General features: G+C 36.0%; 53 protein-coding genes and 1 pseudogene (2 of these 54 cut by a window edge). 24 read left to right on the top strand and 30 right to left on the bottom strand.

Annotated features, from left to right (window positions below):
- The 7 genes from JCM15579_RS21280 to JCM15579_RS03760 all read right to left on the bottom strand — a co-directional run.
- Positions 1 to 88 carry the start of a DUF3472 domain-containing protein gene (locus tag JCM15579_RS21280; RefSeq protein ID WP_373280233.1) on the bottom strand. 707 nt of this gene lie to the left of the window's left edge, so only the first 88 of its 795 coding nucleotides appear in the window; it begins with the start codon at positions 86 to 88; the stop codon falls past the left edge of the window.
- Entirely contained in the window at positions 34 to 612 is a 579-nt protein-coding gene (locus JCM15579_RS21275) for a DUF5077 domain-containing protein (protein ID WP_373280232.1), read from the bottom strand. Before JCM15579_RS21275 ends, JCM15579_RS21280 begins: the two co-directional genes overlap by 55 nt.
- Positions 613 to 1,142: 530 nt before the next feature.
- Entirely contained in the window at positions 1,143 to 2,702 is a 1,560-nt protein-coding gene (locus JCM15579_RS03780; RefSeq protein ID WP_054715959.1) for a discoidin domain-containing protein, read from the bottom strand.
- Between the two features lie 163 nt (positions 2,703 to 2,865).
- Positions 2,866 to 4,671 carry a DUF3472 domain-containing protein gene (locus tag JCM15579_RS03775; protein ID WP_083464517.1) on the bottom strand — a complete coding sequence of 602 codons (1,806 nt, stop codon included), beginning with the start codon at positions 4,669 to 4,671 and terminating at the stop codon, positions 2,866 to 2,868.
- 199 nt (positions 4,672 to 4,870) lie between these two features.
- Positions 4,871 to 6,532: a RagB/SusD family nutrient uptake outer membrane protein gene (locus JCM15579_RS03770; RefSeq protein WP_054716415.1), complete on the bottom strand. Its 1,662-nt coding sequence runs from the start codon at positions 6,530 to 6,532 to the stop codon at positions 4,871 to 4,873.
- A gap of 34 nt (positions 6,533 to 6,566) precedes the next feature.
- Positions 6,567 to 9,500: a SusC/RagA family TonB-linked outer membrane protein gene (locus JCM15579_RS03765; RefSeq protein WP_157471319.1), complete on the bottom strand. Its 2,934-nt coding sequence runs from the start codon at positions 9,498 to 9,500 to the stop codon at positions 6,567 to 6,569.
- 166 nt (positions 9,501 to 9,666) lie between these two features.
- Positions 9,667 to 10,584: a discoidin domain-containing protein gene (locus JCM15579_RS03760; RefSeq protein WP_054715952.1), complete on the bottom strand. Its 918-nt coding sequence runs from the start codon at positions 10,582 to 10,584 to the stop codon at positions 9,667 to 9,669.
- Positions 10,585 to 11,297: 713 nt separating this feature from the next.
- Between JCM15579_RS03760 and JCM15579_RS03755 the strand changes: the two genes are divergently transcribed.
- The 5 genes and pseudogenes from JCM15579_RS03755 to JCM15579_RS20145 all read left to right on the top strand — a co-directional run bounded on the left by JCM15579_RS03755 (position 11,298) and on the right by JCM15579_RS20145 (position 18,110).
- Complete coding sequence (locus JCM15579_RS03755; protein WP_054715949.1) at positions 11,298 to 15,377, top strand: hybrid sensor histidine kinase/response regulator transcription factor; 4,080 nt, start codon at positions 11,298 to 11,300, stop codon at positions 15,375 to 15,377.
- Between the two features lie 2 nt (positions 15,378 to 15,379).
- Positions 15,380 to 16,774: a NapC/NirT family cytochrome c gene (locus JCM15579_RS03750; protein WP_054715944.1), complete on the top strand. Its 1,395-nt coding sequence runs from the start codon at positions 15,380 to 15,382 to the stop codon at positions 16,772 to 16,774.
- Positions 16,767 to 16,937, top strand: a complete 171-nt coding sequence (locus JCM15579_RS20150; protein ID WP_157471317.1) for a twin-arginine translocation signal domain-containing protein — start codon at positions 16,767 to 16,769, stop codon at positions 16,935 to 16,937. The genes JCM15579_RS03750 and JCM15579_RS20150 overlap by 8 nt, the downstream gene beginning before the upstream one ends.
- An 11-nt stretch (positions 16,938 to 16,948) precedes the next feature.
- Positions 16,949 to 18,007: pseudogene (locus JCM15579_RS03745) on the top strand (Gfo/Idh/MocA family protein); the annotation flags it as partial.
- Entirely contained in the window at positions 17,961 to 18,110 is a 150-nt protein-coding gene (locus tag JCM15579_RS20145) for a hypothetical protein (RefSeq protein WP_157471315.1), read from the top strand. The pseudogene JCM15579_RS03745 and the gene JCM15579_RS20145, both read left to right, overlap by 47 nt.
- 339 nt (positions 18,111 to 18,449) lie before the next feature.
- Here JCM15579_RS20145 and JCM15579_RS03740 read toward each other — a convergent pair whose 3' ends face one another.
- From JCM15579_RS03740 to JCM15579_RS03705, 8 genes are all read right to left on the bottom strand, one after another.
- A complete protein-coding gene (locus JCM15579_RS03740) occupies positions 18,450 to 20,036 on the bottom strand; it encodes a beta-N-acetylhexosaminidase (protein ID WP_054715938.1) in 1,587 nt (528 codons plus the stop codon).
- A gap of 35 nt (positions 20,037 to 20,071) precedes the next feature.
- On the bottom strand, positions 20,072 to 21,034 hold the full coding sequence (locus JCM15579_RS03735) for an ROK family protein (protein WP_054715935.1): 963 nt from the start codon (positions 21,032 to 21,034) through the stop codon (positions 20,072 to 20,074).
- Positions 21,035 to 21,350: 316 nt separating this feature from the next.
- Entirely contained in the window at positions 21,351 to 23,678 is a 2,328-nt protein-coding gene (locus JCM15579_RS03730) for a 6-phosphogluconolactonase (RefSeq protein ID WP_054715931.1), read from the bottom strand.
- 91 nt (positions 23,679 to 23,769) lie between these two features.
- Positions 23,770 to 24,873, bottom strand: coding sequence for a phosphotransferase enzyme family protein (locus tag JCM15579_RS03725; RefSeq protein ID WP_054715928.1), 1,104 nt, complete (start codon positions 24,871 to 24,873; stop codon positions 23,770 to 23,772).
- A 46-nt stretch (positions 24,874 to 24,919) separates the two neighbouring features.
- Positions 24,920 to 26,143: a glucose/galactose MFS transporter gene (gene gluP, locus JCM15579_RS03720; RefSeq protein ID WP_218186049.1), complete on the bottom strand. Its 1,224-nt coding sequence runs from the start codon at positions 26,141 to 26,143 to the stop codon at positions 24,920 to 24,922.
- A 103-nt stretch (positions 26,144 to 26,246) separates the two neighbouring features.
- A complete protein-coding gene (locus JCM15579_RS03715) occupies positions 26,247 to 27,146 on the bottom strand; it encodes a nucleotidyltransferase family protein (protein ID WP_054715922.1) in 900 nt (299 codons plus the stop codon).
- A 222-nt stretch (positions 27,147 to 27,368) separates the two neighbouring features.
- Positions 27,369 to 28,595, bottom strand: coding sequence for an ROK family protein (locus tag JCM15579_RS03710; RefSeq protein WP_054715920.1), 1,227 nt, complete (start codon positions 28,593 to 28,595; stop codon positions 27,369 to 27,371).
- A gap of 432 nt (positions 28,596 to 29,027) precedes the next feature.
- Positions 29,028 to 30,008 carry a DUF4097 family beta strand repeat-containing protein gene (locus JCM15579_RS03705; RefSeq protein ID WP_054715917.1) on the bottom strand — a complete coding sequence of 327 codons (981 nt, stop codon included), beginning with the start codon at positions 30,006 to 30,008 and terminating at the stop codon, positions 29,028 to 29,030.
- A 164-nt stretch (positions 30,009 to 30,172) separates the two neighbouring features.
- Here JCM15579_RS03705 and JCM15579_RS03700 point away from each other — a divergent pair, with 164 nt between their 5' ends.
- Genes JCM15579_RS03700 through JCM15579_RS21260 form a run of 3 tightly spaced genes read left to right on the top strand, consistent with a single transcriptional unit; the run spans position 30,173 to position 31,905 of the window.
- On the top strand, positions 30,173 to 30,844 hold the full coding sequence (locus JCM15579_RS03700) for a ferredoxin--NADP reductase (RefSeq protein ID WP_054715914.1): 672 nt from the start codon (positions 30,173 to 30,175) through the stop codon (positions 30,842 to 30,844).
- An 18-nt stretch (positions 30,845 to 30,862) separates the two neighbouring features.
- Entirely contained in the window at positions 30,863 to 31,366 is a 504-nt protein-coding gene (locus JCM15579_RS21265; RefSeq protein ID WP_245625813.1) for a hypothetical protein, read from the top strand.
- Positions 31,330 to 31,905, top strand: coding sequence for a radical SAM protein (locus JCM15579_RS21260; protein ID WP_245625812.1), 576 nt, complete (start codon positions 31,330 to 31,332; stop codon positions 31,903 to 31,905). Before JCM15579_RS21265 ends, JCM15579_RS21260 begins: the two co-directional genes overlap by 37 nt.
- A gap of 66 nt (positions 31,906 to 31,971) precedes the next feature.
- Here JCM15579_RS21260 and JCM15579_RS03690 read toward each other — a convergent pair whose 3' ends face one another.
- On the bottom strand, positions 31,972 to 32,991 hold the full coding sequence (locus tag JCM15579_RS03690) for a LacI family DNA-binding transcriptional regulator (protein WP_054715911.1): 1,020 nt from the start codon (positions 32,989 to 32,991) through the stop codon (positions 31,972 to 31,974).
- A 224-nt stretch (positions 32,992 to 33,215) separates the two neighbouring features.
- Positions 33,216 to 34,607 carry an aldehyde dehydrogenase family protein gene (locus JCM15579_RS03685; protein ID WP_054715907.1) on the bottom strand — a complete coding sequence of 464 codons (1,392 nt, stop codon included), beginning with the start codon at positions 34,605 to 34,607 and terminating at the stop codon, positions 33,216 to 33,218.
- Positions 34,608 to 34,779: 172 nt separating this feature from the next.
- Between JCM15579_RS03685 and JCM15579_RS03680 the strand changes: the two genes are divergently transcribed.
- The 3 genes from JCM15579_RS03680 (at position 34,780) to JCM15579_RS03670 (ending at position 36,620) form a co-directional block, all read left to right on the top strand.
- Positions 34,780 to 35,475, top strand: a complete 696-nt coding sequence (locus JCM15579_RS03680; RefSeq protein WP_083464516.1) for an XRE family transcriptional regulator — start codon at positions 34,780 to 34,782, stop codon at positions 35,473 to 35,475.
- A gap of 198 nt (positions 35,476 to 35,673) precedes the next feature.
- Positions 35,674 to 36,246 (top strand): DMT family transporter, encoded by a 573-nt coding sequence (locus tag JCM15579_RS03675; protein ID WP_054715904.1) that lies wholly within the window; start codon positions 35,674 to 35,676, stop codon positions 36,244 to 36,246.
- On the top strand, positions 36,186 to 36,620 hold the full coding sequence (locus JCM15579_RS03670) for an EamA family transporter (RefSeq protein WP_083464515.1): 435 nt from the start codon (positions 36,186 to 36,188) through the stop codon (positions 36,618 to 36,620). The genes JCM15579_RS03675 and JCM15579_RS03670 overlap by 61 nt, the downstream gene beginning before the upstream one ends.
- A 33-nt stretch (positions 36,621 to 36,653) precedes the next feature.
- Here JCM15579_RS03670 and JCM15579_RS03665 read toward each other — a convergent pair whose 3' ends face one another.
- From JCM15579_RS03665 to dinB, 5 genes are all read right to left on the bottom strand, one after another.
- The gene (locus tag JCM15579_RS03665; protein ID WP_054716409.1) at positions 36,654 to 37,529 is read right to left on the bottom strand and encodes a cation diffusion facilitator family transporter; all 876 of its coding nucleotides are present in this window, start codon (positions 37,527 to 37,529) and stop codon (positions 36,654 to 36,656) included.
- Positions 37,530 to 37,717: 188 nt separating this feature from the next.
- Positions 37,718 to 38,404 carry a bifunctional metallophosphatase/5'-nucleotidase gene (locus tag JCM15579_RS03660; RefSeq protein WP_218186048.1) on the bottom strand — a complete coding sequence of 229 codons (687 nt, stop codon included), beginning with the start codon at positions 38,402 to 38,404 and terminating at the stop codon, positions 37,718 to 37,720.
- Positions 38,405 to 38,424: 20 nt separating this feature from the next.
- Positions 38,425 to 38,664 (bottom strand): hypothetical protein, encoded by a 240-nt coding sequence (locus JCM15579_RS20600; protein WP_218186047.1) that lies wholly within the window; start codon positions 38,662 to 38,664, stop codon positions 38,425 to 38,427.
- Entirely contained in the window at positions 38,639 to 39,421 is a 783-nt protein-coding gene (locus JCM15579_RS03655) for a 5'-nucleotidase C-terminal domain-containing protein (protein ID WP_054715897.1), read from the bottom strand. Before JCM15579_RS03655 ends, JCM15579_RS20600 begins: the two co-directional genes overlap by 26 nt.
- Before the next feature lie 168 nt (positions 39,422 to 39,589).
- Positions 39,590 to 40,654, bottom strand: a complete 1,065-nt coding sequence (gene dinB, locus JCM15579_RS03650) for a DNA polymerase IV (RefSeq protein ID WP_054715894.1) — start codon at positions 40,652 to 40,654, stop codon at positions 39,590 to 39,592.
- 107 nt (positions 40,655 to 40,761) lie between these two features.
- Here dinB and JCM15579_RS21755 point away from each other — a divergent pair, with 107 nt between their 5' ends.
- The 7 genes from JCM15579_RS21755 (at position 40,762) to JCM15579_RS03615 (ending at position 45,604) form a co-directional block, all read left to right on the top strand.
- Positions 40,762 to 40,986 (top strand): MATE family efflux transporter, encoded by a 225-nt coding sequence (locus JCM15579_RS21755; protein WP_054715890.1) that lies wholly within the window; start codon positions 40,762 to 40,764, stop codon positions 40,984 to 40,986.
- Positions 40,938 to 42,275, top strand: a complete 1,338-nt coding sequence (locus JCM15579_RS03640; RefSeq protein ID WP_083464514.1) for an MATE family efflux transporter — start codon at positions 40,938 to 40,940, stop codon at positions 42,273 to 42,275. Before JCM15579_RS21755 ends, JCM15579_RS03640 begins: the two co-directional genes overlap by 49 nt.
- A 74-nt stretch (positions 42,276 to 42,349) precedes the next feature.
- The gene (gene mnmC2 / locus JCM15579_RS03635) at positions 42,350 to 43,054 is read left to right on the top strand and encodes a tRNA (5-methylaminomethyl-2-thiouridine)(34)-methyltransferase MnmC2 (protein WP_218186046.1); all 705 of its coding nucleotides are present in this window, start codon (positions 42,350 to 42,352) and stop codon (positions 43,052 to 43,054) included.
- Positions 43,055 to 43,171: 117 nt separating this feature from the next.
- A complete protein-coding gene (bamJ, locus tag JCM15579_RS03630) occupies positions 43,172 to 43,774 on the top strand; it encodes a BamJ family beta-barrel-assembly machinery protein (protein WP_054715881.1) in 603 nt (200 codons plus the stop codon).
- Positions 43,775 to 43,798: 24 nt separating this feature from the next.
- Complete coding sequence (gene bamJ / locus JCM15579_RS21255; RefSeq protein ID WP_083464513.1) at positions 43,799 to 44,503, top strand: BamJ family beta-barrel-assembly machinery protein; 705 nt, start codon at positions 43,799 to 43,801, stop codon at positions 44,501 to 44,503.
- Between the two features lie 270 nt (positions 44,504 to 44,773).
- Complete coding sequence (locus tag JCM15579_RS03620) at positions 44,774 to 45,208, top strand: peptidylprolyl isomerase (protein WP_054715878.1); 435 nt, start codon at positions 44,774 to 44,776, stop codon at positions 45,206 to 45,208.
- Between the two features lie 24 nt (positions 45,209 to 45,232).
- Complete coding sequence (locus JCM15579_RS03615) at positions 45,233 to 45,604, top strand: DUF3127 domain-containing protein (RefSeq protein ID WP_054715875.1); 372 nt, start codon at positions 45,233 to 45,235, stop codon at positions 45,602 to 45,604.
- Positions 45,605 to 45,770: 166 nt separating this feature from the next.
- On the opposite strand, the gene JCM15579_RS03610 is transcribed toward JCM15579_RS03615, so the two are convergent.
- Positions 45,771 to 46,196 carry a hypothetical protein gene (locus JCM15579_RS03610; protein ID WP_054715872.1) on the bottom strand — a complete coding sequence of 142 codons (426 nt, stop codon included), beginning with the start codon at positions 46,194 to 46,196 and terminating at the stop codon, positions 45,771 to 45,773.
- 20 nt (positions 46,197 to 46,216) lie between these two features.
- Positions 46,217 to 46,792 carry an RNA polymerase sigma factor gene (locus JCM15579_RS03605; RefSeq protein WP_054715869.1) on the bottom strand — a complete coding sequence of 192 codons (576 nt, stop codon included), beginning with the start codon at positions 46,790 to 46,792 and terminating at the stop codon, positions 46,217 to 46,219.
- Positions 46,793 to 47,150: 358 nt separating this feature from the next.
- Here JCM15579_RS03605 and JCM15579_RS03600 point away from each other — a divergent pair, with 358 nt between their 5' ends.
- Positions 47,151 to 47,486, top strand: coding sequence for a DUF6249 domain-containing protein (locus JCM15579_RS03600; protein ID WP_054715866.1), 336 nt, complete (start codon positions 47,151 to 47,153; stop codon positions 47,484 to 47,486).
- Positions 47,487 to 47,562: 76 nt separating this feature from the next.
- Here JCM15579_RS03600 and JCM15579_RS03595 read toward each other — a convergent pair whose 3' ends face one another.
- A complete protein-coding gene (locus tag JCM15579_RS03595; RefSeq protein WP_054715863.1) occupies positions 47,563 to 48,846 on the bottom strand; it encodes a M64 family metallopeptidase in 1,284 nt (427 codons plus the stop codon).
- 178 nt (positions 48,847 to 49,024) lie between these two features.
- Between JCM15579_RS03595 and JCM15579_RS03590 the strand changes: the two genes are divergently transcribed.
- From JCM15579_RS03590 to JCM15579_RS03570, 5 genes are all read left to right on the top strand, one after another.
- On the top strand, positions 49,025 to 50,263 hold the full coding sequence (locus JCM15579_RS03590) for a mechanosensitive ion channel family protein (RefSeq protein WP_054715860.1): 1,239 nt from the start codon (positions 49,025 to 49,027) through the stop codon (positions 50,261 to 50,263).
- A 6-nt stretch (positions 50,264 to 50,269) separates the two neighbouring features.
- Positions 50,270 to 50,563: a PQ-loop repeat-containing protein gene (locus JCM15579_RS03585; RefSeq protein ID WP_054715857.1), complete on the top strand. Its 294-nt coding sequence runs from the start codon at positions 50,270 to 50,272 to the stop codon at positions 50,561 to 50,563.
- A gap of 20 nt (positions 50,564 to 50,583) precedes the next feature.
- Positions 50,584 to 51,138: a chalcone isomerase family protein gene (locus JCM15579_RS03580; protein ID WP_054715854.1), complete on the top strand. Its 555-nt coding sequence runs from the start codon at positions 50,584 to 50,586 to the stop codon at positions 51,136 to 51,138.
- Between the two features lie 371 nt (positions 51,139 to 51,509).
- Positions 51,510 to 52,595, top strand: coding sequence for a 3-oxoacyl-ACP synthase III family protein (locus tag JCM15579_RS03575; RefSeq protein WP_054715851.1), 1,086 nt, complete (start codon positions 51,510 to 51,512; stop codon positions 52,593 to 52,595).
- 352 nt (positions 52,596 to 52,947) lie between these two features.
- Entirely contained in the window at positions 52,948 to 54,318 is a 1,371-nt protein-coding gene (locus JCM15579_RS03570; RefSeq protein ID WP_054715848.1) for a 4Fe-4S dicluster domain-containing protein, read from the top strand.
- 85 nt (positions 54,319 to 54,403) lie between these two features.
- Here JCM15579_RS03570 and JCM15579_RS03565 read toward each other — a convergent pair whose 3' ends face one another.
- The 5 genes from JCM15579_RS03565 to JCM15579_RS03545 form a co-directional block, all read right to left on the bottom strand.
- Complete coding sequence (locus JCM15579_RS03565; RefSeq protein WP_054715846.1) at positions 54,404 to 55,264, bottom strand: tetratricopeptide repeat protein; 861 nt, start codon at positions 55,262 to 55,264, stop codon at positions 54,404 to 54,406.
- Positions 55,265 to 55,404: 140 nt separating this feature from the next.
- Positions 55,405 to 56,145, bottom strand: a complete 741-nt coding sequence (gene rlmB, locus JCM15579_RS03560) for a 23S rRNA (guanosine(2251)-2'-O)-methyltransferase RlmB (RefSeq protein ID WP_054715843.1) — start codon at positions 56,143 to 56,145, stop codon at positions 55,405 to 55,407.
- A gap of 4 nt (positions 56,146 to 56,149) precedes the next feature.
- Entirely contained in the window at positions 56,150 to 56,971 is an 822-nt protein-coding gene (locus JCM15579_RS03555; protein ID WP_054715840.1) for a DUF418 domain-containing protein, read from the bottom strand.
- A gap of 20 nt (positions 56,972 to 56,991) precedes the next feature.
- Positions 56,992 to 57,393: a DUF418 domain-containing protein gene (locus JCM15579_RS03550; protein WP_054715837.1), complete on the bottom strand. Its 402-nt coding sequence runs from the start codon at positions 57,391 to 57,393 to the stop codon at positions 56,992 to 56,994.
- Positions 57,394 to 57,629: 236 nt separating this feature from the next.
- A protein-coding gene (locus tag JCM15579_RS03545) for an ABC-F family ATP-binding cassette domain-containing protein (RefSeq protein WP_054715834.1) crosses the window boundary here: on the bottom strand, positions 57,630 to 57,671 show its end. Its footprint extends 1,899 nt past the window's final position; 42 of the gene's 1,941 nt are visible here — the last part of the coding sequence; the start codon falls outside the window, past its right edge; its stop codon occupies positions 57,630 to 57,632.

Here is a 57,671-nt window from a genome sequence, read left to right as displayed (position 1 = left end):
CAGTAAGTTCATTGTAAAACCATTCAACATTTTCTACATTTTCAGGAACCTTATAGCTAGATGAACTGAAGGTCCTCTTCTCCCCCAATAAAAATCATCCTTTACACAAATTACTGGTTTTGAAGTAACTTCTCCCCCAATTAAAATATCTGTAAAAGTACCAAAGGTGGTTCCCGATTTTTCAACTCCTTTTACATCTACATAATAATAACCCGATTTTGCTACAGTAAAGCTGCCAATAGCTAGTTTTGAAAAGTCCGAATTCGAAAGTTTGATTTCTTTATTCTCATTATTGAATGAAAACATAACTTTTGATTCGCCACTTGCGTTTTTTGCTCTAACTCCTAATTGTATTTCCCCTGCACGCTCTACCCAAAACCAAGTTCTTATTACTGATTCTTTGTTGTTCCAGTTACTCACACCATTCTCTGTAATCATTTCACTATTCAGGTTCGTGTGATTAATCACCCATGAGTTTCCGGCAATCGGCACACTAATGGTATAGTCAACCGGAGTCTTTTTATTTTCTTCTTGGCTACTTTTACCGCATGCGCTAATAGAAGCCACAATGCAGCTTCCCAAAATCAGTAGATTTAAAAATTGTTTCAACATCTTGTTTTTGTTTAAACTTTGTGTCCTCATTACTCATTCCCCTAATAATGAGGAACACAAAGTATATTGCCTTTGCTTGAATTCTTTACCTATAGTATTGCCCAAACTCAAGGCGTTTTGTTAAAGGATTTTAGTAAGAGGAGACGGCTTGGATCTGAAGACCCGTTTCTACCAAATGTATGTAAATGACTGTTCAATAATTTCAAAACTGCCGCCTCCTGCTTCTACTAATCACTAACTATAACTATTTCAATAAAATATTTAATACCGATTATTGGATAAGAATAACTCCCTTATAAATGTACTTTCAATGCAAATTCTTATACTTCTCCAAACTCTTCCTCTAATTCTATGGAACAAAAATGACAAATATCTCTATCTAGAAAGTAGACATATTACGCTAAGAGGTAGATTTTTTCTCAAATTGCTGATAATCGTATTAATATTGCTTTTACAAAGGGTCTTATCGTTAGTTGTTTTATTAAATTCAGTAAGTTTTTTGTAACAACTAAACACTTACAACATCATTATCAAAAACACATAATCTCAGCCAATGCTGCAAATTGCTGACCATCGAAAGCCGAGTTCATGATAATCTTGAAGTAACGGAATTTAGTTTCATTACTGAGGTTGACATGATGAAGAGTATTGATTTCCTTCAACTGAAAATTCCCCATACTTTCCCACTGAATATTATCATTACTTACTAATATTTCAATGTCTTGCACCTTTCGCATGCCATCCCTTTGTAAAAAAGAGAAACCGGATACATTTTGAATATCGCCCATATCGATAGTCAGATGATGTGGATAAGAAGTTGCATTCTGAGACCATCTAGAGTGCCAAAATGTTTCTGCATCACCATCCAAAACATAACTCGCTAATTCGTTATTTTCCTCAGAACTAAAGTCAATAACTTTCCAATTGGTTCGGTCAAAATTATTTTTGTCACCAAACTCTATAATTGGTACATCATTCTGAAAAGTGAACGAATAAGAATATTTAGATATCTCTCCATTAACATGACAAAATAGTAAACGCAACACATATGGTGTATTCCCCTTTTGGTGAAATTCACTTATAGGCATACTAATATCAAATGTATTATCTCCCTTTACTGGAGAAGCCCAGCTAACAGCATCATAATCGGCATTATCTGTCGCAGGATCACAATAAAAACAGACATAATTAACATCCTTGTTTGTATTGTAAGTTCCAGATATTTTTAACTTACCATTTTCATAAGATGCTAAGATATTACTAACTGAAAGAGAAGCAGTAGTATAAAATGAATTCTCAAAATCACTTATAACCTGACAATTATTCAGAATAGCACAACTAGCTTCAGTTAAAAATGTGGGAGTTTTACCATAAGTATAGTTCCCCGAACCCATTAGAGAAGTTCCCTTAGAGCCCAAACTAGCCTCTGACACCTTCTCCTTATTGTGGGGAAGATTTAGACAATGCCCAAGTTCGTGTAACAAACCTCCAATGTATTTAGTTGCATCATTTCCTTTTTTACTATCCTCTCCAAAATATTTAATATCCATTTCTGTATAATCTAGTGCAAGACAGTTACGCCCTAAGCCGTAATAAGGCACATCTGGATTATCATGATCAACAACAGGAAGAAGTATAAGCGTATGATCACTACTTTTTTCGTCTGGATTAGCATCAAAATATTCATCAACCTCTTCAAGTACTTTAGCTCCTCCACCCTCATAAGGATAATTTGCTGTAGGATACTTCCCTTGTATATAAATAATTTTAACTCTGTCATTTTCCTGATCAACCAACATATTGAAAGTCTTATCTCCAAAACCATATTCTTTCATATGGTTTCTATAAAATGCTTGACCATTCAACAGAATTTGACTTAATCGATAATGAGAGTTTTTTCTTTCTTCTACATCTGCAGGAAGAAAATACACAACGTTGAGATTATACTTAGCTGTAGAGCTGTAATTATAGGTTACCTCTTCGGGTAATAATTCTTCAATTTCCTGAGCTTTTTCTTTTGCACATCCTCCCACAAGAGAAAGCATAAAAAACACACAGCAAACCGTTATGGATAAATATAATATTTTCATTCTATTATTTATTTATACTGTAATTAAGCTTTACAAGAAAACTAAAACAGAACCCATCGGTATCTCAATTAAAAAGCTTACTCTATAAGCTCGTTAAGCATTCCTCTATAATCCAATGAATTTTCCTGATTTTATACAGCATCTAAAGCATTTAACTTTATCCTTACTCTAAGATATAGGTTCCAATTTCTGCCATAGCAGCATTATTGGTTCCATCATGCGAAGCTTTAGCTATGAATTTAAAAAATCGAAAGGTTCTTTCTGTACTTAGCTCAATGGTTTGCTGACTAGTATTCTTTTCCAATACAAAATCTCCTAAACTCACCCAATTGGTATTATCGTCACTAATTTGAATTTCCAAATCCTGAACTGTTCTGGAAAGATTTTGTCTTTGAGTGAAACTAAAACCATTTACAGTCTTAGATTGTCCCATATCAACAGTAATGTGATGCGGAGCTGCCGCAGAACAGCCTCCTGACCAACAAGAATGCCAGTAAGTGTCCACATTTCCATCAAGCACATCTGAAGCCCGACCTGTTTCTCCTTCACCTCCTTGATCTTCCTGAGTACTATAATCTATAACCGACCACCCAGTTCTATCCATTAGTGTTTGAGTTTTAATGACAGGAATTTCTAATTTAGAAAAGTCAATATTAGGTGCTACTCCTTTAGCCGTTCTTGTAAATGATGTATTAGGTGTTTCATTATCACTAAAAAAACCACAATTTCTTAGATAAAAATGATCACCTTCTTTTCCTCCATCATAATCTAACCTTACCCCTTGACTTCCAGTATTATCGGTTGTAAATGTAGCATTAGTCATTTCGCTCCAGCTTCCCTGGGTATCATAAACCCATTGGTTGGTATAATCCACTTGACGGGTCTCATCTCCCATTGTGGTATTGAAATTCTCTAAAAACGAATGCAATCTTGTAAGATGTTGGCCAGTAGGGAAAGGTCTTCTAAAACTGGCAATCAATTTCCAGTCGCCTATTTCAGGGGCAAAGAAATAAGCTGTATAATCAATCGAATTGGTAGCATTGGATTCACCTTTTAATAAAAACTTATAGGTTGTTCCAGGTTTCCAATCATAAACCAAATAACTCTGTGCTCCCGAACCTTCTCCACCAAACTCTCCTACGGTTACGCCTGTTCCATAGCCTAGAGGTTCAACGGTATACTCTGCAGGAATCTGATTTGGATCTTGTGTATCGTATGCACTCCATACAGAAAATAAAATACGTCTTTCGGTTTCTGAATTGACTTGCATACCAAAATAACCTGATGAAAAACCATTGGCCATAAAATATGAACCGATTGGATCTTTTCCTACAGGAACGGTCAACTCATTGTAGAACCATGTAATGTTTTTATTTGCTGGCTCTTCATAGTTAAGGTGAACAGAAGGTCCTCTTCTTCCCCAATAAAACCATTCTGAATCCACAAAACTTATATTAGACTTCCAAGAAGAATCCCCTAATAAGATATCAGAGATATCCCCAAATGAACTTCCTCCATTGCTCACACCTTCTAATTCAATAAATTGATACCCGGTTTGATTAATAGTAAAGGTGCCTACATTATAGTCATTAAAGGCATTTCCCTTATCAAAAGTAATCTCTTGCGTTTCCTCTCCAAGCGATATTTTTAGCGTGCTGGATACGCCAAAATTGGCACGAATCCCAACTTGGATCGTTCCAGTAGCTTTAACATAAAAATAAGTGCGAATTTTATCACTTGAATTCGTCCAGTTTTTTATACCTCCTGATACAATTGTATTCCCGGTAGCTGCAGGATTCTTAACAACCCAACTATTTCCTTCACATGGAACTGAAATTGACAAATCGTAAATTACGGGTTTGTCTTTTTTCACACTTTCTTCTTCGAGTACAGTTTCTTCCTTGCTGCAAGAACAGAAGAATAACGAAGCAGATAGAAGTGTTAATATGCCTAATTTGGTAATTTTCATGACGAAAAATTTTAATTAACAACTGATTGTTATTTTGCTTAGTTTTTGTCAGGTTTTCTAATAACTAATAAGTTCAAAACCTAAAAAAAATACCTCAGGGCAAGCCCCGAGGTATCAAAAGAAGTTTACCAGGTAAACAAATATAGTTCCCCCCCAGAGATCGGGGGAGGGGGAACCACATTCTTACTATTCCACTGGATTAAGGATTTTGCACCAAATTTGGTTGTGCCAAAATCTGAGCTTCCGGAATAAAATCAACTACACGAGGGCTTGTTGCAGGAACTGTTAGTAAAGGATTTGCTCCTCTATCGTGTGTTCCTGGGTACCTGCGATCTAATGTTAAACCATTTCTGAAAATATCATAACGACGATGAGCTTCATAAGCAAGTTCCAATCGACGTTCGTCAAGCACAATCTCCAACAAAGTTTTACCAGCAGGAACTGCATCGTAGGTATCAATATTTGCACGATCTCTGATAACATTAATATCTTCTAACGCACCCGATGTATTTCCAGTTTTAGCACGTGCTTCAGCACGATTCAAATACATCTCTGCCAAACGTGAAATAACTGGCGAGAACAATTGTGGTTGACCTTCCTGGTTTGAACATTTTATTACAAAATATTTAGGATATCCTTGTCTTACAGGCATTTTTCTAGTTAATCTCACATAAGTTTTTCCACTGATATTCTCACCTTCTGTTATGAAATACTTAGTGTTCCCATTTACTATTTCACTTGAAACAGTCTTTGTTCCATTGTAATCATATTCCCAAGTGCCACCATTATTTGTAACAGCATACATTTGAAACATTTTAGAACCTACCGGAGATGCTTTATCGTAAGAGTAAGTAATCTCATACTCGTCACCATCTTCATATTGAGGGTCAATGAATTTATGTCTTCTATCTGAAGGATTTTGATCAAGTAAATCTCTATATGACTCAGAAGCATACATTTCACCCCAACCTACACCATCAATTGTAGCATACATACCACCAAAAGCATACCAACCATAATCATCTTCATCTTTCAATGCTCTACACGCAAATATGATCTCAGAATTCTTTTCTGGTACCATAGTTGGGAAAGTTTCATAATCTGAACCCGTTAACAATGAAAAATTCTTTGAATCAATTACTTTAGTTGCATATTCTTCTGCTTTTACATTATCCTCCATATATAAATATACTCTAGACAATAAAGCATTGGCAGCTTGTTCTGATGCATAAATATTATATTCAGAATCAACTCTCTTAAATTCACTCATCAGTTCAGCTGCTTTTAACAAATCAGCCAAAATCTGATCATAAACCTCCTTAACTGTCGCACGAGGAGGTAAATTATCTGCATCAGGCTCAGCATCTAAAATAATTGGAACCCCCAAATTTTGGCTTGGATTTTGAGCATAAGGACGACCCCAGATATTTACTAAATTAAAATAAAAGAAAGCACGTAAATAATGCATTTCACCAATAACGTGATTCAAACGAGGCGTACCAGTTTCTGCTTTATCGATTACTTTATTCGCATTTACAATCCCTTTATAGCAACCAGACCATAAACTATTCAGATGGCCATTAGTTGGCGTATGTTGATAATTGTACATGTAAAATAAATGATCCGTTGTTGACCCACTCAATGCAATATTGTCACCTCCAAATTCGCCATGGAAATGGTAAGGACGCATAAATTCATTCTTTTTCAATAGTGCGTATGTACCTAAAGCTGCAGCTTCAATACCTAATTCATCCGCAAATACCTTATCATCTGACAAGTCCTGAAATGGTTCTCTTTCGATATCACAAGAGCTTATAGAAAGCGCTAATAGAATCGCAATAAAAGAATATATATTTTTCATTTTCATCTTTTTATACATTAATAATTTTCACTTACTAAAAGCCCACTTTTACACCTATCATAATTTTCTTTGACATAGGATATAAAGCACCATGGGTATTATCATAACCTGTAGCTCCAATTTCAGGATCCATACCTGACCAATCTGTTAGTGTAATCAAGTTATCACCACTTACGTAAACTGAAGCATTAGAAATCTTAAGTACGTCTAATACATTTTTAGGAAGGTTATATGCCAAGGTTACATTACGTAAACGGATATAACTTGCATCTTCTAAATAACGTGATGAATTTTTATTGGCATTAACCCCACCATTAAATGATTTTGGATGAGTCGCAACATCTCCTGGTTTTTCCCAACGATTCCAGCCATCATGCAAATTCATGCTATTAAAAGAGGCGTAAGAACCATCACTGTCAAACAATTCTCTGTTACTGTTGTATCTATGAATCCCCTCAACAAAACTAATGTTTGCCGATAAAGTGAAATCATCGAAAGTAAATTTATTAAGAATCCCTCCTGTATAAGTTGGAGTACCTTTAGTTCCGGTAAACTGCAAGGTTGCTTCACTATAATCTGAAGTTAAACTAACAGTTTTTGTGCCATCTTCATTTTCAGTAACTTTTTCCCAAAGAGGTTCACCATTTGCTGGATTTGCTCCATACCATATACGTTGATATTGTGCATCCATATCATGACCTTTTTCGATTCTGGTATTACCACTAGTATAAGCTTTATCTTCGTATATCTCCTCAACTCTATTTTTATTGTAGGCAAGGTTAAAAGTCATATCCCACTTAAATCTGGAAGTTTTTATAATTTCAGGAGAAACTGACAGCTCATATCCTTTATTGGTAACTCGTCCAACATTCATCCAAATGCCGTTATATCCAGTTAAAGCAGGAAGTGGTACATAAGTTAACAAGTTGTCACTATTTTTATAGTATAGATCTAAGTTGATGCTAACACGATCGAATAATCTTGTGTTAATCGCTGTATTGTAGCTGGTTACCTTTTCCCAACTAATATCAGGATTCCCTTTTTGATAAGGTGTAGCAGCACTACTTCCATTATACTGATCTACAAAAGCGTAGTAACCAAGATATTGAAATCCTCCTGGTGCATTACCTACCTGCCCCATACTAGCTGACCACTTTAATGTGTTTAACCATTCTACCCCTTTCAGGAATTCTTCGCTATGTGCATTCCAACCCAAACTAGCTGACCAGAAATTACCATATTGTTTGTTTGGACCGAAACTACTTGAACCTTGTCTGCTAAATGAAGCGGTAGCCAAGTAACGATCATCATAGGCATATTGTAGATTCACAAGCATACTCTGTTTTGCACTTTCCCATTTTGCTCCACCTACACTAGCCGCTTCAGCTGTAGTATTAAGTGCAGTAAGACCTGCAGCAATACCCTTACCTTTAGCGTTGGCGTTGTCTGAATGATAATCCGTATATTCCCAAGCTACAAACGCATTCAGTGCATGCAGACCAATAGTCTTAGTAAAACGAAGCATTTGGTTGGTAAAACGAGTACGGCTAAAACTATAACTTTCATATAAAGTTCCTTTATCCGCCTGTCCACCTATAGAACGAGGATCTGTATACCATTCTGAGTGGCCATTATTAATGGCAATGTTATTCATGGAAGAAAAAGTCAACCAATCATTAATTTTATAATCAAAGCCAATATTTGCACGAAGATTGTTGCTACGCGAATTTCCATAATTGTATTGCAAATCATATAGGTAGTTATTTTCATCTCTACCATACCAAACTTTATCATTTGCACTTAGATATTCTTTTCCACTATCCACTCTTGGATCTAAAACAGTGCCATCAGGCAAATAGGCTTCATCCCATGGCATGTACGTAAACATAGCATAAGTAGAATGCTGCTGATCTTCTGTTGTACTATAATCACCTGATAAATTTAATTTTATCTTAAGACGATCTGTTGCATTAATATCAAGGTTTGCAATAGCAGAATAACGTTCATATTCGTACCCTTTTAATGCACCTGACTCATTATAATAAGTACCAGACAAATAAGACGTAATCTTTTCATTTCCACCAGAATAATTCACATTGTATTCTTGTGCCTTTCCTGTTTGGGTAGCAATATCCATCCAATCCGTATCAGTATTTAAAACATCCTCAGTTACATTAGGATTCCATGTTTTTTGATAATCATATAATTCCTGAGAATTCATTACAGAAAAATTTCCGGTATTAAATGTCGTGAATCCATAAGTGGCATTGACATTTATCTTGGACTCACCTTTTTTCGCTCTCTTGGTTTGCAATAAAATCACACCATTTGCAGCCAAAGACCCATACAAGGCTGTTGCTGAAGCATCTTTCAAGATAGTCATACTCTCTATATCTGCAGGACTAAATCCAGGGTCTGAATTACCCATGATAATACCATCAACTACCCAAAGAGGAGCTGTTGTACCTGACAAAGAGCCTTTCCCACGAATTGTAATCTCTGTACTCGCACCAGGTCTTCCACTTCGTGACGATGCGTTTACCCCAGCAACTTTTCCTTGAAGCATAGAAGCTACATTCGATACAAAAACATCTTTTAGATCATCACTATCCAATGCTACTGCTGAACCTGTTAAGTTTGATTTTTTTGTTGTACCGTATGCCACAACCATTACCTCATCCAAATCACTTGTAGAAGTATTCAAACTAACATTAATTGTAGACCTGCCATTAACTGGAACCTCTACAGATTCATAACCAATAAATGAAAAAACTAAAACAGCATTGACTTGATCAACTTTCAATGTATAATCACCATCAAGGTTAGTTGAAGCTCCTTGGCTTGTCCCTTTAACAATGATACTAACTCCCGGTAACGATTCCTTAGTCTCTCCATCTAATACTTTCCCTCTTACTTCCAAAGATTGAGCACTAGCAATAGCTGTAAAAAACAACATGAAAGCAAACAAACCTATTGCTTTTTGTATGCTAGGAATACTTCTCCCTATTTTATTTTTTAAATTGTTTCGAAAATCAATCCATTTTTCGCAAATATTTCATAATCATTACTATAAATCTTAACTAGATAAATAAACTAGTATATATGATGTTCTTAATTGTTACACAACTCCTTCATTAATACTTAAGCATACCATCTTCAAATACTTCCAATTCCGACATATGCGTACATGTACCTGTACGGCTTCTTGTATTCAAAATTCTGATTCGGAAATATTTTGATGTGTAGTTCTTGTCAAGCGTAATGACATTTACATCTGGTCGTACAAGTGCATCAATAATTTCATCAGATTCCCATACAGTTGTAAAATTCACCCCATCATTACTCGTTTGTACATCAAACTGACCTGAATCATTTCCATTTTTACTAGTAAAGCGAGTCATAAAGGTAAAACCACCAATACTCTTTTCTTCAGCAAAATTAATTTGAATATGAGCTGGTAATGTTGCACCAGCAACCGACCATGCTGAGTGCCAGTATGTACCAGGATCACTATCAATCAGCCCTTCTTTTGGCCCTTCAGAAGGTTCCTGCACATGCGTCTCAATCATATCCGTAGTTAAGGCATGGTAAGTCTTCCCTGCTTTAGAAGTAAAAGAAATAGTTTCTCCATAAGCCGTACCTGCCGCATTCGATGCATAAGCTCTGGCTTTATAAGCCGTTTTAATAGATAATCCCTCTAGAGTAACTGAATAATCCCAATCCGCCTCTAAAATACCATCTCGTGTAAATTCACCAGCTGCTGTAAAATTGTCTTCTATAGTTGGCTCAGCATCACCAGCAGCCCAACAAATTCCCATAGCAAGAATTTTTGATCCTCCGTTTGATGTAACAATCCCGCTCACAACAGCATCCTCTCCTGTTATGTTGGAAACTTCTCCTGTGCTTGTCTCAGGTAAGCTTACCGTCTCATCTTTCTCACAGCCAGTAGTAAAAGCAATTGCAACCATCGCAAATAATAAAAATGAAATCTGGCTAAGATTCACTTTTAAAAATTTCCGATAATTACTACTTTCAATCTTTGTTGTTTTCATAAAAAATTAGGTTTTATGGTTATTAAAATGACTTTCCCCTATTTGATATCTATGGTAACATATTTAAACATTAACATTTGCATACTTAAAAGATTCAAGCCTTAATTTTTCATTTTTATTCGGTTACTGTAATAACTAATAATTGAGAAACAAGAACCAGAGCAGTACTTAATACGCGACTAAGATTTTTGCACATTTTCTTCATGTTTTTCATTCGTATTTTTTCCTTGACTAGATTAGTTATTAATCGGGTCTTTCTTTGGTCTATGTGTTTAGCGCCAAATCATGCTTTAGACATTAATCAATCCAAATTTGAAAAATGCTTGTTTGTTTATGGGGTAAATATTCTGCGATTGAGTGGAGATTTTATAATATCCATCGTTTGCATTTTTTTTCATTATAAATTTTAAACTGTTTTTAAAAGTGCAAACACCCTATTTTTAAGGTATTATAGAAGGGTTAGGAACTTAGTATATCATGAAGTAAAAAATCAATATTTCCACCTGATCATGGACTGGTGGACGTTTTAAGCAAATACGAGTGTTTTTTCAGCATTCACTTATTATTTAAGCAACTGTGCTATTATAAATTCCATTTTAAGCGTACATTGTAATACTTTTTAAAAGTCTGTAAAAAAAGTGTGCAAGATAGTTTGACAGGCTTTATTTGGATACGTATTTTTGATAATTCCTGAAGAACGAGAAAGATTGACTATGTGCCGAATCAATAAATACAATTCTATCATTTTAGTATTGGTGTTGCTACTAACATCAACTACTTTATTTGCCGACGAAACTACCAACTTTATTCATCTGCAAGCGAAGAACAATGGACAACAAACCAATGCAACTAATGTAGTTGAAGATTCCAAAGGATATCTGTTTATCGAATCATATGTTGGGCTTTTAAAATATGATGGATATGATTTCAAACTTATTCCTCAATCCAAAATATTTAGTCAAAAGGCTTATTCAAGCTCCCTGCTTAAATTATTAAAGCAAAAAGATCAAACCATTTGGGCCATATCTCGCAAAGGCGATATCTCAAAATTATTGCCATCTGGTAAATTTCAAGAGTATGCCTCTGTAATAAGTAACCCTAACGAAGATTTTCAGTTTGAGTCAACAAATATTAGCGATACAATAATTTGGATGGGATCAAACAATGGATTGGTTATTGGTCAATCAACCAGAACAAAAAAAATAATCAAATTCGATACTCAATCGAACGAAAATATTACGTCCATTTCTCAGGATAACAGAAATACCATTTGGTTTGGGACAAGCAAAGGACGAATATTTAAGGGCAACATTAGAACTAAAGATTTGCAAGAAATCAAAGGCCCTTTTAATAATCCCTTTAACACAATCGTACTAAGTACCGATAACTACAATAATCTGTGGATTGGTACGGAATTACATGGTTTATTTCACTATGATACAAAGACCAATAAATATGAGGACTACAAAGAAAAGGGCTTAAAACTTAACTTTGTCCCCTCCAATATGATTATTCGAGTTTTTAAGGATAGCAATGGTTTAATTTGGATGGGAACCGATGGTGGCGGACTTTATAAAATTGATCCTAAAACCAAACAAGTAAAACGCTATACTCAACAAAAAACCAACCCTTTCTCTCTGCAAAGCAAAACAGTAATAGGAATTGGTGAAACCAACAACAAAGACATTTGGGTGTTTACCAATTACGGTAATATTAATATCATTCCTAACGAGTCAAACACTGTTGGCTATCATTGTGGCAGCATAGATGGATCGCCAACCCGAATTTTGTCGGTACTTAAAGCTAAAAATGGAAACTTATGGTTGGGCACGGATGGAGAAGGATTAAGCCGAATCAATGCCAACGGAAATGCTACTCACCAGTACATTGCAAACACGAGTTCTTCCAGAGGAATTCCAGGAAACTATATCCAAGCCATCGCTGAGGATAAGAATGGAAATTTATGGATAGGAACCTATTTAAATGGTTTGGCTTTTTTCAATAAAAACACCAACAAATTTACCCGAATAAAAACTGCTAACCAATATGGACAAGTTGGAACTGATATTCGTTCCATATACATCGATAAAAAAAATAGGATTTGGACAGGCAGTAACATTGGAATTTTTGTTTTTAACGACAAACAGCAACAAATCGCTTATTTCCAGTATAACAATCAGGACTTACAAGGAAGTATTGCAGAATTCTTTATTGAGGATGAAATTGGACAATTCTGGATTGGAATGTTTAATGGAGGTATTTGTTTGATGGACGAGTCCACTAACCTACAAAACTCCAGATTCATCACTTACAAATTATCACCCTCAAACAATATAACGGAAAGTAGTGTTTTGCATGGTGTATCCGATCAATGTGGATTCTTGTACTTGATTAATGGCTACTCAAAATTGGTAACGTTCGATATTCACAAAAAAGAAGTAGTACCTATTAAAGGTTTTTCCAATGACCAAATACATGGTTGCCTTGCAATTATTTCGAGCGACAAGCATAACATTTGGCTTTCAAAAAATAATGGGATTTCTCACCTTGATTTACAATCGAACGAAGAATATTTTTATACCTGGAAAAATGGCATTATTAAAGGCAAATTCCTTACTGGAAGTGCTTTTAAAGATCCCGAAGGGATCATTTACTTTGGTGGAATTGAAGGAGTCAATTACTTCAATCCGAACGATATGCAAACGCAGAAAAAAGATTTAAATCTATACATCAATCATCTAGAGATTGTAAACAGAAATGCAGAAGAAATCATTCCTGAACAAGTTGTCAATGGAATAGAGCAAACCAAAAAATTACAATTCAATTACAAACAAACTTCGTTCTCGTTTCAGTTTTCGGTAATTGATGATCATCTTGGTCCAAACTATACTTATGCTTATCGCCTAAAGGGATTTAACGACAATTGGATAACAACAAGTGAAAACAGAGTAGCCACCTATACAAATATTCCTTATGGAGACTATACTTTTGAAGTAAAAGCAGGAACAAAACCTAACGATTGGAACATCTCTGCCAAATCAATTGATATCGAAATTCTTCCTCCTCTCTGGAAAAGATGGTGGGCTTACACAATTTATTTCCTTCTACTTTTTGTAATCAGCTTTTTCATCATCAGGTATTACATTATGTGGGTTAAGCTAAAGCAAAAACTATTGGTGGAAGAGCTTCAGAATGAAAAGAACAAGGAACTATATGCAATGAAAATGAATTTCTTCGCTAAAATGTCGCACGAAATTCAAACCCCATTAACACTAATACTGTCTCCAATTGACAATATGATTGAACGAGCGGAAGGAAATCTACTGCTATCACAACGTTTACAGGTAATTAAAAACAATGCGACTCGCCTCTCGAGAATAGCCATGGAATTAATGACCATTCGAAACAAAGAAATGGGAAAACTTACAATTCGTGCCAGTGAAGACAATGTGGTAAACCATTTGAATAAAGTTGCTCTATCGTTCATGGAGCAGGCACGTTTTAAGCATATTGATTTAATTCTGGAATGCGAATCGAAAAAAATCATGCTTTGGTATGATCATCATAAACTGGAGCATATTATTTACAACCTATTGGCCAACGCCTTTAAGTTTACACCACGCGATGGTAAAATCACGCTAGAAATTAAAGAGGATATCGACAGCAATAAGGTTTACATAAAAGTTACTGATACTGGAATTGGAATTCCAAAGCATGATTTGGAGAATATCTTTAATCTGTTCTATCAATCGCAAGATGGTAAAAGCGTAGGAGGAACAGGCATTGGTTTAGCACTTACCAAGGAGCTTATTCTACTGCACAAAGGTGAAATAAAAGTAGAATCTGAAATTAATAAAGGAACCATATTCACCATTGCATTGCCTATGGGAAATAAACATTTCACTAAGGAAGAAATTATCATTCAAGATATTGTACAAACTAAAGTTGAAGAGGCAAAAAGTATTACAGAACCTAAAGAAGAACAGCTTGAACCATCGATAGATGAGAATAAAAGAAACTTGTTAATTGTGGAAGACAATTTTGAAATGCTAATGTTTTTAGAGGATAGTTTTAAAGCTCATTATAATGTAATTACTGCTCAAAATGGTCAGGAAGCATTGGATAAAGCTACTTCTCTTAAAACTGATATTATCCTTAGTGATGTAATGATGCCAATTATGGATGGTGTTACTCTTTGCAAACTTTTAAAAGAAAAAAGAAGTACCAGACATATTCCAATTATTTTGCTTACAACTAAAAATGCGACAGCATCAAAATTGGAAGGATTACAATTTGGCGCAATAGAATACCTTAACAAGCCTTTTAATATAAAAGAGCTATTGCTTAAAGTGAATAATATTCTGGAAGCTCAACAAAGATTAATTGAGCAATACAGAGCCGAAATATTAACTGAAAGTAAAGAAATTGAAGTTAAATCACCTGATGAAAAGTTTATTGAATCGGTAATCATGGAAATGGAACGAAATTTCGATAACCCTGATTTTCGTCTTGAAGATTTGGCTGAACCATTAAATATGAGTTACTCAAATATTTACAGAAAATTCCAGGCTCTTACCGATAAAACTTTGGTTGATTTCATGCGATCATTCCGTTTGAAAAAGGCAATCCCTTTGCTTGTAAAACACAACTTCACCATTTCCGAAATCGCATTTCAAATTGGCTTTAACGATCCGAAATATTTTTCGAAGTGCTTTAAAAAAGAGTATGGTGTAACTCCAAAGCAATACAAGCAACAGAACAATTCAACAACTGACAATATCATTGAAAATTAGCAATGACGATATTAAAAAAATATAAATTCCTTCTTTTTATTCTAACTGCTTTTCTTTTTGCGTTTGTATTTACAGCAAGCCTTAAAGGAATCGATAAGTACACATCAAATGATCAGTACTGCATTTCGTGTCATGTTCATACCCATGCGGATAACAGCTGGAAACAGGCAAGTCATTACAATAACAAAAGTGGTGTAGTGGTGCACTGTGTTGACTGTCACCTCCCTCCAAAAGATCATATGAATTATTGGCCCGAAAAAATCAAAGCTGCATCCAAAGATTTGTATTCCTTTTACTTTACCGATCACTCAAAAATCGATTGGGAAGAGAAATCCATGGTAAAACATGCCAAGAATCATACTTACAATGAATCTTGCATCAACTGTCATGACAATTTGTTTCCATTGCATCTTTCAAAAAAGGGTGACAAGGCGCATCTATATTACAAGAATAATCAAGATAAACTGGATTGTATCAACTGTCATTTAGATGTAGGACATGGGGGCAAGAAAATGCACAAGCCCAACATAGCATTCCTGCAAAAAGATAAAATAACTGAAGTATTTAAAGAGGCCACAAACATTTCAAACTTTGAGGATTTTACCGAACAAATTCCCGGTACTGATGTATCTTTTGATTTAATTGCCATTCCAAAAACAGACACGATTGCTCCATTCTTTATGGGCAAAATTGAAGTATCGTGGAATGAGTACAAAACATTCCTTGAAGAAACAGAATCGGAAGGTAGAATTATTGAAAATAAAGAAGATGTTGATGCCATTAGCGGCGCAACTCCACCTTTTGGCGATCCATCGCAAGGTTGGGGAATGGGTACCAGACCTGCCATTACAATGACATGGCATGCTGCCAACACCTATTGCAAATGGCTTTCGCAAAAAACCAGCAAAACTTATCGTTTGCCAACGAAAGAAGAATGGATTCATGCCTGTAAAGCCAATAGCACGGAAGATTTTTTCTTTGGAGGCAAAGTAAAAGATTATAAAAAAAGCAAGTTCCCTATGAGCTTATTCCGATCTCCCAATGAAAAAATCAATGAATATGTGACCTGGTCGGAGAACGGCAATGAAAGAACAGCTCTCCCAGATCAGGTAAAACCCAATCCTTTTGGGCTAATCAACATGCTAGGCAACGTTAAGGAATTTTGCTCTGATGAGATCCATATCAATGGCACAAAAGAACATGTTATCATGGGTGGATCATTTAATAGTAAAATAGAAGATTTGCTATACCATAAAGTCGATCATACACAGCATGAGGCCTGGATGATTACAGATCCACAAATTCCAAAAAGCATTTGGTGGTATTCAGATTGTACCGATGTTGGATTCAGAGTAGTTTGTGAATTTCCTAAAAAACAAAGCAAGAGAAATGAATAAATCATACGAACAAAGTCGCAGAAAATTTATCCGTAATGCCGCAGCTGCAGGTATAATTGGTGCTGTTGGTTTCAATAGCCTTTTTACATCTTGCAATAATAGCAAACAAAGAGAATATGATTTTCCACCTATGCTGCCAACTGCCCTGATGGTCCACTTTTAAAAGCTGGAGTTGTTGGCTGTGGATATCGTGGAACGGGTGCCGCCCTTAACTTTTTAAATGCAGGCCCCAACCTGGAAATTGCAGCCTTGGCAGATGTTTTTCAGGATCGTGTTGATGCGTGTAGAAAGCAAATAAAGGAAAAGAAAGGTATTGATGTATCACCTGACAAATGCTTTGTTGGTATCGATTCTTTTGAAAAATTAATGGAATGCGACTTAGATGTAGTGATTTTAGCAACTCCCCCTCACTTTAGACCACAACATTTCGAGGCTTGTGTTAAGGCAAAAAAACATGTATTCATGGAAAAGCCTATCGCAGTAGATCCAGTTGGCGTTCGATCGGTAATGGTTTCGGCGGAAAAAGCTAAAATGCTTGGTCTATCCGTTGTCACAGGTACAATCAAGCGCCATCAGCAAGACTATATAGAAACCTTTAAGCAGGTAAATAAAGGTGCAATTGGAGAAATTGTCTCAGCAAATAGTTATTACAATGTTGGGAAACTTTGGCATCGAAACCCAAGAGCCGATTGGTCAGAACTGGAAAATATGATTCGAAATTGGGTGAACTGGTGCTGGCTTTCGGGCGATCACATCGTGGAACAGCATGTTCACAACCTCGACACGGTAAATTGGTTTGTTGGCAAACATCCTGAAAAAGCATTGGGTTTTGGGGCTCGTCATCAAAGAATCACAGGCGATCAGTACGACATGTTTAGTGTGGATTTTGTTTACGATAAGGACATACATTATCACAGCATGTGCCGACAAATTAATGATTGTTCCAATTCAGTTTCCGATCGAATTCAAGGAAGCAAAGGATTCACCAATTGCGAGAATAGCATTTTTGATTTAGATGGATCCATAAAATGGACATTCGAATATCCGAAAAAAGGAACAGGCAAAAACATCAGCCGATTGCAAACCAATCCTTTCGATCAGGAGCATATCGATTTGGTAACTTCTATTCGAACCAACCAGGCAATTAACGAAGCATTTCAAATTGCAGAATCTACTAACAGGAATTATGGGAAGAGTTTCGGCCTATACAGGCAAGGAGGTTACCTGGGATGAGATGATGAATTCTGATTTGTACCTAGGACCAAAAACCTATGCAATTGGCCCGGTGGATATCCTAAAAGAGGTTCCTAAACCTGGAAAAGCTCCAGCTATTTAATTCGAATTAGCACAGTACATAAAAAACGTGCTTATGTTTTTGTAAAAACTACACTACGTTTTATACAAAACGTGCTTACGAAAATAAAAAACGTAAGCACGTTTTTTTTTATCCTAAAAGCACAACTGTATATTAACAATTTACAACCATGTTGTCTTATGATCTTTTATTCGCTCAACACTTCTGTTAATTTGCAATTCACAGGCTTAGATCTTGGAATTTTTAATGCCTTAAATTTTCTGAGCCCTACAACTCCGGATTACAAATCAGGGGTAGCAAAAAACCCAAAGGTCAGATGAACATCCTCACTTTGGGTTTTAAAATATATCTTAAAACAAGCTATTCTTTAATTTCCGTTGATTTATCGTCTGACCAAGGAACCAACTTCGATTGATAGTAATTGATATCCTGAAACTCGAATCTTGTTTTTTGTTTTCCCAATCGAACTTTGTACTCATCCCACGAATTGTCTTTGTCTGGCGACCACCCCAATTCTGCATAGCCCAATAAACGAGGAAAAGTAAGATATTCAATATCATCCATAGTTTCTATGGTTTCAGCCCAAAGAGGAGCTTCTATACCAATAATATCTTCTTTGTAGATTCCTTCAACATTCCCTTCTAAAGTCCAATTGTAAGCTTTGTCAACCTCAAGATAACCTGCCCAATGCAAACCTAGTGGAGAAATCGAATCGTATTGCATATCCATGTACGCAAGATTTGCTGGCGACATCAATATTTTAACATTTTGCTTAACGGCTTTTAAAGCGTTTGTAGGTTTGGTTTGCCAAAACTGTGCAACAGCACTTTTATCAAGTTCTGCAGCGGCAATATCAGCCCATCCCATTACTTTTTTATTGTGTGACAGTACAATCTTCTGAACCCTCTCTATAAATTTGATATAGTCATCCTTTTGGGTTGCATTCGACTCATCGCCTCCAATATGAATGTATTCGCCTGGAGTTAGGGTTGCCAGTTCACGAATTACGTCATCAATAAATTTGTATGTAATTTCTTTATTGGTTGCCAAAGTACTAAAACCAACACGTGTTCCAGTATATTCTTTTTGAGCCTTTCCATCCGCATTCAATTCTGCATAAGAGGCTAAAGCAGCATTGGTATGTCCTGGCATATCAATCTCCGGAACAATGGTAATAAATCGATCTGCTGCATATTGCACAATCTCTTTGTATTGTTCTTGAGTATAAAAACCACCTTCTCCTCCGCCAACTTCGGTTTTTCCCCCAATTTCGGTAAGCTTAGGCCACGATTTTATTTCAATTCTCCATCCCTGATCATCTGTCAGATGCAAATGCAATACATTCATTTTATAGGCTGCCAAATAATCGATGTATTGCTTTACTTCATCAACATCGAAGAAATGACGAACCACATCCAACATGGCTCCTCGATATCCATATTGTGGATAATCTTCTATATTTCCACTTGCAATTAACCAAGGTCCTTCTTGCTTCTCCTTGGCTTCAATTTTTGCTGGCAACAACTGACGAATGGTCTGAATTCCTCTATACAATCCTTCTGCCTTATAAGCTTGCAAAGAGATTTTGCGTGGATCAATCGTCAAATTGTATCCTTCCTTACCTAATTTTTCAAACTTATCATCAAGAATTAAGGAAATGCCTCGACTACCTAGTGGCGTTTTCAATTCTTTTATCTTTGGTTGAAATCCTGTTGCAGGTGCAATCAATTCCACCAAATGATTTGCAATTTTCTTTGCTTCCTGGTTTCCTGTTTGGATATGAATTTGAGTATGCTTGGTCCATTCAAAAGAACTTCCTGTTGCTTCTAATTTTACAGGTTTCGGAATCAAGTTTTCTTTCGCTAAATCCATTGGAACCGGCTCTTTACAAGATGTAAATACTAAAACGGCAAAAAGCACAAATAATAAAGGTTTTAGTTTAGTCATCGCTGTGTATTTTGATTAGTTTTTGTTGATTCAAATCATGATATGATTTTCTCATCGTTCCAAATTAGGGCAGCTGCTCCTAATATTGCAGCGTCATCGCCCAATTGAGAAGGCAACAACTTCACCTTGTCCTTGTATAGGAACAACATATTCTCATCCATAGCTTCTTTCACAGGATCGAATAACAAGTCACCTGCCTTGGCAAGTCCTCCAAACAAGAAAATAGCCTCTGGAGCTGTTACTGATGCCACATTGGCCAAAGCCTCTCCAAGCATTTTTCCAGTATATTTAAATGTTTCCAATGCTACAGAATCACCTTGATTAGCCGCTTCAGCAACCATTTTAGCATTCAAATTATTAAAAGGAACATCACGCAAAGTACTATCTCCTAAATGCTTTGCCAATAATTTGTATACAGATCTTTTTACACCTGTTGCCGATACGTAAGTTTCCAAACATCCTTTTCTTCCACAAGCACAATCTCTTCCTCCAGGACGAACAATAATGTGTCCTACTTCTCCAGCAAAACCTTCGTATCCATAAAGTAAATCGCCATTAACCACAATACCACTTCCCAAACCCGTTCCCAGAGTAATAACCATGAAATCAGACATATTTTTGGCGCCACCAAAAATTCTTTCTCCTAATGCAGCAGCATTAGCATCATTGGTAACTTTTACCGGAACATTTAATTTCTCATTTACCATTTTTGCAATTGGCAATGTACCTTTCCATCTTAGGTTAGCAGCATTTTCGATTGTTCCAGCTCTATAACTACCATTCGGAGCTCCAATTCCAACACCAACAATAGTCACTTCTTTATTGGAATTTTCAATCGAAGACTTAATTGCAGAAATCAAATCCTCAATATAATCTTCAAAATTCTCTTTGATTTGCGTTGGTATACTTCCGTTTGCTATTGTGTTACCTTTAGAATCGATACATCCATATACTGTATTCGTTCCACCTATGTCTATTCCAATTGCTATTTCAGTCATTTAGTTATATTTTCTTTCGGCCAATGGGCCAATTAATTATTCCAGGCAAAGAATTCCAAAAGTTGAAGGAATGTGAAAGTCTGGCTGCTCTGAATTAGTTTCACCCGAGAAATCCACCTAAAACCTGATTCAATATTTTAGTCTGGTAAATTTGTGCAAAATCCACGATACAATCCAGTTTCGCTTCAATTTTCTTTTACCCAAAAACATCTTTCAATGATTAAGAACCTATTGCTTGAATTAGATATTAGTTCCTAATAAAAAAAATGGACCGAAGGGCCTAAACCCTCCGATCCTATGGTATTTGTGTGTGGTACTAAAACGGATTTTCTTCTACTGCTTTCTCTAGTTCTTTTGCCATTGCAACGAACTCGTCAGCGGTCATTTCTTTCATGTAAACCAACCCGTGAGTTGCTCTCACCAATGGATGATCATTTTCGTAGAAGAAGTTTTTACCCAACAAGAGTTGAATTTGCTTTAATTGCTGTACCCAAACTTTTTGAGTCAGCTCATTAAATTTGCCATCGTACTCATAACTTGGGAATGATGCATTTACCTGGCTCATGTAACATTCGGTAAACGAATTCTCCAATACATCAAGAGCATTTAAGGATACCGGCACAATATAATCGGCATCTGCCGGATGATACTTGAACCAAACATTTCTGTATCCAATAATTCTCAATTTAGAAAGATCCTCTTCTTCTCCCCACTCCTTAACAGCTCCTGCAATTGCTTGCAAAACTTTATAGTGAGTATCCGGTCCACTTCCTTCTGGATCCATAGCCAAACTGATAGTAGTTGGCTTGTACTTTCTAAACTCTTCCAAAACTGGAAGCATATCTCTGTTCTTTTCAGGAAGTTCAGTAAAAATATCTCCCTTATAGAATCCTAAGCGCAAATGGTGAACATTGTTAACAGGAACACCAAAGTGACCCCATACCAATTCTTCCTCGAACTCACGAACCATACCCTTCATTTTCTGAACCTCTGGTGAGTTCTTTCCACCATCGTAAGCACTTTCCAGCTCGCCAATTACGCTTGCAATCACTTTATTTAAATGGAACTTATCCTGTACTTTCCAAATTCCTACTATCGATCTGATCACACGGTGACACAGACCTCTACGTTTGCCATTCTCGTTACGCTCAGCAACTGAATTCAAAAAGTGAGAAACATCCTTATCCCATTTTTTACTATATCCTACTTCAAAGAAATCAGGATATTCCAACATCTGAACCTGACCTTTTGCAATAAATTCCTGACACTCTTTTAAAACGCCAATAATAAATCCATTGGTAACTGCTGTAAAACCAGAAGTCAATACCGAGAAATGAATTTCGTTACTAGCCGAACGCATCTGACGATTCGTGTAAGGCATAATTCCCAACATGATATCATCATGATGAGGACCTGTATGATAAATTACCTCATCGTTATCAGCTTTCATTCCTTTTTCAAGCTTATTTTGAATTGCATCGATAACCAACTGTACGGTATCTTCACTTAAATTAGGAATTTGGCTTGCATATGGATCTGCTTTTAAATCTTCAAGCGTTAGGTGATGTCCATATTTATTAAGCTTCTGACACAAATCGATTACTGCTTTTTCAGTTTTTGTTTGTGTCCACTCACCGTCTTTGTAATATTGATTTACACTATCAGTAAGCTTACATGCAGCACCCGTTGTCAGGTAAAAACGGCTGTTTTTCTGACGTTGAAGTACTGAAGCAGGATAAACTGCATCAGGCTCAGTTTCCAATGAACCTTTTACGATATCTGCCTTAGCTTCACCTGCTGCAAATATGATTGAAACAGCATCTTTATCGTGAGTAATGGTATCCAAACCAATGGTAATTACCAATCGGTTTCTCGATACTTCAATTCCTCCTAAATCACCAGCCGCAACTGCCTGTGTTTCGAAGTTAGTTTTGGTTAATCGTGTAGTTGAATAATGATCCGATCCACGCGTGTTAAAAGCAATGTGACCATCAGGACCAATTCCTCCTAAGAAGAAACCAATTCCACCTTTTTCGCGAATCTTCTGTTCATATTGAGTACACCAATTGTCAATCATGAAGATTGAGTCTTGCTGCATTTTCTCAACTTCACTTGTTGCCTCACGGTAACGAAGCGACAAATCGATATTGTAATCCGGGAAAACCTCAAGGAATGATTTGTTATCTACCAAAGGTATTTCCTCAGAGTTAATCAACAATGCATTGTCTTTATTCAATCCAAATCCTTCGATATAATACTTCATCACATAGTTGTAAAAACTATTGTGTTGACGAGGATCAATTGGATAAAACTCATCGATTTGTACAAATTGTAATCCACTCAAATCAGGCTTAGCCATATCGCCTAAACCGTATTGTGAACGGATTTCTATTCCTTTCTCATTGTTCCAGTTTTCCAACAAAAACTGGGTGTATTTGATAAAATATTCAGGAGTTTTACCCGTAGGTAAACTAATTACTCCATTAGGGTTTTGCTCCGCCCATTCCAAAAAGCGTAGCGAGGTCATCAATCCTAATTTTGGGAAATTATCAACCGTAACATATGGAATTTGGGTTGTTATTTCCTGCATTCCTGATAATTCATAGAATGCTTGCTCTACTCTTGATTCAAATCTTTTTTCCATTTCTCTCTAATAAATCTTTTTCGGCTGAATCTCCACCACACAAGGAGAAAACGGCTTGTTATCTATGAGTTAGCTAATATTACACACAATTTTAGGCAGACAACTCCTTACAATACTGATTCACCACCTGATTCATCTCTTCGAACTGATCTTCCATGCTTATTAGCAATTTATACTGAGCATGAGTTCGAATTAGATTGTGTTCCGGCGATTTCACTTTGTAATAATTGTCTCCATCTATATAATCCATAAGGAATCTTAACACCTGTTCGTAGGTAATGTACTTGGCAGAGAAAGCAAGGTATTCCAACTCTTTTTCAGTTAGGAACGAAATTGTTTCTCCCAAATAACCTTTTGTATAAGCTGTGAAGATTTCCATGTCCATGCTTACGTTATCCAAGTTTTCATCATCCTCCAAACCTGTATTTGTATATGATCTCATTGCATCACCATAATCATTCAATACTGTACTATTCAAAACAGTATCCAAATCGATAACACATAGATCATTTCCATCCTGATCGAAAAGAATGTTGTTGATTTTAGTATCGTTGTGAGTTACACGGGTAGGAATGGTTCCATTTTCAACCAATTCCCAAAACTTCAACATCTCCTCACGACGCGACTCAACCCATTCAATTTCCTTCTGTAAGTCTTTTTTTCTGCCTACAGGATCTTTCGCCAATACCTCATCCCATTGGTTAAAACGGAATCTGATATTGTGAAATCCTGGAAGAATATCAACCAAAGGCTCTTTCATATCGGCCAACATCGCCTGGAATTTTCCAATTCCTTTTCCTCCTGCGAATGCCAATTCTGGACTATCAGCAGCTTCATAAGTAATATTGTCCTTAATGAACATGCATACCGTCCAATAATCATTATTTTCATCTGCAAAATAAGGAAGCCCTTCTTCAGTAACATTAATAGTCATTGCTTCGCGACTAGTATCTCCTCCCGCTGCTTTTATCTTTGCTTTCAGATGAGCCGTTACTTTTAGAATATTCCCCATCATTCCAGGAACATCCTTGAAAATATTGGTATTCTTTCTTTGTAGTATATAATTTGGTGATTCTTCTCCCTCTGTAGTGATCAGAAAAGTATCATTAATAAATCCTTCACCTAATGGCTTAATATCCTCGATCTTTCCCTCCAATACGAATTTCGAAGCAACATCAAACAATTTCTCCTTCATAATTTATCTTTAAATGGCGTATCTTAATGCAACACCTATTTTCAATTTATTTCGTTCTTACTTTATGTCCTTTTATCCCATAGTATAAAATGTATAGGAAACATGGTACACAAATCCAATATGCATTTTGTCCTCCTACAGCATCTTTAACAAATCCATAAACGGTAGGAATAATTGCACCACCCACAATTGCAATTACCATTAAAGATGATCCTGCCTTTGTAAACTTACCCAAGTCAGTCATAGCTAAAGGCCAAAGTGCAGGCCACATCAATGAACATCCCAAAGCCATAAATACAATGAAGAAAATAGACCATTCTGCAGGAACCAATACAACCATTAGAGAACCGAATAAAGCAGCAATTGCACAAATTTTAAGTGCAGCAGCCTGACTAATATATTTAGGGATAAAGATGATACCACAGATATAACCAATCACCATTCCAACCGGGGCAATCCAAGCATAAAATTCAGGATTTGCCAATCCTAAGCTTTCTGCATAATCCACCAATGTTCCTAGAGATACTGTTTCAACTCCTACATATAGGAACAAAGCAAATACTCCTAAAAGTAAGTGAGGAAATTGCCATACTGATGTTTTATTTGCTGCATATGGACATTCTTCGGCAGAATTTTCATCTTCCCCAGCAGCTTTCACCTCAGGAAGTTTAGCCGCCATGGCCAACACGCCTAATAAAATAAAAATCGCAATAATGATATAGAAAGGAACATTGATATCGGTAAGTGCAACATCATTTACTTCTTTACCAATTACCAATGCCAAGAATAAAGGTGCAATAGGCCAAGCCAATTTATTGGCAACCCCCATATAACTCATTCTTTTTGCAGCACTTTCCATTGGGCCCAAAATGGTGATGTACGGATTTACAGAAGCCTGCAAGAAAGTATTTCCCATTCCACTAATAAATGATGCCAACAAAAACAAAGGAAGACTTTCCATTTGAGCCGATGGAATAAACAAATAGAAACCAAGAGCAAACATCAAAAACGACAATGCCATTGTTTTCTTATAGCCTATCTTCCCAATTACCAAAGATGCTGGATAGCCAAAAATTAAGAATGCAGAAAAAGTTGCTGCAATAACCAAATATGATTCTGCAGACGATATTCCTAATGTTTTATTCAATAAAGGAACGATATAACTATTAATTCCTAAAGCAAAACCAATTGCAAAAAACATCACCCCTACAACGATCAATGGGATCATGAACTTCTTGGTTCCTGAGTCTGTTGCTTGTATACTCACCATAACAATAAATTTATTTTCAATTAATGATTTCTTATAATTTAACGCTAACGGTTTCTTTCCAACTAGTCATATCTCACATCCCAGAAACCATGTACTTACAATATTATTCCCAAAGTTTCGAAGGGTAAACACCTTTCTCAATCAACGTATTAATCGCATTTTGTGCCTTTTCCTTATCTTCTTTATAAGTCACTCCAAACCACTGAGCATCCGATTTCAACACCTTAATCTGAGTATCTCCTGATTCAATAATTTCAGCTACAACAGAAGGAATAAAGAATTCAGACTTCAACTGATCACCTTTCTCTTGAAGGAAAGTTTTAAACTGAGAATCCAAATGATCGAAAAGTTTAGGAGTAAATCCCCAGAAGTTCATCGATACCGTTGCATCCTCAGAAAGTGGATACCATTTTTCATCTTCCAGGTATGCAATATTTTCTGGTAGTTTTTCGATATGAGTTCTTTCAACAACAGTTTCCAAGTGATCATTTTCATTGGTAGCGCAAACTCCTCTTGATACAGAACCATTCTCTGAAATTGTGTTCGCCAACTGATAACCAACCATGCAGTTTTCCTGATCACTAATTGAATTTCTTAAGTAATCAGCAATGGTTTGAAAAGCTTCCACTCCATAATAATCATCGGCATTGATTACGGCAAAAGGCTCTTTAATACAATCCTTAGCCATTAAAATAGCATGCCCAGTTCCCCATGGTTTCTCTCTTTCAGGATTATATGTTGTTCCTTCCGGTACCTTAAATATTTCCTGATTCACGTAATCCACATCAATCTTACCAGCTAACTTTGCATTAAACAATTCCTTAAATTCTTTTTCAAAACTCTCTCGAATTACAAATACAATTTTTCCAAAGCCTGCCTTTATTGCATCGTGAATTGAATAATCAATAATGGTCTCATTGGATGGTCCAATTGGATCCATCTGTTTCAATCCGCCATATCGACTTCCCATTCCTGCTGCTAATACTAATAATGTTGGTTTCATGAGTTTTTTCTTTTGTATCGATTATCACACGAAACTTCTCGGTAATTTTAATTAATAAGCTGTCTTTGCTGCTACCATTAAAACTTACCAGTTCGTTTCATCTGTATTTTTTATATTTATTCTTAAGATGTTAGCATAAAGAAATTGATTCCCGCAGAACACTACTACTACAATTGAACATTAAACCAAAGTTTAACCATGCGGGAATCAATAATTTCTCTATTAATCTAAACTTAAAACACTTCTCATCACATTTGCCATTGTTCCCATTAATGCTGAATCATCCAACAAATCGGAACAAACCAATTCCGTTTCAGAACTAATTCTACTCATGGCATATTTATTCATCGACATGGTAACAGGATCAATTACAAACTTGCCTGCATGTGCAATTTTGCCTCCAATAATTACCATTTCTGGATTCAACAAATGAATCAATGTAACCAGACCTTTACCCAAATACTCACACATTTGGTTCAACTGATCTATCGCGAACTGATCTCCTTGCAATATGGCTTCCACCACTGCTCTTAGATCAATCTTTCTATTTTCCTTTTTGTAACTAGCCAAAAGAGTTGGCTGTCCATTATCAACTGCCTCTCTGATATTCTTTACCAATATCTTTCCTGAAGTTAAGGTCTCCAGACATCCAATTTTGCCACAATAACAAAGCTTGCCTTCCGGATCAATTAAAATGTGACCAAATTCCCCTGCAAAACCATTTTTACCAGAGTGAAGTTCACCATTCAAAATCATTCCAAGACCAATACCATTACTTAAATTTAAGCACAGTACATTCTCCTTGTCAATTGCTTTACCAAACGCTTTCTCTCCCAAGGCCATCGTTCGAGCATCATTGTCAAGCAATACATTTATGCCTAGCCTATCTCCTAAAACACGAGCCAAACCATTTTCAGCTACCGAAAGGTGAGTATGGCTTAATCCTTGCTTGGCATCAACCAAACCTGGAATCGAAATTCCCACAGCAAGATACTTTTCCCTTGGTATTCCCAATTGGGAAATCATTGACTCTATCTTTTCTATCAAAGAGTTTAAGTACTCATCACTATTCTCAAGGTCAAAATACTTTGTCTCCTCTCTAAAAATTTGCTTATTCGATAAATCAAACACAGCCAAATTCAAAGTATGTAAATTGATATCCACACCAATTACATATTGATACTCAGAATTTATACAAAACAAATTTGGACGACGACCTCCTATTGATTCCCCCACACCATTATCCAGTAGCATTCCATAGCCCATTAAATCATCAACCAATGAAGCTACCAATGGTTGACTCATTTTAACAGCCTTTACAATTTCAGCAATTGATGCAGCACCATTATAATAAAGGTGTCGAACAATTTTGCGATACTGTTCTTGTTTTCTTTTTACAGAATTAGCTACACCCTGTAGGTTCTTTTCATATAGAAATTGTGGTCTCAAACGTTTTTCTTCTATTATAGGTTTGTAATCTGATGGTAAAATTACAATTTATTTTTTCAAATAAGCAATTCTTTTATAATTTTTTTTAAAAGTAATGTATATTGATTTTAAAGCAGAAAAATTTAGGAAATTGAACGATTAGGGATATAAAAAAGAAAAAGGGCCGTTTAAAGGACCCTTAATCAAAGAAAACCAATTAATTATGCTATTAAAACCAAAATCCCGGGACACCACTCCCAATTTTTGGGAAACCATTAAAAATGATTTCGCATAGGTAATTACAAGTGGCGGGCCAAAAATCCTTTCACTCTAGCTATGTGGTACTTATGGAAATATCATGTAAATTCTTCGTATCAAAAGTGTCCGATTGTATCACATCTAATGTTCGCAAACGAACAAAAAAAAGAGGACTGAACGTCCTCTTTGCATTTTTTAATAATAAGTTTGATCTCCAGAGCTGCTCTTTCCATGAATCCAAATCTCACCATTTCGCAAGTAAAGCTTCTTGTCTCCTTTTTTATTTCCAGCTCTTAAATTTCCCGAAGATGCCACCAAATCAAAACTCAATTGATCATGATCATTTCTTAATTTCAAATCAACATTACCAGAAGTTGTATAAAAGAATGATTCTCCAACCAATAACAAATTATTACCTTCAATATCGCCAGAACTAGCAGTTAAATGCAGATATACTTTCGAATTATTAATCTCCATACTACCTGAGCTCGATACATTCTTTAATCTTCCAACCAAATTATCAATTTCAATATCCCCCGAAGTAGTTCTTGAAGAAATATCTCCTTCAATATATTTAAATTCTAAATCTCCAGATGACGCCTGAGTAGATATGTTACCAACTACCTCCTTAATTTCCTGATCCCCTGAAGTAGATTCCATCTCTAAATTACCGATAAGATTTTTTACAGAGATTTCGCCAGAAGAAGTTACTAAATCCAAATCGCCTTTTATTTTTTGCATACCAACATCACCCGAACTAGTGCGTATTGAGTTGTATTGGGAAACAAGGCCTTCACAATAGACATCTCCTGATGAATTTTTTACCAGTACTTTAGTATCTGCAGGAACTTTAAACTGCAATTTCGATTCAATTCTTCCACTAAAAGAAAACGGAGAATCAATCCAAACTATCAATTTATCACCAGCTACATCATATTTTATTTCAAACTTCTTGCCTCCAAATGACGATCCTTTTATTTCACCATCAAATTTTACATCAGTTCTATCACTTCCTATAATTTCGACATCGCAAAAAGAGCCTTTAACTTCAAGTTTATTGATACCATCAAACACCTTGTGTTCTTCTGCATAAATAGACTGTGAAAAAGAATTCACCGAAGAAAGCAGGAATAAACTAAATAACGCCAATTGTATAAATCTCATTTTTGTTTTCATTTCTAGTATATTTTTTAGGATGAATGAGTAAATTCAAGAACAATATATATGACGCTCAATAAGCATGATTAGTTACAGTCAAAAGCATTAGCTTATAAAATCAATTTCACTATTTAGAATCTTTTTAAATTAATTACTATATTTGCCCATTCAAAATGTAATATATGAATTCAAATACAGATCAAAAGAACAAACTTCACACAACCAATATTCTTGAAAACAAAGAAATATCGCCAGGCGTGTATGTTTTGAAATTCAAGAAAATTAAAGATTTTAAAGCAGGACAGTATGTTGGTTTGACAACCGATTTAAGTGTAACTCCAAGACTATATACCATTGCTAGTGGAATTCACGATGATGAAGTAAACATCCTGTATAACCTAAAAGATGATGGATGGCTTACTCCAAGACTTAGTGAGATTAAACCAGGAACAGAATTATTTGTTACTGATCCTGACGGTGATTTTATTGATGATACATCTCCTGCATGGTGGATTGCATCAGGAACAGGAATTGCACCCTTTTCATCCATGTTCCGATCAGGATTAAAAGAAAACAAAACGCTTATTCATGGTGGTAGATTTACTCATTCATTCTATTTTGAAAATGAGTTCTTACCCGAATTGGGTGAAAAATATATTCGCTGTTGCTCTCAAGAATCTGGTGATGGTTTGTATAATGGAAGATTAACCCGATATTTGCAGGATATTCCAGAGCTCCCAAAAAATTGTAGATTCTTTTTATGTGGTAGCCCTGAAATGGTAGTTGAAGTTCGCGATTTACTTATTAGCAGAGGTGTGGAATACAATAAAATTGTGGCTGAAATCTACTTTTAATCTTATTAATACTGAAGAATGGGGAAAGAGATTCTATTAGGAAAAAGTTTGAATGAATTAACTCAGGTAGTTAAAGATTTAGGACTGCCAAAGTTTACTGCCAAACAAATTGCCGATTGGTTGTACAAAAAAGATGTAACAGAAATCGACCAGATGAGCAACTTGTCTTTAAAGGCAAGAACTGCCTTAAAGGAAAAGTACGATTTTGGAACAACTGCTTCAACTAAAGTACAAGAATCGGTTGATGGCACAAAGAAATATCTTTACCCAACCAACCACGAGAACAAATTTATCGAAACAGCTTACATTCCAGACAGCGATAGAAACACCTTGTGTGTATCCTCACAAGTTGGATGTAAAATGGGATGTTTGTTTTGCATGACAGGAAAACAAGGATTCCAAGGACAGTTGACGAGTGGCGAAATCATTAATCAAATTCGAAGCTACCAGAAAGAGAAAAGCTTACCAATATCGTATACATGGGTATGGGAGAACCTCTTGATAATGTTCCTGAGGTCCTAAAGTCTCTTGAAATTTTGACTTCGGATTATGGCATGGCTATGAGCCCAAGAAGAATTACCGTATCCACCATTGGAATTATCCCGGGTATGGTTGAATTTCTTGACAATAGTGAATGCCACCTTGCAGTTAGTTTACACTCTCCTTTCGACGATGAGAGAAAGAAATTAATGCCTGTACAAAATGTTTATCCAATTAAGGATGTACTAAAAATCATTAAGGATTTCGATTTTGGCAGACAAAGAAGAGTTTCTTTTGAGTATATCATGTTCAAGGGAATTAATGATACACCGAGACATGTAAAGGAACTTTGTAGAATATTGGATGGTATCAAATGTCGAATCAATTTGATTCGTTTCCATCCTATTCCTAACACTCCACTGGATGGATCCGATGATCAAACCATTGAATTCTTCAAAGACCAATTGAATAAAAAGGGAATTACAACTACAATTCGAAGATCAAGAGGATTGGATATTTTTGCAGCTTGCGGATTGTTATCAACCAAAGAGCTAATAAAGCAACAAGAGAAAGATTTTTAATCCTATAGATATAAGAACAAAAAATCCTGCCAATCGGCAGGATTTTTTTATATCATTTATTGTGTTTTATCTTTCACTAGATGCCCTTACCAATAAATCGGCATGAACAACAACTTCCTTCACTTCCTTAGCTCCTGGTTTATTTTCCATTTGGTCAAATAAAAGTTTTGCAGCTTCTCGTCCAACTTGCTTAGGATTTTGATCCATAGTCGACATAGATGGTTCCATATAACGTGAACGACGGCTATTTGAAAACCCTACCACTGCAACTTCTTCAGGAATCTTAAGACCCAATTCTTTAGCCGCTGCTATTGCTCCAATTGCCAATTCATCATTAATGGCAAAAAAAGCATCTGGTCGGTTTGAACGCTTTAAAAGCTCCAATGAAGCACTCTTGGCATCTTCAACCGTAAAATCACATCTTGAAATCAAGGTTTCATCAACTGCCATATCCTTATCTTCCAAAGCCTTTTTATAACCTCTCATACGGTTTCTACCAAAAAGCATATACTCAGGACCAGTTAAGAATGCAATTCGCTTAGCACCTCCTTCAATAAGGTGAGTTACTGCCGAATGAGCTGCCGCAGCATCATCTGCCACCACTTTCGATACCTCTAGTTCTTTTGATGTTCTATCGAAAAGCACCATTGGCACACCCATATCCTGAATTTTATGAATATGATCGTATGTATTTGTTGCTCGGGATAAAGAAAGGATAATTCCATCCATTCTCATATTTAGGAATCCGTTTACGTTCTTCTCTTCTTTTTCCATTGTCTCATTTGAAGAACTCACGAAAACCTGATAACCAAATTCGTCAGCAACCTGCTCAATCCCTTTTACAACCGATGCGTAAAAAGAACTTACAATCTGTGGCACAACAACCCCAATAGTGTTCGACTTTTGAGTTTTCAAAGCAACAGCCAATGGATTTGGTTGATACTTCAACTCTTTAGCCAATTTCTGAACAGCCTCTCTTGTTTGTAAACTGATTTCAGGATTGTTTTTTAAAGCTCGGGATACGGTTGAAACAGAAATATTCAGTTTTTCTGCAATATCCTTAATGGTTACAGGTCTATTTGCCATAGTACAAATTTTTATCTTATTTCAATAAATCAGATTGGGAGTCATTAATATAATGACTTTTATCTGTTTATCCAACAACACACAAAGATAGTATAAATTAATTAGGAGATATATTTGCTTACACACTTTTTCACCCAATTTACCTAAGTGTTTTCACTCATTATTCATTATATAATGATGGTATAACATTAATTTAATCTCGAAATGCAATTTAACCCACACTCCTAAATCTTACTTGATTTAATCACCATCAATTTTTCTCTTGTCATTTCCTGCATTGAATAAGGAATTCCTCCTACTCCAATTCCAGAAGCATCTCTTCCTCCAAATGGCATCCAATCTACACGGAATGCAGTATGATCATTAATTGTTACAGTTGATGCATTAAACTGGTTAACTGCATTCAATGCTTTATCGATATTTGAGGTAAACACTGCCGCCTGAAATGCCAAAGGCAATGAATTCGATAAATCAATGGCCTCTTGCATGTCTTTATAACTGTAAACACAAATCACAGGTCCGAACACCTCCAATTTCGATACTTTGGAAGTTTGGCATGCATTCAACAATACAGTTGGCTCGTAACAAGTTTCCGATATCTTATTTCCTCCGCATAATAATTTTGCTCCATCGGCTACAGCTTCCTTCACCCATTCGTCAACACGGTCTACTTCATAGGTTTCAATGAGCGGTCCCACTTCTGTTTGTGGATCCAACGGATCCCCAACTTTTAGTTTTTTAGCTATCTCAACCAATTGATCACAAAACTGATCCACAATTCCCTCCTGAACAAAAACACGTTGCACCGAAACACAAACCTGTCCCGCATGATAAAATCCACCTTTGGCCAAAGCAGGAATGGTTTCCTCCAGATTGGCATCCGATTCTACAATCACAGGTGCTGATCCTCCATGCTCTAAGGCACATCTGGTACCTGCTGCCAATTTCGAACGCAAGCTCCATCCCACCTCAGCGGAACCAATAAAGGACAGATAATTCACCCTTTCATCCTTTACCAAATTCTCAGCATTGGTTCTGTCGCAAACTACTACCTCTACCCAATCGGCAGGTAAACCAGCTTCCTTCAGCATTTTCACCAATTCGATTGCCGACATTGGCGTACTGGTATCAGGCTTAATTAAAACAGGACAACCTACTGCAAAAGCAGGAATTACCTGGTGAACTGCCAAGTTCAATGGATGATTAAACGCACTAATACTCAAAACCACACCAATGGGTTCGCGCATGGTAAATCCCCAACGGTTTATCGATGCCGCTGTAGTCCCCATAGGAATTTGTTCGCCTTTCATTTGACCGATATGCTCAATGGCCAACTGCACTCCATTTATAGCTCGCAAAACCTCAACCTTACTGTCCTGATATGGTTTACCTCCCTCGGCAGCAGCTATTTTAGTCAATTCCTCAACACGAGTTTGCATGATGGCTTTGGTCTTTTCCAAAATTTCGATGCGTTCATAAGGTTTTAACCATCTTGATTTATCCTGAAAAAGAGCATATGCATTAGCAATTTTTTCTTCCACTTGCTGACTGTTGAGCACAGGAATTTCCTTGATCAAGCTGCCATCAAATGGTGAATTTACTTTTATAGTGTTCATTGTATGTGTGTTTATATTTTTGCCTACACAAAATACAAGTTTTTGTCCTGATTACCCCCCAATCTCCCCAAAGTTTTTCGGGACTAAATTTTGCTTTAATCGCATAAAATCGCTGAAAGAAAGCTTCAAAGCACTACTTTTGTTGTTCTCAAAATTCACACACAGAAATTTCATGAAAAATCTAAATAAGAATCTTAAACATTTACGCATTAGAAAAAGACTATCGCAAAGCAGACTTTCTGCTCGCATAGGAATTGGAGCCTCATCAATTAGCTCCTACGAACAAAAAAGAAGTACTCCAAAAATATCTACCCTTTTAAAGTATTCCGATTATTTCAACAGAAATCTTGATGAGTTGGTGAAATCGGATATTGCGCAAGAAGAGAAGGAAAAGAAACAAGACACAAAAGGAGAAAACCTGAGAATTCTTCCCATTTTGGTGGATGAAAAGAACGACGAGATGATTTCTTTGGTTCCTGTTAAGGCTGCAGCCGGATATTTAAATGGCCACTCGGATGCCGAATTCATTAGCGAGCTGCCAAACTTTAGAATGCCATTTGCCGAACTATCGGAAAACAAAACCTATCGTGCATTCCAAATTGAGGGAGAAAGCATGTTGCCAGTACCTGCAGGATCATACATTATTTGCGAGTATGTGCAAGATTGGGAGTTGATTAAAAACAACACCAGCCATATTGTGGTGACTACCGAAGATGGCATTGTGTACAAACGCGTGGTAAAGGATTTTGATAACAATCAATTGCTATTGAACTCCGATAATAAAGAATACCTATCCTTCGAGGTAAGCCTGAATCAAGTGGTAGAGGTATGGAAGGCATTGGGATTTGTTTCTTTTCAGCTGCCGTAATATAACAACGAGCTATCTACATATAACATGTCAAGCATCTCAAAGATGCTAGACATGTAAAACCAATCATTTATTATATAAGCAACAGCTCCTAACAGCCTACATGTTACTTTCCTGTTATTTTTTCATTTAGGAGTACCAGCGAATCATTTTTTTTCTACTTTTGATTGCTTTTATTCATTCTAAATAAAAAAAATAATGAACTCAATTGCTTCTTCAAGTAATTATAAGGGCGTACTTTACGCAATGGTCACTGCATTTTTATGGGGCTTTCTTCCCATTTTTTTAAAGGTGGCCCTTAAGGATATCGATCCCATCAGCATTGTATGGTTTCGATTCTCTTTTGCCTTTTTGGTCTTGTTTATCTACTACCTGATAAGCGATCGAAAGCAGTTGAACATTATCAAACGTCCACCTCTTTTGCTCATAATTGCAGCAATTGGCTTGGGGATAAACTACATTGGATTCTTAAAAGGCTTGAATTATACCAGTCCGAGCAATGCACAAATTATCATACAAAGCGGCCCCATTATGCTGGCGCTGGCTGGAGTTTTTTTCTTTAAAGAAAAGCTGAACCTAAAACAAATGGCTGGTTTTGGAATTGCAGGCATTGGTTTGTTCCTGTTCTACCGCACCCAACTGCAGACCTTTATTCACGATACCAATACTTTTAACCTTGGCTTTTTCTGGGTTGAGCTAGGGGCAGTCACATGGTACTGTATGCCGTTTTGCAAAAGAAATTGGTTCAACAACATCCTGCACAGGTTTTGAATATGGTACTGTATGGAATTCCAGCTTTGATTTACACGCCTATGGCCGATATTTCTGCTTTCCAGGGTTTGGATTTTAAAACCTGGGCCATTGTGGTATTTCTTGGTGTAAACACTTTAGTTGCTTATGGATCTATTGCTCTTGCATTTAAGTATACCGAGGCCTACAAGGTGAGCATTATCGTAACCCTTAACCCAATTATTACCCTTATTACCATGTCGGTTCTTACATCCCTTCAGGTAAGCTGGATACAGCCAGAAAGCATGACACTTTACTCGATAATTGGTGCGATTTTGGTTCTTGGTGGTGCGGTTACTGCGGTATTTTTCTCGAGGAAGAAGAAGAAAAGAGTGCTCGCAGAGGTATCAAAATAAATTTGTCGCAAAAGGTAGGATGAGGTTATCATCCTACACATGATCCCGAGGCTCAATATGAATGGTTGCCGCAAAACCAAATTTCCTTTTGATTTTCTTTTCAATTTCGGTGGAAATGTCGTGCCCTTTTTTTATCGACATATCGTGTGGCAGTTTGATATGGAAGGTTATCTCGGTATGGTCGCCATAAGAATGAACATGGAAATGATGCGGATTGATGGCATGCGGATAGACCTCCTCGCAAGTTTTCTTCAAATCCTCTAACAATTGCTGATCGGGACTTTCGCCCAAAATGGAATGAATGGAATCCCTGATGATTTCGTAGGCTGCATAACCAATCATGAAGGCAACAATCATCCCCAATGCACCATCTATCCACCAGAAATATTTCCCTACAAAAATACCTACCAAAATAACCAATGATGATATGGCATCGCTACGATGGTGCCATCCATCGGCCTTTAGTACTTTCGAGTTGGTTTTGCGAGCGCCATAAAAGGCAAACTGTGCAAGGGCTTCCTTCACCACAATGGAAACAATCATAACCACAATGGCAATGGTTCCGAACTGCGATGATTCACCATCTTTTAAAGTATGATAGGATTCCAATACGAAATCGAAGGCTACCAGCAGTAACAGAATCCCAATAATAAAGGCACTAATTAAATCGGCCCTACCGTGTCCAAAAGGATGATCATCGTCGGCAGGTTTTTTCGAAATTTTCGCTCCTATTAATACAATAACAGAGCTCAAACTATCAGACAAAGTATGCCATGCATCTGCAATAATAGCAATGGATCCAGTAACCAATCCGGCCCAATACTTTATAATAAAGAGTACAATATTTCCTATAATGGATAGCCACCCTTCGGTTTCGGCCCAATTCGATTTATTCAGCTCAAATTTCATCCGTTCATAATTTTCTCGCATGTCGTGCCGATGGCTATTGAAGTAATAATTATTTCAATCCTACTCGTTTTATCATACGATCTGATAGTCAAAGCCCCAAAAATAATAATTTTATACCATTTATGTTTCGAAATAATTAAGGTATAATGCAGTCCCTATCAAATTCTGAATCAAAATACCAATCGGTATCAGGCTAACCTTCCGTCTACTTTCATCAATTGTGAATCTGCCAATTTGGTTTGCTTTTTCTTATCGATATAAAAATCGATTCTTCCCAAAGCAATTCCGGCCCAACCTACCTGGTTGATAATTACCTCTTCGCCATCCAGGTTTTTCACTCGTTCTGGTTTTTCCAATAAAGTATGGGAGTGACCGCCTAAAATCACATCAACGCCTCTGGTTTGCTTGGCAAATTCCATATCGGAATCTTCACCAATATTGCTGGTATGTCCCATATGTGAAAGACAAACTACCAAATCGCAATGATTCTCTTCTTTCAGGATTCGAACCATATCCTTAGCGACATCCACCGGATCGATATAAGTAATGGTTTCGCGGTTTTGAGGTTCCACATAACCAGTAAGATCAACACCCAGACCAAAAACACCAATCTTAAGCTCTCCCTTTTCAAAGATCTGGTATGGAGGAATTTTACCTTCCAAATCGGTTCCGCTAAAATCGTAATTGGCATTTAGCAAAGGAAAATTACGGTTCTTTATTTGCGAGGTAATCCCCTTAATACCATTGTCGAACTCATGGTTTCCAATATTACCGGCATCGTAACCAATTTTCGACATCAATTTGTATTCTGCTTCTCCTTTAAAAAAGTTAAAATATGGCGTTCCCTGAAAAACATCACCACAATCCAATAGCAATACATGCTCCTCTTCTCTTCTTATCTTTTTACCAAAGCATTCAATCGGGCAAAACCACCCAATCCACCATATTTTGGATCCTTTTCCGGGAATGGCTCAATGCGCGAATGCAAATCGTTGGTATGCAATAAGGTAATTTTATGCTTGCTGATCGAAGCTGCAAAAAGCGATTTGGTAAATAATCCACTACTTAAAAATGCCCCGGTTAAACCCAATTTCGTAATAAATTCTCTTCTATTCCACATTGTAAATCCTCCCATCAAGTTTAGCCGATATTTTTTCTCCCTTATTGTGTTTCTCGCTCATGTATTTAATGATTTCCGAACGCAACAATCGGTGCATGTGTCGGAATGTTTTGCGTTGTTCGAAGGCGGTAAATCCGCCGCCACCATTCACCAGGTAGTCAACACTCATAACATGGTATATTTTCGTTGGCTCAACTGGCTTTCCATCCACAAGAATGTTTACCGCTTTTCTGTTTTTAATTCCCATTTTAACTCCACTTACGCCTTCGCCACCAAAGTAAGCAACGCGATGAAGCAATTCCACCAACTGTTTGCCTTCCATTCCAACAATTACCAACTTGTTTTTAAAAGGTAACATTTCGTATACCCTTCCGGTAGATATTTCTCCCTTCGAGAGTGAGGTTCTGATTCCTCCCATGTTCAACAAGGCCACATCAACCCCATGCTTTAATTGCTGATCAGCACAAAAATCGTTACCAATTTCGAACATGGCATCGGCAAGAAAGTTGGATAGCAGGCCTTCTGGTTTATCCGTAAGCATATCCATTTCAGCAAAGGATATTATGGTATTCATCTCTCCATCCAACTGGTGTTTGTACGAATTAATCAAGTTAAAAAAACTGGTATCCTTTGTCGATATGGCATCCAGATCGGCATTAATGGTGTAATGTGATTCTACCTTTTCGGCAGATGATTTTGATGTTACTGCACATGAACAAAATAGGGCAGCAATCAAAACAATAAAGAGTGATTTGATTAAGTTTTTTCTCATGTTTAAAATAAAATACACCTTAGTCTTTTATTGACTAATAAAATTATAAATATTCGATTATCATCTGCTAACAATCGACAATATCAATCAGAATAATATCCTCTGATATCATTTATAAAATGGTTTATTGTTATCTGATTCCACTAAAGAATCAATAGAATTGATCTATTAAAAATCAATTGTAAGCTGCATGGGTTCCGATTCATCCACTCTATTCGATACAGTCAGACCTATTAATCGAATACTATTCTTGAGCTCATCCTGATCGAGAAGCTCTTCTGCATTTTTCTGAATCATCTCGAAACCCTCAAATACCCCAAATAGGGTTCTGCTTCGAGTTTCCTGCTCGAAGTTACTATATTTTAGCTTTAAAGTTAAGGTTCTGCCTCTAAATCCACTTTTTTCTAGTCTGCGAACCAATGATTCTGTCGTTTTTCTCAGGTCTTTTTTAATCTCCTGGGTATCGATTAAATCATTTCGATAGGTATGTTCAGTTCCAACCGATTTCCTGATTCGGTTCGGGTTTACAGGTCGATCATCAATCCCTCTGGCAATATTGTAATAATAAGTTCCATGCTTGCCAAACAATCTGCTTAAATCCAAAAGACTTCTTTCTTTTAAGTCTTTTCCTCTAAAAATGCCAAGTTTATGCATTTTTTCAGCAGTAACTTTACCTACACCGTAAAATTTGTCAATTTGCAAATCGTTGATAAAACTCTCGATATTTTTGGGAGGAATCACGAACAACCCATCGGGCTTATTTACATCAGAAGCTATTTTAGCCAAAAATTTGTTTACCGATATTCCCGCAGAAGCTGTCAAACTAGTCTCCTCTTTAATTCGAGCTTTAATTTCCTGGGCAATTAAGGTAGCTGACGGCAGATTTTTTTTGTTGTGGGTAACATCCAAAAATGCCTCATCGATGGACAGCGGTTCTACCAAATCGGTATACTCGTAAAAAATGCTCATGATTTGGTTGGAAACCTCCTTGTAACGATCATGGCGACCACGAACGAAGATTAAATGTGGACAGCGCTTTTTTGCAATTTTTGAAGGCATAGCAGAACGAACTCCAAACTTACGCGCTTCGTAACTTGCAGCCGCAACAACTCCCCTATCTCCATCACCTCCAACAGCTATGGGTTTATTGCGCAATTCAGGATTATCCCTTTGCTCAACCGAAGCAAAAAAGGCATCCATATCAATGTGAATTATCTTTCGAATGTCTTCCATATTTCCAGTGCAAATATTTGAATAATCATGGGGCAATCAAAAAATAATCGCTGCCATTTTTGTAATTTTACGCCCAATTTCAAATTATACAAGCAAGTCAATAGAAAGTGAATAAAATCAAAGATCTTACATCAGGAAATATATTTACGCAAATTGTAAAATTGGCAATTCCAATCATTGCCACTTCATTTGTGCAAATGTCCTATAACATGACGGATATGGCTTGGCTAGGGCATGTTGGAAAGGAAACGGTTAGTGCAGTTGGAATGGCTCTTTACCTGGTTTGGTTTGGATCTTCATTAATGTATATTACCAAAATAGGCGCGAGGTAGGAATATCTCAATCAATTGGTAGAAAAAATCTCGATGATGCCAAGTCATTTGCTAAAAATGCTTTCAGTTTGTCTTTGATAATATCAACCGCATTTGCTGCAATTGTATGGATTTTTGCTCACCCAATTATCAGTGCATTTAATATTGAGAGTGAATTTGTAAATCAGACAGCAGTTGATTACCTAAGATTCGTTTCCTTTGGTATGCCATTTACTTTTTCTAACATTAGTATTTCGGGCATATACAATGGAATTGGCAACACTCGTACTCCTTTTATTGTAAACTCCATTGGCTTGTTTTTAAATATTATTCTTGATCCAATTTTGATTTTTGGTTGGGGAGATATTCCTGCTTTAGGAGCAATAGGTGCTGCAATTGCGACTGTTGGTTCACAATTCTTGGTGTTTGTGATCTTTATTTACAATCTGCATATCAGACAAAATCCTCTAAACATTAAACACTATTTGGGCAAAATTCAAAAAAAATTTTTGCAACCAATTCTTAAAGTTGGTGGTCCTGTTGCCTTGCAGTCGGTTTGTTTTGCTTTCTTGGCTATGATATTAGCTCGGGTTTTGAATAACATTGTTGGAGGAGATGAAAGCCCCTTTGCCGTCCAAGCCATTGGGGGCCAAATTGAGGCATTATCATGGATGACAGCTTTGGGTTTTTCAACAGCTTTGGGAACATTCACCGGTCAGAATTTTGGTGCGGGCAAATGGGATAGAATCCAAAAAGGTTTTTTCACTACGCTGGGAATTGCTGCTTTTATTGGAGTCATTAGTACAATTCTTTTCTTCTTTTTTGGAGAGGCTATTTTTGGCCTATTCATGAGCCAAGAAGAGGAAAAAGTAATTCAAATGGGGGTTGTTTATTTAATTATTTTAAGTTTCTCTCAAATCTTAATGTGTGTTGAAATCACTGCTACAGGAGCTTTCAATGGAATAGGAAGGGCGATTCCTCCAGCTATCGTTGGTATTTCGGGCAATGTATTACGTATCCCCTTAGCTTTCTTTTTAAGTTACACCTTAATAGATTTCCTGCCCAAATTTAGTCAGCTAATTAGTCCTGATACCATTATTGCTACAGGAGTTTGGTGGGGATTAACTTTATCTAGCATATTAAAGGGAAGTGTATTGTTCTTATGGTTTTTACTCATACTTTACAAACATCCTGAAAACAATCATCCTTTGCCTTTTCAAAAATTCTGGATTCGAATTTTACCAAGCAGATTGCGTCAAACATCAATTGTAATTAATCAATTAAAAGATGAAACGTCCATGAGTAAATAATTATTAACTCACGCACTGGAATGATTATTTACTCATAGTAATTTACATCCTACAAAAACATGAAAAATAAACGGATGAACAAATTAAAAAGGGAGCTCAAGGTTACCGAAGATGGTTCTCATACATTTTATATGCCCGACTTGGATGAGCATTATCACTCTACCCATGGGGCGATTCAGGAATCGATGCATATTTTCCTGAATGCAGGATTTCATTTCGCACAACCGGAACCATTACACATTCTGGAAATTGGATTTGGAACAGGATTAAATTGTTTTTTAACGGTAACAGAGGCTGAAAAACAGAAGAGAAAAGTAATTTATCACTCTATAGAGCTCTACCCTCTTGAAAAAGAATTAATAGAGAACTTAAACTATGCCGAACAAACCAATAAGGAAGCTTCGGAAATGTTCCAAAAATTGCATTCCTGTGAGTGGAATATCGATGTGCAAATCAATGAGAATTTCACCTTGCATAAACTTCAGGGAGATTTAATTGAATTCAATTTTCCATCAAAATATGATTTGGTTTACTTCGATGCATTTGCACCAGACGTGCAACCAGATTTATGGAGTCAGGCTATTTTTGAGAAAATTTATCAGGCCACAAATTCAGAAGCCATACTTACCACCTACTGTACTAAAGGAATTGTGAAAAGAGCCTTACGTGCTGCCGGTTTTAAGGTAAAACGACTTCCCGGCCCTCCTGGAAAAAGAGAAATGTTACGAGCCACCCGAATCGATGATTTTGAACCGATAAAAACGGCCGAACAATTGTAAAAAAAACTTAATTTCATATGCAGTTTCGCATATGTGAAGGAAAAGCCTTACCTTAGTCGATCTTTATGATCATACTAATCATAAATCAAAAAGCAAGTAACAAAATAATTATATAAAATGAAGTACACAGAAGAACAAGACAAAGTAAGCTACTGCCTTGGTTTAAGCATTGCTAGCAACTTAATTACATCAGGAGTAAAAACCATTAGCACTGAGCCATTCATGGAAGCTCTTGATGCTGCATTCAATGGTAAAATGCCAGAACTTTCTCCAGATGAAGCAAACAAAATCCTTCAAGAATATTTCACTAAAGTTCAAGAAGAGCAAGCTAATGTAGCAATCGAAGCTGGAAAAAAATTCTTATCGGAAAATGCTAAAAAAGAAGGTGTAACTGCTCTTGAAAGTGGTCTTCAGTATGAAATCATTACAGAAGGTAATGGTGATTTACCAAAAGGTACTGATAGCGTAAAATGTCACTACCACGGTACTTTAATTGATGGAACTGTTTTCGATAGCTCTGTTAACAGAGGCGAGCCTGCTACATTCCCAGTGAATGGTGTAATTGCAGGATGGGTTGAAGCTCTTCAATTAATGCCTGTTGGATCGAAATGGAAATTATATGTTCCTTCTGGTTTAGCTTACGGAGCACAAGGTGCTGGTAACTTAATCGGTCCTCACACAACTCTTATTTTTGAAGTTGAGTTGTTAGAAATAGTTTAATAATTAACCAAAATACAACGCAAAATGAAACTAAAAGCATTGTCTCTTGCACTTGGATTAGGTGCTATGACCCTTGTTTCTTGTAACCAAAATGGAAATAAGGATGTAGCCTTAAATAATCAAATTGATTCTGTTAGTTACGCTATTGGTATTAACTTCGGAACAAACCTAAAGAAAAGCAACATCACTGAATTTAACGAAGCAGCTATCCTTGCTGGTATTTATGATGTGATTGATGGTGATTCTTTGAAAATTGAATTGCGTGAAAGTGGTTCTGTAATTAACACTTACATGAGAGCTCTTCAAGCAAAAGTTGGTGAAGAAAATATTGCTAAAGGCGAAAAATTCTTATCTGAGAATGCTAAAAAAGAAGGTATTATTACTACTGCTAGTGGATTACAATACCGAGTAATTACTGAAGGTACTGGTGAAAAACCAGCTGCTACAGATCAGGTAAAAGTTCACTACCGTGGAACAACTATCGATGGTAAAGAGTTTGATTCTTCTTTCAAAAGAAATCAACCAGCTACTTTTGCTGCAAACCGTGTAATCAAAGGTTGGACTGAAGCTCTTCAGTTAATGCCTGTTGGTTCTAAATACGAATTGTTCATTCCTGCTAATTTGGCTTATGGTCCTCGTGGTGCAGGTGGTGATATAGGTCCAAACGAAACTTTGATTTTCGAAGTTGAACTTCTGGAAATTGTAAAACCAGCAGAACCTAAAAAATAATTGACCTGTAGTTTCAGGACGATATATTAAAAACAGAACCCCTTTTGATAAAAATCGAAAGGGGTTTTTTGCCCCTTAGCTGTTTCAAAAAACTTAAGTCTCATTTCCAAGTTCTTATTCATATCACAGGTTGACAATTTTTTAAGCCCATATCTTTTTTTTAGATTTGCATACTTTTGCAACTACCAAGACGAAGTTGTAAATTTAAAATCTTGTTTTCGCCTTTTGAAAACTAATTAAACTGTATAATAACCAATAAAATAAATAGTCATGTACGCTGAAATTCATACCGAAAAAGGAGTAATGAAAGTAGAATTCTACGAAAAAGACGCTCCAAAAACTGTTGAAAATTTTGTAAACCTATCGGAATCCGGATTTTACGACGGACTAAATTTCCACCGTGTAATTCCTAGCTTTGTTATTCAAGGTGGTTGTCCTGATGGAACTGGTGCTGGTGGACCAGGTTATTCAATCGACTGCGAATTGGATGGAGACAACCAATATCACGACAGAGGAGTTCTTTCTATGGCACACGCTGGTAGAAACACAGGTGGATCGCAATTTTTCATTTGCCACAACCGCGACAACACTTCTCACCTTGACAGAAACCATACTTGTTTTGGTAAAGTGGTTGAAGGTCTTGATGTGATTGATGACATCCGCGCTGGCGACAAAATCGAAAAAATTGTAATCATTAAAGAGTAATTCCTAAAAGATAATTAGATACAGATGAATTTTGAAATCAACGGAAAAGTAATCGTTAAAGATGATACTCAACAAATTAGCGATCGCTTTAAGAAAAGAGAGTTTGTAATTGAAGTAGAAAATGAAAGAAATTCAGAATGGAACGATTTCATTAAATTCCAATTAACTCAAGACAGATGTGACCTTTTGGAACCAATTTCTTTGAACGAAGAAATTAAAGTTTCTTTTAACATTCGCGGTCGCAAATGGGAAAAAGATGGAAATGTAAACTACTTCTCTAATTTGGAAGCTTGGAGAATTGAGAAAGTACAAGCTGAAGCAGGAATTCCAGAAATGCCAGAATTTACTGCAGATGATATACCACCTGCTCCAGAAGAAGATGATCTTCCTTTTTAATTGAAAATATACAAACCCATTCCAATCGGAGTGGGTTTTTTCATTGGCTTAAGTGAATAATCTTTTTTCGTATCTACTTTTACAAAAAAACTGCCCTTCGAATGAAGAACAGTTTATCGTCAAAAAAATTATTGAAAAATCCGGTCGGCACCGGCTGTGTTTGAACTTACCTAAAGTGAATATACTTATTCACAATTCTATCGAATGCTGCCAAAGAAGCCATGGCAACTACAACAATATAAACAATTACAGGAACCTTCGACAAGCTAACAAAAACTCCATTCAACAATTGATTAATTGGCGTTAGAAATAATTTATCTAGTTGTGTAAAAAATGGATGTTCGAAATCACTAACTATTGTTCTTACGTCAGTTCCAAGCAATATTATTGCTAAAACTACTAATAAACCAATAATTCCTAACCACTGCTTTCTTGATCTAATTTGTTTTACCTCAATTGGTTTTGCCAACCAATCTTGCATTACGTCATCCATCACCTTGTTGGTGAACCTCTCTGATGGTTCTTCCAACTCTACATCTTTCATTAAATTCTTAATGAATTGGTCTTTATAGATATCTTCTTGCTTGTTCATGGTTTTCTATTTTTAGAAATCTATAATATTGTTTTTAGCTCTCCGTGTAAAATTGTTTCCAATTGGGAATACAATTTTTTTCGCGCACGATGCAGCTTTACTTTCACGTTTGACTGGCTTAAACCGGTAATTTCACAAACTTCTTCAACCGAATTTTCTTCCAGATAAAATAGAGTTAATAATGTCCTTTCTTCAGCATTCATTTGCTGCAAAGCCTTCGTCAAGTACTTTTTCCTTTCCTCTGAACGAAGCTCCTGCAATGCCGATTGAGTAGATTTTATATTTACTGATGCTGAATAATCTTCATCAATAGAGCTTACATCAAGCTTTTTTTTTCTCAATCGAGAAATTGCTGTATTGTAGATGATTCTGTACACCCAAGTTGAAAATTTTGCATCTCCTTTATAGGTATCTAATGCTTGGTATGCCTTCAGGAAAGCATCCTGAGCAACTTCTTCGGCATCTTCTCTATTCCCCATTAATTGCAAAGCCACATTAAAAGCCATTTTCTTGTATTTATCAACAAGAACAGCATACGCACCAGGATCTCCTTCCTTTATTTTTGCAATATAATAGCTATCTCTTCTTAATGCCATATTAAATCAAACTTTCAACTCTCAACAAAACATCATCACTTAAAAAGACAATTTTTTGTTGCTAAATGTTGCTTCAAAAATCAAAATTTAAACTTTTATTGAATCATCTGTAACTTAGACGCACAAGTATTCGGTTCGGTTACAGACTTAAGAAAATAAGTTCAACATTTCTTTTTTTCTACTCAACACATGCAAGTTAATACAATGATTTTCATCAGAATAATATCTCACGTTAAAACTTTCTTAATTTTTTTTGTAACCGATTTTAAAGAGGTGGCGTCATAAAGTTGAAAGCAAAAATCAATAAGCGATTTTAGTTTTGAAATTAAATTTAAGTTTAACCTTAAAATCACATATTATGGATATCACAGGTGTAGTAGCAATAATTTCAGTATTTGGATGTGTTCCACTAATCATTTTTTTAGTACACAGACATAAAGAAAGAAGAGCATTAATCGAAAAAGGCATGGATATTAGTTTATTACAAGGAGAAAAAAAGTGTAGTACACTTGAAAGCTTAAAGTATGGAATTTTATTGATTGGATTGGCAGCAGGAATCCTAGTTGGTAATATTCTGGATGCCTACACAAGATTAAACGAAGAAGTTTCTTACTTTTCAATGATCTTCTTATTTGGTGGATTGGCTCTGTTAATTTTTTACAGTATAGCTAAAAAGCAACAAGAAACTGAATAGTTTGAAATAATTTACCCCAAACAAAAAAATGCGCTTCAATTCGAAGCGCATTTTTTTATATCAAAGCATTAAATTTTTATTTTCCCATATGAAATAGAATTACTTCTTCGGCTGCTCTTTCACAAACAGGGCAAAAGTGTTTCTCATTATTCGATTTCATTTTACAATCCTGAACTGGTGAATAAATTCCCTTAGCCATATAGCCTCCTCCTTCAAACACTCCAAGTGTTTTTTCATATTCTGGAGTTCGTGGTGTTGGTACAGGTGTTGATTCATCCAGCATGTCTTTCCATTTCGAGTCAAAATCAACCATAGTTGTGATATTTGGTTCCCATGGCTCAACCTCCAGGTTATAAAAACCATCGTAAGCAACTTTCGAGTTGTAATACTCATCTCCAAGGCCAACAAATCCATGTCCAAATTCATGGCTTGATACTTCGTATGTCAATTGGTTATCAGCCGAGCAACTTGAATAATAATTATAGAAACCACCTCCCCCATAACGATCGGTATTAATCAACACAAAAATTTGATCGTAAGGCACATTTGCACTAATATCATGCAGAGCCTTAATGTCAAAAGTTGTTAGATACCGTGGAACATCGAAGGTATAAAATGTAGTATTTACAGCTGTATTCTTATAAATATTCTCACCTGGAACATCGGTTCCTGATTCTTCAGAAACAGATTCTAAAGCATAAATGTTAAAGTTTTTCGCATACTTATCAAATGGAGGTACATCCAATAGATAACCAGCAACTCTTTTTACATCTGCCCTAAATTTATCCATTTCTTCGAGCGTATATCCTTCAGCAATAAAAGCAATATCAACACTTTTATCAGGACTGCCCTTCCCCATAATCTTTGTATAAGGAACTGCTAATGGCTTTTCTCTGCCAATAAAATAATTCGCAGGATCAATTGTATACTCCCAAATCTGCTCCATGCTTCCGTCCCATCTTCTTGACTCCAACACAAAACGAGCTGTCTTTTTAGGATACGGCATCACATTCACCTGATAAAATGCTTTTTTTAATTTCTTTGCTTCATCTGTAGATTGCCATTCTTGAAAAAGAGAATTAAAGCCTTTAGAATAAATCAATTCTCCCGATTCCACATCATACAACTTGAATCCGAAAGTTCCATATCCAAATTTATCTATCAGATTTACGGTACTTCCTCCCCAGTGAGGTTCCTCTTTTAACTCCTTCAGAAATACGGTTTGAGAGTTTGCATCACCCCCCATTAAATAATCAATTCGGAGGGTTTTATTTTCGAAGTATTTTTCAAATTTGTTTTGTGCATTGCAAAAAGTACTTAATGCCATAAACATCAAAACTAATAATGGTTTTAGGTTCATTTTACGATTGTTTAAGTTGAAGTGATAAAAATACGAATAACCTGAGTTCGATTAAAAACATTTGTCACAGAAAGTCAGATTTGTTCAAGATTTTTAACAATTCGAGATTCACATTTTTCATTTCCTAATCGAAATAGATATCTTAGATTTTTAATTCACACACAAATTTAATTAGACCATGAAAGAACTATTGGGCGTTCAATTAAAGAACTGGTTAATCAGCGAAGGTTTTTCAGATTATTGGGCTGTTCTACTACAATCAGTTATTGCTGCAATTATCGTTTTAATTGTTGCTTGGTTATCTGATTTTATTGCAAAAAAAATTCTAATCTCGATCATTACTAAAGTTGTTAGAAAGACCAAAACTCATTGGGATGATATTCTTTTGGAAAGAAAAGTATTTAATAAAATCTCCCATTTTGCTCCTGCCTTCATTATATATTCAAGCGCTTCACTAATTGACCATGAAAGCTGGAGTAATTTTGTTGAAAATGGAGCATATGTTTATATGGTTGTCCTTGCAATTATGCTTCTTGATACTTTCTTGAGTGCAAGCAACGATATATACAACACCATGCCGGTGAGTAAAACACGACCAATAAAAGGATACATACAAATTATAAAAATCTTTTTTTATGCATTGGGAATTATCACAATAATCGCGGTTTTATTCGATAAAAATCCTTTAACTATTATTGCTGGAATGGGAGCCTTTGCTGCCGTTATCCTGTTGATTTTTAAAGATACAATATTAGGATTTGTAGCTTCCATTCAACTATCCGCCAACAAAATGGTGAATATTGGCGACTGGATTTCAATGCCATCGAAAGGAGCCGATGGAACTGTAATCGATATCAGCCTAAATACAGTAAAAGTTCAAAATTGGGATAAAACAATCAGTACAATCCCAACATATGCTTTGGTTTCCGAATCATTCAATAACTGGAAAGGAATGGAAGAATCAGGAGGTAGAAGAATTAAAAGGCATTTAAATATAGATGTAAAGTCGATTCACTTTCTTTCTGAAGAAGACATCCATAAATTTGAAAAAATCAACTTGATTCAAGATTACATGAAAGAAAAGAAAGAAGAAATTCAATCATCAAATCCTGAAGGTGAGATCCCTGTAAATCAGAGAAGGTTAACGAATATTGGAACATTCCGAAAATATGTTGAAGCATATCTTTACAATCATCCAAAAATTCATAATGAAATGACTTTCCTTGTACGTCAGTTACAAGCATCCGAAAAGGGTTTACCAATTGAAATATATGTATTTTCTAATGATCAGGAATGGGCAAACTATGAAGCCATTCAGGCAGATATATTCGATCACATTTTCGCAATTGTACCTGAATTCAATTTAAAAGTCTTCCAGAATCCTACAGGTGATGATTTTCAAAAATTAATGAACTAACTATAAATGAAGAGTATCTTTAAAAAACTCGATTTTTTCGAGTCATTGGGCTGGTTTGGTAATATCATTCTAAGTATTGGAGTGATTCCACAAGTTGTACAAACATGGAAAACACATGATGTTGATAGTTTTAACTGGCCCTTTTTGCTGATGTGGGCTTTTGGCGTGCTGTTTACTTTTATCTATATTGTAAACGGTGATTTAAAAGCAGATAAAAGACAATACCCACTTTGGTTAAACTATATGGTAAACATTGTGGCAACTTTTTATCTCTGTTATGCCAAACTGATTTATTCATAAAGCTAAATCCAAAAATTAATATGAAGAAATTACTTACCTTTTTAGTCATACTTAGCTGTTTTGGTTCTTTTGCACAAACTAAAGTAGGCGGTGTTGAATTGCCATCAAAAATGATGGTAAAAGAAACAAAATTGCACTTGCAAGGAGCTGGCACCAGAGTTAAACTTTGGATGGATATGTATGCAATGGGATTGTATTTGGAAAGTAAAACCAAAGATGCATCGCAAATCATTAATGATGATAAATGCATGGGCATTAGACTTGAAATTATTTCCGGCTTAATTACAGCTGAGAAAATGGAGAAAGCCACAAGAGATGGTTTTAAAAATTCAACCCAAAACAATATTAAACCAATAGAATCCAGAATAAATGATTTCCTCTCAGTTTTTTTAAGTGGAGTAGAAAAGAAAGACGTTTTTGAATTTGTTTACAACCCTTCAGAAGGAAGCTTGATATACAAAAATGGAGAACTTAAAAAGGTAATTGATGGATTAGATTTTAAAAAAGCACTTTTTGGCATTTGGCTTTGCAATAAACCTGCCGATAAAAATTTAAAAGAGGATCTGCTTAAATAGAATCAGAAAAGAATAGTAAAGGAGTGATTTAAAAATCACTCCTTTTTTTATCAGATGAAAGATAGAATTTCTTTCTAAATAAAGGTTTAGCCGATGCAGTTCAAAAAAAAAACTTTATCTTAGCGCCCACACCAAACTTATTATCCTTAGGGATAAATACTTTTAAACTAATTGTATATCAAAATGATTGGAAAAGCATTTTGCTTATACAATACTTTATGCCAATACACAATTGCAGGGCTATAAAATATAGCTGGTAATTATTTGTAATCGGTATATAACAAATCTTTCGGACTATAGGAATCTGTTTCTTGAGAAGATATTTTGCACCCGAAATTTTGCGTGCATTTTGTGAAACAAAAACAATGACAATGAGTACCAAGAGATTTTCTAAAATTGTAGGTTCAGGTAGTTATCTGCCAAGTATCGAAGTTAAAAATTCGCATTTTTTGAACCATGATTTTTTTGAACCGAACGGACAAAAAATTGAAACTCCAAACGAGGAAATAATTGAAAAGTTCCGTGAGATTACCGGAATTGAGGAAAGAAAGTATGCAACTGATAAGCAGCAAGCATCCGATTTGGCTTATTTAGCAGCAAAAGATGCACTAGATTCTTCAAACATCGATAAAGAAAGCATTGACTATATTTTGGTTGCGCACAATTACGGTGATATCAAACCAAATTCAACATTAACCAATCAACTTCCATGCTTGGCCGCAAAAGTGAAAAACCTTTTGCAAATAGAAAATCCAAAATGTATTGCTTACGATATCTTGTTTGGATGTCCTGGTTGGGTTCAATTGATGATCCAAGCCAACTACTACATCAAATCGGGCGATGCCAACCGAGTGTTGGTAATTGGTGCAGAAACACTATCTCGTGTTTGTGATCCACATGACAGAGATAGTATGATTTATTCGGACGGAGCTGGTGCTACCATATTGGAAGCTTGTGAATCGGAAGAAGAAACCGGAATCTTATCTCATGCAATGAGAACGGACACCAAAGATCAAGCCTATTTCTTAAGATCAGACATTTCAGACAATGCTGATTTCGAAGGAAACAGTAACAGTCATTTCATTAAAATGTTTGGCCGTAAAATTTACGAATACGCAATTACCAATGTTCCTGGCGTTGTAAAGGAGAGTATTGATAAAGCTGGATTAGACATCAAAGACATCAAGAAAATATTAATCCACCAAGCAAACGAAAAAATGGATGAAGCCATAGGGAAACGATTGTTTAGATTGTATAAAGAAAAAGAAGTGCCGGAAGATATTATGCCAATTATTTTAAAGAAAATGGGTAACAATTCTGTGGCTACCGTTCCGATTCTTTACGATCAAATTGCCAAAGGAACTTTATCTGATCACAATTTAAATTCTGGCGACTATGTTGTGTTTGCCTCTGTTGGTGCAGGAATGAACATTAACTCATTTGTATATAAAGTGTAAATTGAACTTTAAATGTTAAATTTTCAATCTTTTTAATAAAGATTTATCCAAATTTGTTGGATTCAAAAATAATTTTTCTAAATTAGCAGGGCTGAATCTGATAGAGGCTAGAAAATAAAGGGGATTGAGGAGAATAGGATATTATCAGATTTGATTTTGGAATTGCATTCTAACCCTAAAATTACTATAAATATTACCCGAATTAACACTTGTTGGTTCGGGTAATTTTTTTTGAATTATATTACCATTCAAAATAAGATTGAAGCCTTTCTACAGAGAAAGAATCCAAATTAGATTGGCAAAATGGATTCGCTAAAAAAATCCTTTATCTTGCTGCCCTAAGACAAGTAAAATGACCCAAGTATACCACCTATCAATTCTTACCTGCTTGATTTTTTCAATCATTCTGTTTGCAGGATTACTTTACACATGCATTATTTTTTATCAGGAAAAGGAAAAAAGAGCTGGATTCAGAGCTCTTTTACTCGCTTTACTACTGCCTCCCATTTACTTGCTAACATGGTATTACAACTGGGAGGTTATAGCACTTATTCTTACTGCTGATCTTTTAATTACCAGCATCCTATTTTTAATCCCTTTTGGTAATAAGAAAAACATCACCGATGATTTTCCAAAAACGCAAATTGATGAGAGAGACATCATGTTCTCGAGAAACGAGTTGAAAGAAAACACTGAAAGGTTCAAAGAATATTATTCCAAAAATCCTGACAAACTAAAACTGGATAACGAGTTTAGAAAAGAACCAGGATTAACCGCAGAGAAGTCCATATTTTTTAATGAATTCGCATACAAAGCTGCCAATGCAAGTTTTTTTACGGTTGAGCAATTTCATCAAGCTGTTGATGGTGACATCAATCCAATAAAATCCAATATTTCAAAAAGCGATTTAAGTAAGTTTATTAAGGATTGGAGCAGAAAACTAGGAGCCTTAAATGTTGGAATTACTGAATTGAAAGATTATCATTTCTATTCACATAAAGGAAGAGGCGAAGGTTATGGAAATCCTATTGAGAGTAATCATACACATGCCATTGCCTTTACTGTTGAAATGAGTCAGGAAATGGTGGCCGCAGCACCTCAATCTTCTATCGTAATGGAATCGGCTCAACAGTATTTAGAGGCTGGACGAATTGCCGTTCAACTGGCACAATTCTTAAGAAGCCTGGGATTTTCAGCACGAGCTCACATCGATGGGAATTACCAAATTGTTTGCCCTTTGGTTGCCCGAGAGGCTGGTCTAGGTGAAATTGGCAGAATGGGCTTACTGATGACACCTAAAGAAGGTCCACGAGTGCGATTGGGAGTGGTTACTACAGAATTTGAATTGGATACCGACAAAAGAACCAAGAACAATTCGATGCTTGATTTCTGCTTACAATGTAAAAAATGTGCAGAGGTTTGTCCGAGCAAATCCATATCGTTCGACGATCCAAAACTTGTAAATGGAATTAAAAGATGGCAAATTAATTCGGAATCTTGCTTTACCTATTGGTGCAAAGCAGGCACCGATTGTGGTCGCTGCATGGCTTGTTGTCCATACTCACATCCCGATAATTTACTGCACAATTTCATTCGTTTTGGCATTAAAAATTCTGCTTTATTCAGAATGTTGGCAGTACATCTTGATGATTTCTTTTATGGAAGAAAACCCAAATCGGCAGATCTTCCGAACTGGATTCCAAAAAACAATACCGATTATTAATTCATCATTTAAGATAAAATAGAATAAAAAAGGCACAGAAATAAAATTCCTATGCCTTAACTAATCATTGAGTTTATAATCCTATCTACTTATACTCCTTTGCTGTTTTATAATCCTTGCATTTATAGTACAAATTGTAAAGAGCATTCTTCACATTCTTGTTCGGTTTTGCCTTGTATGCAATGAGTAACATTGGTTCTGCCTCTCGCATTTTTTTTCTGTAAACCGTCAATTTTTGTTTGCTTTTCTGGTAATCATCATTAGTTGGTTTTGCCAATGATTCATACGATTTTATTGCCTCTTCGAAATCCGAATTTGCCTTTAAAAACAGAATCATGCCCAAATTCATATTCGAACTGGCGTCATCAGGTTTTAATTCTATGGCCTTGCGGTATTCAGTTTTGGCACTTTCAATATCATTTAGTTGCTGATAAGAAACCGCTTTAAAATAATGATACTTGTGATTGCTTGGATACCATTCAATCAACTCATCGCATACAGGCAATAGCTTCTCAAATTGTTTCGAATTCATATACAGATATGACAAACTTTTAACAACCTTTCTGTACTCATGAGGCATATTTTTCTTTTTCGCCAAGAGAACAAATTCCTGCCCATTCACATCTTTCTCGGATTTGTAAATAGCTAAACACTTTGAGTAAAAACTTGGTCCTGGAGTTCCCATTTCCATGGCTTTGCGATAATTCTTTTTTGCCTCTTCAATATTTCCCAATTCTTGCTGACAAACACCAATATACCCAAAGGCCCATGATCTTTGCATTTCATCTCCAATACCACTATCTACCAATTTCTGATAATCGGTTAAAGCCTCTTGATAATTCTTTTCGAAAAACTTACTATTTGCTTTATTCAATTCGCTGTCAAAATCTTGAGCATTCAATATCAACGAAAATAAAACAAGTACTGATGTTAATATTCTCTTCATAATTTGTCATTAATGGTCATATAATATTGTGACGTTTAAATGCCCACCGAGGGTGAATAAAAATTCATTTATTTCACATTTAGACACAAAAAAACGCAGAAAGTTTATTTCTGCGTTACCATATTCTTAGTCTTAAAAGATTATTTTCTTTGTCGAACAGCTTCGTAAACCATTAACGATGCAGCTACCGATACATTTAGAGATTCAATTTGCCCTAGGATTGGCACTTTTACTTTTTCATCAGCCAGGCGAAGTAATGCCTCATCGATACCGGTATCCTCCGATCCCATAATAATTGCTGTTGCCAACGTTAAATCTGTATCAGTATAATAGTTTTCAGCCTTTTCTGTTGAAGCCACAATTCGAATTCCTTCCTTTTTCAGATTGCGCACAAGAGTTTTTAGATTCTGCACACGGCATACCGGAATTTGATACAATGCTCCGGCTGAAGTTTTAATTGAATCAGGAGTAATTTTAGCTGAATTCTTAAATGGTATAATAATCGCATCAACACCTGCACACTCAGCAGAACGAGCTATTGCTCCAAAATTTCTGACATCAGTAATCTGATCCAAAATTAAAATTAGAGGGACTCTTCCTTCAGCCATAATCTGTGGCACAACATCTTCAACTTCCTGGTAAGCAATAGGTGCAATTAAAGCAACAACACCTTGATTGTTTTTCTGGTTTAGTGAGTTGATTTTCTCAGCAGGAACAAATTGATACTCGACTGATTCGTCACGAATTATATCGAATAGATCTTGGTACAGACGACCAGTTAATCCTTTACGAATTAATACTTTTTCAATTTCTTTACCACTTTTAATCGCCTCCATTGTTGCTCTAATCCCGAACAACATTTCCTGTTTCTGTTTAGCCATCTATCTAATTTCTTGATTTTACATTTAATACCAGTTGCGGTTTTTCCTTATAGGTTAAGTATCGCCACAACCATTCCAATGGTCCCATCCTGTAATACTTCAACCATATATAAGATGAAGTCATTTGAAAAATCCAGATACCAAGCATCCAAAATAGCAACTCAAACCTGTTGAACTCACCGAATAATCCAAATCCGTAACTATAAAAAATGATGGAACAAATTACGGATTGGCAAAGGTAGTTTGTAAAAGCCAATCGACCAACTGCTTCGAAAGCTTTCGTTAAAAATTTCAACAGATTTAATTGATACACCAAAATGATTAAGCCAATGTATCCTAGCGTAGTAAAAATGCTCGAAAAGTAATTGTACTGATACCCATATTTGAAATAATGTACTACCTCCCATCTGTTTTGAGACATTTCCTGAACTCCATAATTGGAAATTAGCACACCTACTCCTATGCCCAAAACAGCCATTATAGCATAAAATATTTTCGATTTTTTTGCCGATAAGATTCCCTGATTTAAAAGTACCATTCCCAATAGCATCATCCCAGTAGTTCTCCATATGGATAGCATAAAGAAGGATCCTACCTGATAATTCATATTTAATTGAACTCTTTTAACAAAGATATCTAACCAGGAACCAATCTGATACAAATCAATTTCAGCAGATAATATTTCAGCCGAAGGTGAAAATTCAGCCATTGATTCTTCCAACATTTTTTCGGGCATGGTTTCAAACATACTTCCAATAGCATAAAAGAAAAACATTGGTACCAAATACAGAAACAGGAAAAGAACCAACTTCCATTCATCTTTCATTTTACGAAGCAGTACGGCAATTAAGCAATAACTGAATAAGCTACCAGAATATCGCCAAACCAAATAAAATAAGCGTGAATCATCCCAAAAAGCAGAAGCCACATCATTCTTCTGATGTGAATTTTCGAGCCATCAATTCCCTGGTCTGTCAAGCGATTAACAAATAGTAGAATACCTGCACCAAACAAAATGGAAAAAATACTCATGAATTTTAGCTCGGCAAAAACATGCACCAGCCAATAGGCAAAACTTTCCAACTCACTCATTTCTCCCAGTACCAACGGATTGGCAAATGATGCATTTGGCAAAGCAAAAAGCTGAATATTAATAAATAGAATTCCTAAAAGTGCGAAACCTCGCAAAATATCGAGAGAATGAATTCTTTCGTTTAGAGAAGTTGGAGCAGCATGTGGGTTTTGCATTTTTTCTTTCTAAGATAAGAAGATTCGAAGAAAGAGTCTCACGCAAAGGGCGGTAAGATTTATATTATAGAAGAACGCAAAGATTAACAGAATGATTATTTGTAAAATATCTAGTTTACATGTCTAGCATCTTGGAGATGCTTGACATGTTTATTCAAGTATTTAAATAGGAAGTTTTAAAATTCTCACTAAAACGCAAAAACCTTCTCGTATACCTACTTGTTTATCCTTTGAACTTACTCCCCTCTTTCAGCAATCAATTCCTCCAATTTCTCATG

This window comes from Marinifilum fragile JCM 15579 (assembly GCF_001310955.1).
GTDB classification, from domain to species: Bacteria; Bacteroidota; Bacteroidia; order Bacteroidales; family Marinifilaceae; genus Marinifilum; species Marinifilum fragile.
This window is presented reverse-complemented; position numbering and strand designations above follow the sequence as displayed.

Coding starts and splice junctions, on each gene's coding strand:
- JCM15579_RS21275 (WP_373280232.1), bottom strand. CDS start 612: ATGTTGAAACAATTTTTAAATCTACTGATTTTGGGAAGCTGCATTGTG.
- JCM15579_RS03780 (WP_054715959.1), bottom strand. CDS start 2,702: ATGAAAATATTATATTTATCCATAACGGTTTGCTGTGTGTTTTTTATG.
- JCM15579_RS03775 (WP_083464517.1), bottom strand. CDS start 4,671: ATGAAAATTACCAAATTAGGCATATTAACACTTCTATCTGCTTCGTTA.
- JCM15579_RS03770 (WP_054716415.1), bottom strand. CDS start 6,532: ATGAAAAATATATATTCTTTTATTGCGATTCTATTAGCGCTTTCTATA.
- JCM15579_RS03760 (WP_054715952.1), bottom strand. CDS start 10,584: ATGAAAACAACAAAGATTGAAAGTAGTAATTATCGGAAATTTTTAAAA.
- JCM15579_RS03755 (WP_054715949.1), top strand. CDS start 11,298: ATGTGCCGAATCAATAAATACAATTCTATCATTTTAGTATTGGTGTTG.
- JCM15579_RS03750 (WP_054715944.1), top strand. CDS start 15,380: ATGACGATATTAAAAAAATATAAATTCCTTCTTTTTATTCTAACTGCT.
- JCM15579_RS20150 (WP_157471317.1), top strand. CDS start 16,767: ATGAATAAATCATACGAACAAAGTCGCAGAAAATTTATCCGTAATGCC.
- JCM15579_RS20145 (WP_157471315.1), top strand. CDS start 17,961: ATGGGAAGAGTTTCGGCCTATACAGGCAAGGAGGTTACCTGGGATGAG.
- JCM15579_RS03740 (WP_054715938.1), bottom strand. CDS start 20,036: ATGACTAAACTAAAACCTTTATTATTTGTGCTTTTTGCCGTTTTAGTA.
- JCM15579_RS03735 (WP_054715935.1), bottom strand. CDS start 21,034: ATGACTGAAATAGCAATTGGAATAGACATAGGTGGAACGAATACAGTA.
- JCM15579_RS03730 (WP_054715931.1), bottom strand. CDS start 23,678: ATGGAAAAAAGATTTGAATCAAGAGTAGAGCAAGCATTCTATGAATTA.
- JCM15579_RS03725 (WP_054715928.1), bottom strand. CDS start 24,873: ATGAAGGAGAAATTGTTTGATGTTGCTTCGAAATTCGTATTGGAGGGA.
- gluP (WP_218186049.1), bottom strand. CDS start 26,143: ATGGTGAGTATACAAGCAACAGACTCAGGAACCAAGAAGTTCATGATC.
- JCM15579_RS03715 (WP_054715922.1), bottom strand. CDS start 27,146: ATGAAACCAACATTATTAGTATTAGCAGCAGGAATGGGAAGTCGATAT.
- JCM15579_RS03705 (WP_054715917.1), bottom strand. CDS start 30,008: ATGAAAACAAAAATGAGATTTATACAATTGGCGTTATTTAGTTTATTC.
- JCM15579_RS03700 (WP_054715914.1), top strand. CDS start 30,173: ATGAATTCAAATACAGATCAAAAGAACAAACTTCACACAACCAATATT.
- JCM15579_RS21265 (WP_245625813.1), top strand. CDS start 30,863: ATGGGGAAAGAGATTCTATTAGGAAAAAGTTTGAATGAATTAACTCAG.
- JCM15579_RS21260 (WP_245625812.1), top strand. CDS start 31,330: ATGGGAGAACCTCTTGATAATGTTCCTGAGGTCCTAAAGTCTCTTGAA.
- JCM15579_RS03690 (WP_054715911.1), bottom strand. CDS start 32,991: ATGGCAAATAGACCTGTAACCATTAAGGATATTGCAGAAAAACTGAAT.
- JCM15579_RS03685 (WP_054715907.1), bottom strand. CDS start 34,607: ATGAACACTATAAAAGTAAATTCACCATTTGATGGCAGCTTGATCAAG.
- JCM15579_RS03680 (WP_083464516.1), top strand. CDS start 34,780: ATGAAAAATCTAAATAAGAATCTTAAACATTTACGCATTAGAAAAAGA.
- JCM15579_RS03675 (WP_054715904.1), top strand. CDS start 35,674: ATGAACTCAATTGCTTCTTCAAGTAATTATAAGGGCGTACTTTACGCA.
- JCM15579_RS03670 (WP_083464515.1), top strand. CDS start 36,186: ATGGTACTGTATGCCGTTTTGCAAAAGAAATTGGTTCAACAACATCCT.
- JCM15579_RS03665 (WP_054716409.1), bottom strand. CDS start 37,529: ATGAAATTTGAGCTGAATAAATCGAATTGGGCCGAAACCGAAGGGTGG.
- JCM15579_RS20600 (WP_218186047.1), bottom strand. CDS start 38,664: ATGGGAGGATTTACAATGTGGAATAGAAGAGAATTTATTACGAAATTG.
- JCM15579_RS03655 (WP_054715897.1), bottom strand. CDS start 39,421: ATGAGAAAAAACTTAATCAAATCACTCTTTATTGTTTTGATTGCTGCC.
- dinB (WP_054715894.1), bottom strand. CDS start 40,654: ATGGAAGACATTCGAAAGATAATTCACATTGATATGGATGCCTTTTTT.
- mnmC2 (WP_218186046.1), top strand. CDS start 42,350: ATGAACAAATTAAAAAGGGAGCTCAAGGTTACCGAAGATGGTTCTCAT.
- bamJ (WP_054715881.1), top strand. CDS start 43,172: ATGAAGTACACAGAAGAACAAGACAAAGTAAGCTACTGCCTTGGTTTA.
- bamJ (WP_083464513.1), top strand. CDS start 43,799: ATGAAACTAAAAGCATTGTCTCTTGCACTTGGATTAGGTGCTATGACC.
- JCM15579_RS03620 (WP_054715878.1), top strand. CDS start 44,774: ATGTACGCTGAAATTCATACCGAAAAAGGAGTAATGAAAGTAGAATTC.
- JCM15579_RS03615 (WP_054715875.1), top strand. CDS start 45,233: ATGAATTTTGAAATCAACGGAAAAGTAATCGTTAAAGATGATACTCAA.
- JCM15579_RS03610 (WP_054715872.1), bottom strand. CDS start 46,196: ATGAACAAGCAAGAAGATATCTATAAAGACCAATTCATTAAGAATTTA.
- JCM15579_RS03605 (WP_054715869.1), bottom strand. CDS start 46,792: ATGGCATTAAGAAGAGATAGCTATTATATTGCAAAAATAAAGGAAGGA.
- JCM15579_RS03600 (WP_054715866.1), top strand. CDS start 47,151: ATGGATATCACAGGTGTAGTAGCAATAATTTCAGTATTTGGATGTGTT.
- JCM15579_RS03595 (WP_054715863.1), bottom strand. CDS start 48,846: ATGAACCTAAAACCATTATTAGTTTTGATGTTTATGGCATTAAGTACT.
- JCM15579_RS03590 (WP_054715860.1), top strand. CDS start 49,025: ATGAAAGAACTATTGGGCGTTCAATTAAAGAACTGGTTAATCAGCGAA.
- JCM15579_RS03585 (WP_054715857.1), top strand. CDS start 50,270: ATGAAGAGTATCTTTAAAAAACTCGATTTTTTCGAGTCATTGGGCTGG.
- JCM15579_RS03580 (WP_054715854.1), top strand. CDS start 50,584: ATGAAGAAATTACTTACCTTTTTAGTCATACTTAGCTGTTTTGGTTCT.
- JCM15579_RS03575 (WP_054715851.1), top strand. CDS start 51,510: ATGAGTACCAAGAGATTTTCTAAAATTGTAGGTTCAGGTAGTTATCTG.
- JCM15579_RS03570 (WP_054715848.1), top strand. CDS start 52,948: ATGACCCAAGTATACCACCTATCAATTCTTACCTGCTTGATTTTTTCA.
- JCM15579_RS03565 (WP_054715846.1), bottom strand. CDS start 55,264: ATGAAGAGAATATTAACATCAGTACTTGTTTTATTTTCGTTGATATTG.
- rlmB (WP_054715843.1), bottom strand. CDS start 56,145: ATGGCTAAACAGAAACAGGAAATGTTGTTCGGGATTAGAGCAACAATG.
- JCM15579_RS03555 (WP_054715840.1), bottom strand. CDS start 56,971: ATGAAAGATGAATGGAAGTTGGTTCTTTTCCTGTTTCTGTATTTGGTA.
- JCM15579_RS03550 (WP_054715837.1), bottom strand. CDS start 57,393: ATGCAAAACCCACATGCTGCTCCAACTTCTCTAAACGAAAGAATTCAT.